Source organism: Citricoccus sp., from assembly GCF_032154715.1.
Taxonomy (GTDB): domain Bacteria; phylum Actinomycetota; class Actinomycetes; order Actinomycetales; family Micrococcaceae; genus Citricoccus.
Map to the genome: position 1 here is coordinate 1 of NZ_JALDXU010000003.1, position 56,900 is coordinate 56,900.

Annotated in this window: 51 protein-coding genes and 1 pseudogene (1 of these 52 running past the window's edge); 26 read left to right on the forward strand and 26 right to left on the reverse strand. The window is 70.3% G+C overall.

Annotation, left to right across the window (positions count from 1 at the left end; genetic code table 11):
• The 3 genes and pseudogenes from RUH65_RS01010 to RUH65_RS01020 all read left to right on the forward strand — a co-directional run.
• Window positions 1-351: pseudogene (locus tag RUH65_RS01010) on the forward strand (hypothetical protein); the annotation flags it as partial.
• Window positions 348-2,510 (forward strand): acyl-CoA dehydrogenase, encoded by a 2,163-nt coding sequence (locus RUH65_RS01015; RefSeq protein ID WP_313815327.1) that lies wholly within the window; start codon window positions 348-350, stop codon window positions 2,508-2,510. The pseudogene RUH65_RS01010 and the gene RUH65_RS01015, both read left to right, overlap by 4 nt.
• 169 nt (window positions 2,511-2,679) lie before the next feature.
• On the forward strand, window positions 2,680-4,443 hold the full coding sequence (locus RUH65_RS01020; protein ID WP_313815328.1) for a glycosyltransferase: 1,764 nt from the start codon (window positions 2,680-2,682) through the stop codon (window positions 4,441-4,443).
• A gap of 43 nt (window positions 4,444-4,486) precedes the next feature.
• Here RUH65_RS01020 and RUH65_RS01025 read toward each other — a convergent pair whose 3' ends face one another.
• From RUH65_RS01025 to glgA, 10 genes are read right to left on the reverse strand one after another with little or no spacing between them, the layout of a single operon-like run.
• Entirely contained in the window at window positions 4,487-5,506 is a 1,020-nt protein-coding gene (locus RUH65_RS01025) for a UDP-glucuronic acid decarboxylase family protein (RefSeq protein ID WP_313815329.1), read from the reverse strand.
• On the reverse strand, window positions 5,496-6,644 hold the full coding sequence (locus RUH65_RS01030; RefSeq protein ID WP_313815330.1) for a glycosyltransferase family 9 protein: 1,149 nt from the start codon (window positions 6,642-6,644) through the stop codon (window positions 5,496-5,498). The genes RUH65_RS01025 and RUH65_RS01030 overlap by 11 nt, the downstream gene beginning before the upstream one ends.
• Window positions 6,634-8,097 (reverse strand): PfkB family carbohydrate kinase, encoded by a 1,464-nt coding sequence (locus RUH65_RS01035; protein WP_313815331.1) that lies wholly within the window; start codon window positions 8,095-8,097, stop codon window positions 6,634-6,636. Before RUH65_RS01035 ends, RUH65_RS01030 begins: the two co-directional genes overlap by 11 nt.
• Complete coding sequence (locus RUH65_RS01040) at window positions 8,094-9,968, reverse strand: glycosyltransferase (RefSeq protein ID WP_313815332.1); 1,875 nt, start codon at window positions 9,966-9,968, stop codon at window positions 8,094-8,096. The genes RUH65_RS01035 and RUH65_RS01040 overlap by 4 nt, the downstream gene beginning before the upstream one ends.
• Window positions 9,965-10,924 (reverse strand): glycosyltransferase, encoded by a 960-nt coding sequence (locus RUH65_RS01045; protein ID WP_313815333.1) that lies wholly within the window; start codon window positions 10,922-10,924, stop codon window positions 9,965-9,967. The genes RUH65_RS01040 and RUH65_RS01045 overlap by 4 nt, the downstream gene beginning before the upstream one ends.
• On the reverse strand, window positions 10,921-12,033 hold the full coding sequence (locus tag RUH65_RS01050; protein ID WP_313815334.1) for a glycosyltransferase family 9 protein: 1,113 nt from the start codon (window positions 12,031-12,033) through the stop codon (window positions 10,921-10,923). Before RUH65_RS01050 ends, RUH65_RS01045 begins: the two co-directional genes overlap by 4 nt.
• Complete coding sequence (locus RUH65_RS01055) at window positions 12,030-13,664, reverse strand: HAD-IIIA family hydrolase (protein WP_313815335.1); 1,635 nt, start codon at window positions 13,662-13,664, stop codon at window positions 12,030-12,032. The genes RUH65_RS01050 and RUH65_RS01055 overlap by 4 nt, the downstream gene beginning before the upstream one ends.
• The gene (locus RUH65_RS01060; protein WP_313815336.1) at window positions 13,661-15,298 is read right to left on the reverse strand and encodes a carbamoyltransferase C-terminal domain-containing protein; all 1,638 of its coding nucleotides are present in this window, start codon (window positions 15,296-15,298) and stop codon (window positions 13,661-13,663) included. The genes RUH65_RS01055 and RUH65_RS01060 overlap by 4 nt, the downstream gene beginning before the upstream one ends.
• A 56-nt stretch (window positions 15,299-15,354) precedes the next feature.
• On the reverse strand, window positions 15,355-16,350 hold the full coding sequence (locus RUH65_RS01065; RefSeq protein WP_313815337.1) for a polysaccharide pyruvyl transferase family protein: 996 nt from the start codon (window positions 16,348-16,350) through the stop codon (window positions 15,355-15,357).
• Entirely contained in the window at window positions 16,347-17,543 is a 1,197-nt protein-coding gene (gene glgA / locus RUH65_RS01070) for a glycogen synthase (RefSeq protein WP_313815338.1), read from the reverse strand. The genes RUH65_RS01065 and glgA overlap by 4 nt, the downstream gene beginning before the upstream one ends.
• 80 nt (window positions 17,544-17,623) lie before the next feature.
• On the opposite strand from glgA, the gene glgC reads away from it, so the two are divergent.
• Window positions 17,624-18,868, forward strand: coding sequence for a glucose-1-phosphate adenylyltransferase (glgC, locus tag RUH65_RS01075; protein ID WP_313815339.1), 1,245 nt, complete (start codon window positions 17,624-17,626; stop codon window positions 18,866-18,868).
• Between the two features lie 168 nt (window positions 18,869-19,036).
• Here glgC and RUH65_RS01080 read toward each other — a convergent pair whose 3' ends face one another.
• Window positions 19,037-19,738, reverse strand: coding sequence for an SDR family oxidoreductase (locus RUH65_RS01080; RefSeq protein ID WP_313815340.1), 702 nt, complete (start codon window positions 19,736-19,738; stop codon window positions 19,037-19,039).
• 83 nt (window positions 19,739-19,821) lie between these two features.
• Here RUH65_RS01080 and RUH65_RS01085 point away from each other — a divergent pair, with 83 nt between their 5' ends.
• A complete protein-coding gene (locus RUH65_RS01085; protein WP_313815341.1) occupies window positions 19,822-21,201 on the forward strand; it encodes an aldehyde dehydrogenase family protein in 1,380 nt (459 codons plus the stop codon).
• 94 nt (window positions 21,202-21,295) lie between these two features.
• On the forward strand, window positions 21,296-24,046 hold the full coding sequence (pepN, locus tag RUH65_RS01090) for an aminopeptidase N (protein WP_313815342.1): 2,751 nt from the start codon (window positions 21,296-21,298) through the stop codon (window positions 24,044-24,046).
• A 32-nt stretch (window positions 24,047-24,078) separates the two neighbouring features.
• Here the strand turns inward: pepN and RUH65_RS01095 are convergent, their stop codons facing one another.
• Window positions 24,079-25,152: a biotin/lipoate A/B protein ligase family protein gene (locus RUH65_RS01095; RefSeq protein ID WP_313815343.1), complete on the reverse strand. Its 1,074-nt coding sequence runs from the start codon at window positions 25,150-25,152 to the stop codon at window positions 24,079-24,081.
• A 57-nt stretch (window positions 25,153-25,209) separates the two neighbouring features.
• Between RUH65_RS01095 and RUH65_RS01100 the strand changes: the two genes are divergently transcribed.
• From RUH65_RS01100 to RUH65_RS01110, 3 genes are read left to right on the forward strand one after another with little or no spacing between them, the layout of a single operon-like run.
• On the forward strand, window positions 25,210-25,752 hold the full coding sequence (locus RUH65_RS01100) for a sigma-70 family RNA polymerase sigma factor (RefSeq protein WP_313815391.1): 543 nt from the start codon (window positions 25,210-25,212) through the stop codon (window positions 25,750-25,752).
• Complete coding sequence (locus RUH65_RS01105; protein ID WP_396179383.1) at window positions 25,752-26,432, forward strand: methylated-DNA--[protein]-cysteine S-methyltransferase; 681 nt, start codon at window positions 25,752-25,754, stop codon at window positions 26,430-26,432. Before RUH65_RS01100 ends, RUH65_RS01105 begins: the two co-directional genes overlap by 1 nt.
• 14 nt (window positions 26,433-26,446) lie before the next feature.
• Window positions 26,447-27,082: a DNA-3-methyladenine glycosylase I gene (locus RUH65_RS01110; protein ID WP_313815392.1), complete on the forward strand. Its 636-nt coding sequence runs from the start codon at window positions 26,447-26,449 to the stop codon at window positions 27,080-27,082.
• A 131-nt stretch (window positions 27,083-27,213) separates the two neighbouring features.
• Here the strand turns inward: RUH65_RS01110 and RUH65_RS01115 are convergent, their stop codons facing one another.
• The 4 genes from RUH65_RS01115 to RUH65_RS01130 form a co-directional block, all read right to left on the reverse strand.
• The gene (locus RUH65_RS01115; RefSeq protein WP_115931261.1) at window positions 27,214-27,471 is read right to left on the reverse strand and encodes a type B 50S ribosomal protein L31; all 258 of its coding nucleotides are present in this window, start codon (window positions 27,469-27,471) and stop codon (window positions 27,214-27,216) included.
• A gap of 170 nt (window positions 27,472-27,641) precedes the next feature.
• Window positions 27,642-28,481 (reverse strand): RNA methyltransferase, encoded by an 840-nt coding sequence (locus RUH65_RS01120; RefSeq protein WP_313815345.1) that lies wholly within the window; start codon window positions 28,479-28,481, stop codon window positions 27,642-27,644.
• Entirely contained in the window at window positions 28,474-29,283 is an 810-nt protein-coding gene (locus RUH65_RS01125) for a sulfite exporter TauE/SafE family protein (protein WP_313815393.1), read from the reverse strand. Before RUH65_RS01125 ends, RUH65_RS01120 begins: the two co-directional genes overlap by 8 nt.
• Window positions 29,284-29,328: 45 nt before the next feature.
• Window positions 29,329-30,093 carry an ABC transporter ATP-binding protein gene (locus tag RUH65_RS01130; protein WP_313815394.1) on the reverse strand — a complete coding sequence of 255 codons (765 nt, stop codon included), beginning with the start codon at window positions 30,091-30,093 and terminating at the stop codon, window positions 29,329-29,331.
• Window positions 30,094-30,224: 131 nt separating this feature from the next.
• Between RUH65_RS01130 and serB the strand changes: the two genes are divergently transcribed.
• Window positions 30,225-31,133, forward strand: coding sequence for a phosphoserine phosphatase SerB (gene serB, locus RUH65_RS01135; protein ID WP_313815346.1), 909 nt, complete (start codon window positions 30,225-30,227; stop codon window positions 31,131-31,133).
• 56 nt (window positions 31,134-31,189) lie between these two features.
• Here the strand turns inward: serB and RUH65_RS01140 are convergent, their stop codons facing one another.
• The gene (locus tag RUH65_RS01140) at window positions 31,190-32,020 is read right to left on the reverse strand and encodes an SDR family oxidoreductase (protein ID WP_313815347.1); all 831 of its coding nucleotides are present in this window, start codon (window positions 32,018-32,020) and stop codon (window positions 31,190-31,192) included.
• Between the two features lie 5 nt (window positions 32,021-32,025).
• Entirely contained in the window at window positions 32,026-32,796 is a 771-nt protein-coding gene (gene fabG, locus RUH65_RS01145; RefSeq protein ID WP_313815348.1) for a 3-oxoacyl-[acyl-carrier-protein] reductase, read from the reverse strand.
• 156 nt (window positions 32,797-32,952) lie between these two features.
• Between fabG and RUH65_RS01150 the strand changes: the two genes are divergently transcribed.
• From RUH65_RS01150 to RUH65_RS01160, 3 genes are read left to right on the forward strand one after another with little or no spacing between them, the layout of a single operon-like run.
• The gene (locus RUH65_RS01150) at window positions 32,953-33,345 is read left to right on the forward strand and encodes a DUF3099 domain-containing protein (protein WP_313815349.1); all 393 of its coding nucleotides are present in this window, start codon (window positions 32,953-32,955) and stop codon (window positions 33,343-33,345) included.
• On the forward strand, window positions 33,342-33,677 hold the full coding sequence (locus RUH65_RS01155; protein ID WP_313815350.1) for a hypothetical protein: 336 nt from the start codon (window positions 33,342-33,344) through the stop codon (window positions 33,675-33,677). Before RUH65_RS01150 ends, RUH65_RS01155 begins: the two co-directional genes overlap by 4 nt.
• Window positions 33,674-34,654, forward strand: coding sequence for an SURF1 family protein (locus RUH65_RS01160; RefSeq protein WP_313815351.1), 981 nt, complete (start codon window positions 33,674-33,676; stop codon window positions 34,652-34,654). Before RUH65_RS01155 ends, RUH65_RS01160 begins: the two co-directional genes overlap by 4 nt.
• Window positions 34,655-34,688: 34 nt before the next feature.
• On the opposite strand, the gene RUH65_RS01165 is transcribed toward RUH65_RS01160, so the two are convergent.
• Window positions 34,689-36,287, reverse strand: a complete 1,599-nt coding sequence (locus RUH65_RS01165; protein WP_313815352.1) for an ABC-F family ATP-binding cassette domain-containing protein — start codon at window positions 36,285-36,287, stop codon at window positions 34,689-34,691.
• A gap of 139 nt (window positions 36,288-36,426) precedes the next feature.
• On the opposite strand from RUH65_RS01165, the gene RUH65_RS01170 reads away from it, so the two are divergent.
• The 3 genes from RUH65_RS01170 to RUH65_RS01180 are packed head-to-tail and all read left to right on the forward strand — an operon-like array spanning window position 36,427 to window position 38,638.
• Window positions 36,427-37,083 carry a biotin transporter BioY gene (locus tag RUH65_RS01170; RefSeq protein WP_313815353.1) on the forward strand — a complete coding sequence of 219 codons (657 nt, stop codon included), beginning with the start codon at window positions 36,427-36,429 and terminating at the stop codon, window positions 37,081-37,083.
• A gap of 5 nt (window positions 37,084-37,088) precedes the next feature.
• Window positions 37,089-37,979, forward strand: coding sequence for an ABC transporter ATP-binding protein (locus RUH65_RS01175; RefSeq protein ID WP_313815354.1), 891 nt, complete (start codon window positions 37,089-37,091; stop codon window positions 37,977-37,979).
• Complete coding sequence (locus RUH65_RS01180) at window positions 37,976-38,638, forward strand: energy-coupling factor transporter transmembrane protein EcfT (protein WP_313815355.1); 663 nt, start codon at window positions 37,976-37,978, stop codon at window positions 38,636-38,638. Before RUH65_RS01175 ends, RUH65_RS01180 begins: the two co-directional genes overlap by 4 nt.
• Window positions 38,639-38,711: 73 nt before the next feature.
• Here RUH65_RS01180 and RUH65_RS01185 read toward each other — a convergent pair whose 3' ends face one another.
• The 6 genes from RUH65_RS01185 to RUH65_RS01210 all read right to left on the reverse strand — a co-directional run bounded on the left by RUH65_RS01185 (window position 38,712) and on the right by RUH65_RS01210 (window position 43,853).
• Complete coding sequence (locus RUH65_RS01185) at window positions 38,712-39,038, reverse strand: metal-sulfur cluster assembly factor (protein ID WP_313815356.1); 327 nt, start codon at window positions 39,036-39,038, stop codon at window positions 38,712-38,714.
• Between the two features lie 10 nt (window positions 39,039-39,048).
• Window positions 39,049-39,813: a Fe-S cluster assembly ATPase SufC gene (sufC, locus tag RUH65_RS01190; RefSeq protein WP_313815357.1), complete on the reverse strand. Its 765-nt coding sequence runs from the start codon at window positions 39,811-39,813 to the stop codon at window positions 39,049-39,051.
• A 54-nt stretch (window positions 39,814-39,867) separates the two neighbouring features.
• Entirely contained in the window at window positions 39,868-40,212 is a 345-nt protein-coding gene (locus tag RUH65_RS01195) for a non-heme iron oxygenase ferredoxin subunit (protein WP_313815358.1), read from the reverse strand.
• On the reverse strand, window positions 40,212-41,528 hold the full coding sequence (sufD, locus tag RUH65_RS01200) for a Fe-S cluster assembly protein SufD (protein ID WP_396179368.1): 1,317 nt from the start codon (window positions 41,526-41,528) through the stop codon (window positions 40,212-40,214). The genes RUH65_RS01195 and sufD overlap by 1 nt, the downstream gene beginning before the upstream one ends.
• 2 nt (window positions 41,529-41,530) lie before the next feature.
• Window positions 41,531-42,991 carry a Fe-S cluster assembly protein SufB gene (gene sufB, locus RUH65_RS01205; protein WP_313815359.1) on the reverse strand — a complete coding sequence of 487 codons (1,461 nt, stop codon included), beginning with the start codon at window positions 42,989-42,991 and terminating at the stop codon, window positions 41,531-41,533.
• Window positions 42,992-43,112: 121 nt separating this feature from the next.
• Window positions 43,113-43,853, reverse strand: coding sequence for an ArsR family transcriptional regulator (locus RUH65_RS01210; protein ID WP_313815360.1), 741 nt, complete (start codon window positions 43,851-43,853; stop codon window positions 43,113-43,115).
• Window positions 43,854-43,975: 122 nt separating this feature from the next.
• On the opposite strand from RUH65_RS01210, the gene RUH65_RS01215 reads away from it, so the two are divergent.
• From RUH65_RS01215 to RUH65_RS01230, 4 genes are all read left to right on the forward strand, one after another.
• Window positions 43,976-44,917, forward strand: a complete 942-nt coding sequence (locus tag RUH65_RS01215) for an ABC transporter ATP-binding protein (protein ID WP_313815361.1) — start codon at window positions 43,976-43,978, stop codon at window positions 44,915-44,917.
• On the forward strand, window positions 44,914-45,723 hold the full coding sequence (locus tag RUH65_RS01220) for an ABC transporter permease (RefSeq protein WP_396179371.1): 810 nt from the start codon (window positions 44,914-44,916) through the stop codon (window positions 45,721-45,723). The genes RUH65_RS01215 and RUH65_RS01220 overlap by 4 nt, the downstream gene beginning before the upstream one ends.
• A 46-nt stretch (window positions 45,724-45,769) precedes the next feature.
• Window positions 45,770-46,804, forward strand: a complete 1,035-nt coding sequence (locus RUH65_RS01225; RefSeq protein ID WP_313815362.1) for a COX15/CtaA family protein — start codon at window positions 45,770-45,772, stop codon at window positions 46,802-46,804.
• 350 nt (window positions 46,805-47,154) lie between these two features.
• Window positions 47,155-47,457, forward strand: a complete 303-nt coding sequence (locus tag RUH65_RS01230; RefSeq protein WP_313815363.1) for a hypothetical protein — start codon at window positions 47,155-47,157, stop codon at window positions 47,455-47,457.
• 39 nt (window positions 47,458-47,496) lie between these two features.
• Here the strand turns inward: RUH65_RS01230 and RUH65_RS01235 are convergent, their stop codons facing one another.
• Window positions 47,497-48,486, reverse strand: a complete 990-nt coding sequence (locus tag RUH65_RS01235) for a heme o synthase (RefSeq protein WP_313815364.1) — start codon at window positions 48,484-48,486, stop codon at window positions 47,497-47,499.
• Window positions 48,487-48,685: 199 nt separating this feature from the next.
• On the opposite strand from RUH65_RS01235, the gene tkt reads away from it, so the two are divergent.
• The 6 genes from tkt to pgl all read left to right on the forward strand — a co-directional run.
• Window positions 48,686-50,875 (forward strand): transketolase, encoded by a 2,190-nt coding sequence (tkt, locus tag RUH65_RS01240; protein ID WP_396179374.1) that lies wholly within the window; start codon window positions 48,686-48,688, stop codon window positions 50,873-50,875.
• A gap of 59 nt (window positions 50,876-50,934) precedes the next feature.
• Window positions 50,935-52,056 (forward strand): transaldolase, encoded by a 1,122-nt coding sequence (tal, locus tag RUH65_RS01245; protein ID WP_313815365.1) that lies wholly within the window; start codon window positions 50,935-50,937, stop codon window positions 52,054-52,056.
• Window positions 52,057-52,166: 110 nt separating this feature from the next.
• Window positions 52,167-53,846 (forward strand): glucose-6-phosphate isomerase, encoded by a 1,680-nt coding sequence (locus RUH65_RS01250; RefSeq protein WP_313815366.1) that lies wholly within the window; start codon window positions 52,167-52,169, stop codon window positions 53,844-53,846.
• Window positions 53,836-55,440 (forward strand): glucose-6-phosphate dehydrogenase, encoded by a 1,605-nt coding sequence (gene zwf / locus RUH65_RS01255; RefSeq protein ID WP_396179376.1) that lies wholly within the window; start codon window positions 53,836-53,838, stop codon window positions 55,438-55,440. The genes RUH65_RS01250 and zwf overlap by 11 nt, the downstream gene beginning before the upstream one ends.
• Window positions 55,440-56,381 (forward strand): glucose-6-phosphate dehydrogenase assembly protein OpcA, encoded by a 942-nt coding sequence (locus RUH65_RS01260; protein ID WP_313815367.1) that lies wholly within the window; start codon window positions 55,440-55,442, stop codon window positions 56,379-56,381. The genes zwf and RUH65_RS01260 overlap by 1 nt, the downstream gene beginning before the upstream one ends.
• Window positions 56,371-56,900, forward strand: the 5' portion of a protein-coding gene (gene pgl, locus RUH65_RS01265; protein ID WP_313815368.1) for a 6-phosphogluconolactonase. It continues 364 nt past the right edge of the window; only the first 530 of its 894 coding nucleotides appear in the window; its start codon is at window positions 56,371-56,373; its stop codon lies off the right edge, out of view. The genes RUH65_RS01260 and pgl overlap by 11 nt, the downstream gene beginning before the upstream one ends.

Consider the following 56,900-nt stretch of genomic DNA (forward strand, 5'->3'; position numbering starts at 1 on the left):
CCGGCCGCCATGGCCGACTTCTTCGAGCGGATCGCCGCCGTGATGGATGTCCATTTCCGCGATTACCTGCGCCAGCAGGGCCGCCGGCCCTCCGCGGCCTCCGCCACCTGGTACTGGCCGCGGGCCGCCATCGGGATGGTCCGCTCGGCCGGTGAATCCTGGTTGTCCACCCCGCCCGGCGCCGACCGGCCGAATGCAGCCCGACTGGCCCGCAAGATCACCGGGTGGCTCACAGTGGGCCTGTCCGGCACCTATGCCGCTGTCGACTCGCCTGATCCTTCTGATCCGACCGAGCACCGTGTACGACCCACGTCCACCGAACCGTCCACTCCCGAACAGGAGCAGTCATGACCACCACCTCTGATTCCAGCACCCCCGCCGTACCGGCCGGTGCGGTGCCGCCCACCCAGGCGGAGCCGGACACCGGGACACCTGGCGCCTTCAGTGCCATCTCGGCGGCAGAGCCCGGCGGACTGGACCTGAACGCCGTCCAGCAGTTGCTGCTCGGGCGGTGGGCCGCGGACCGGCTGGAGGGACGGGAGAACGTCAAGGACCCGGACCTGCACAAGATCGAGAACCTCACCATGGAGGACCACCGTGAGCGGGTGCTGGGTCAGCTGCGCATCCTCGTGGACCGTGGTCAGGTGAACAAGGCCTTCCCGCGGCGCCTGGGCGGCAGTGACAACCACGGGGGGAACATCGCCACGTTCACGGAACTGGTCAGTGCCGATCCCTCGCTCCAGATCAAGGCCGGGGTGCAGTGGGGCCTGTTCGGCTCCGCCATCCTGCACCTGGGCACGGAGGAGCACCACGAGCGTCTCCTGCCCGCCGTCATGAGCCTGGACGTACCGGGTGCCTTCGCCATGACGGAGATCGGCCACGGTTCGGACGTCTCCTCGCTGGCGACCACCGCGACGTACGTGCCGGAGACCGATGAGTTCGAGATCCACACGCCGTTCAAGGCGGCCTGGAAGGACTACCTCGGCAATGCCGCCCTCCACGGCAAGGCCGCGGTGGTCTTCGCCCAGCTGATCACCCGCGGCGTCAACCACGGGGTGCACGCGTTCTATGTGCCCCTGCGCGACGATGCCGGCGACTTCCTTCCGGGCATCGGCGGCGAGGACGACGGGTACAAGGGTGGGCTCAACGGCATCGACAACGGCCGGCTGCACTTCGATCACGTGCGCATCCCCCGCACCAACCTGCTGAACCGCTACGGCTCCGTGGACGAGAAGGGCGGTTACTCCTCGGACATCGCCTCCCCCGGCCGCCGTTTCTTCACCATGATCGGCACCCTGGTCCAGGGCAGGGTCTCCCTCGCCCTGTCCGGCGCCTCCGCGTCCGCTCTGGCACTGACCGGTGCCATCACCTATGGCAATCAGCGCCGGCAATTCAACGCGACCTCGGACACGCACGAGGAGGTGCTGATGGACTACCAGCTTCACCAGCGTCGACTGATCGATCGCCTCGCCCGGACCTATGCCGACACCTTCGCCGCCAACGAGTTGCTGGAGAAGTTCGACGCCGTGTTCTCCGGGGAGTCAGACACCGACGAGGACCGGCAGGAACTCGAGACTCTGGCCGCGGCCATCAAGCCCCTGGCGACCTGGAATGCGCTGGACACGCTGCAGGAGGCCCGCGAGGCCTGTGGCGGTGCAGGATTCATGGCGAAGAACCGGTTCGCCTCGTTGCGCCACGACCTGGACATCTTCGTGACCTTCGAGGGCGACAACCACGTGCTGCTCCAGCTGGTCGGCAAACGGCTGCTGTCCGACTACTCCAAGGACCTGACCAACCTCTCCATCGGGGCCTTGTCCCGCTACGTCCGAGGACAGGCCACCGAAGCAGTCGTGTACCGGTCCGGCCTGCGCCGCGTGGTGCAGTCCGTGCAGGATGCGGGCTCGGAACGCAAGAGTGCCAGTTGGTTCAAGGATGCCGAGGTGCAGAGGGCCCTGCTGGAGGACCGGGTGCGGACCAAGACCGGGGCCGTCGCGCAGGCCTTGATGCCGGTGGCCCGGAAGTCCCAGGCCGAGCAGGCCGCCACCTTCAACCTGCACCAGGCCGATCTGATCGATGCCGCCCGCAATCACGGCGAGTTGCTCGAGTGGGAGGCGTTCACCCGGGCGGTGGGGCAGATCGAGGACGATCACACCCGCCAGGTCATGACCTGGATGCGCAACCTCTTCGCCTTGCGCGTCATCGAGGACGACCTGGGCTGGTTCCTGGAGACCGGCCGCATCTCCCCGCAACGTGCCCGCACCCTGCGCACCTACATCAACCGCCTGGCGGCCCGGCTGCGACCGCACGCGCAGACCCTGGTCGATGCCTTCGGCTACGAGCAGGAGCATCTGAGGATGGATATCGCCACCGGAGACGAGGCCCGGCGTCAGAACGAGGCAGCTGACTACTACCGCAAGCTGCGGGCCTCGGCGGACGCCCCCGTCCACGAGAAGGTCCTGCATCAGCGGGAGAAGAACGCGGCCAGGGGCAGGAACAAGGACAGGAAATAAACGACAGCAACAGGCAGACCAGGGCGAAAGGTCACCGGGGCAGACCATCGGTGGCCCGGTGCTCGGGGCAACCCCTAGGCTCTTCAGAGATCTGCAGGACGAGCCGAGGGAGACATCCGTGACCGACCCAGAAGCCGCACGCCGACGACCTTAATGCACCACCGTGGTGGTGGCCACGCGCAATCGCCGTGAGGAACTCCTGGCCTACCTCGGACATCACGAGGCGCCCGTGATCGTGGTCGACAACGCCTCCACGGACGGCTCACCCGAGGCCGTCGAGGCTGCCTTCCCCGGCGTGCGCGTGATTCGGCTGCCGCAGAACCGCGGAGCGGAGGCCCGGACGGTGGGCGCCCGGTTGGCGGAGACGGATTTCATCGCCTTTGCCGACGACGACTCGTGGTGGTCGCCGGGTGCCCTGCGGCGCGGCGAGGAGATCTTCGCGGACCATCCGCGCCTGGGGCTGCTGGCCGCCTCCATCGCGGTGGGGCCGGACGAGGTGCCGGACCCCATCAATGCCGAGCTCGCCGATTCCCCGCTGGGGGCGGCGTCGACCGGAGGGGGCCCACGACTCCTGGGCTTCGTGGCCTGTGCCGCCATGGTGCGCCGATCTGCGTTCCTGGAGGTGGGTGGGTTCGACCCCGTGGTCCGTTTCCCCGGCGAGGAGGAGCGGGTGGCCCTGGACCTGGCTGCCGCCGGCTGGGAGCTCGCCCATGCCCCGGAGTTGTGGGTCCACCATCACCCCTCGGCCTTGAGGGAACCCACCGAGGCCCGGCAACGGGACCTGCTCCGGAGCCGGTTGCTGACGACGGTGATGCGCCGGCCGTGGGCGGCCGTGGGGCAGGAGGTCCGCACGGCGATGGCGGCCGGGTCCCGGGGCTGGCGCGCGTTGGCCGCGTCCCTCCCGCGAGTCCCGGCGGCGGTGCGCCACCGCCAACCGGTTCCCGTCGCCGTCGAGACCGACCTCGCCCGATTGCGGCCCCCAGCGACGGTGACCGCCACGCCGGCACCGCCGCCCGGCTCACCGGAGTCCTTTCACGCACGGCTGTCCGTGGTGATGATCACCTACAACCGCCGAGCCGAGGCGTTGCAGTCGCTGGAACGTCTGACGTGCCTGCCGGAGCGGCCCCGCGTGGTCGTCGTGGACAACGGGTCCTCCGATGGCACGGCGCCGGCCATCCGGGAACGGTACGCGGGCGACCCGCGGGTCGTGCTCGTCGCCAGCCCGGAGAATCTGGGGGCCGTGGGCCGCAACCTGGCCATGAATCAGGTCACCACCGAATTCGTGGCCTTCTGTGACGACGACACCTGGTGGGAGCCCGGCGCCCTGGACGTGGCCGTGGCGGCGTTGTCCGCTCATCCCCTGCTGGGCGTGGTGACCGGCCGCATCCTCGTCGAGCCCGGCGGGCGGGAGGACCCCATCAACGCGGAGTTGCTGCACTCGCCCGTGCAGGGCCCCGAGTGGCTTCCGGGCCCGGCACTGGGCAGCTTCCTGGCGGGGGCCTCGGTGATGCGCACGGCGGCTTTCCGCGAGGTCGGCGGGTTCAGCCCGCGGCTCTGGCTCGGCGGTGAGGAGGAGCTGATGGCCGCGGACCTCGCCACGGCGGGCTGGGAACTCTGCCACCTGCCCGAGGTGCTGGTGCACCATCAGGCGTCCACGGTCCGCGACCCGCACCTGCGCCGGCGCCACGGCCTGCGCAACACCCTGTGGTTCATCTGGTTGCGCCGACCGGTGGGCGCCGCGGTGCGTCGAACTCGCGATGTGATCGGCACGGCACCACGGGACCGCACCACCGCCGCCGGCATCACCGACGCCCTGGCCGGCGCCGGCTGGGTCCTGCGCGAACGCCGGGTGCTGCCCCCGCGCGTCGAGCAGCGATTCCTGGCGCTGGAGGACTCCCAACGCCGCAGTACGGCGCGTCAGTACGTCAGCTGAATCCGCCGCTGCGGCCGCCAGTCTGGGGCGACGGCCGGCGTCGTCAGTCCTGGCGGGTGGCCGTCTGGAGGTTGTCCTCGTCAACGGCCGTGCGGAACCACTCCACGGTGCGCGCCAGTCCCTCGGTCCACGGCACCTCCGGAACCCAGCCCAGCTCCCGGGTGGCCAAGGCGGTGTCCGGCCGGCGGACCAGGGGATCGTCCACCGGGCGGTCGATGAACTCGATCGGTGAGGCGGACGCCGTGGCGGCCACCACGTCCTGGGCGATCTGGAGGACGGAGAGCTCGTGGGGGTTGCCGAGGTTCACCGGACCGGGATGGGTGTTCCAGGCCATCGCGAGGATCCCGCGCACGAGGTCGGAGACGTAGCACACCGACCGCGTCTGGGTGCCATCACCGGTGACGGTCAACGGTTCACCGGCCAGTGCCTGCCGGATGAAGGTCGGGATGGCCCGGCCGTCGCGTGGCCGCATCCGGGGGCCGAAGGTGTTGAAGATCCGCACGATCCCCGTATCCACCGCATGCTGTCCGCGGTAGGCCACGGTCATGGCCTCGGCGAACCGCTTGGCCTCGTCGTAGACACCCCTCGGGCCCACCGGGTTGACATGACCCCAGTACTCCTCAGGCTGAGGATGCACCTGGGGGTCGCCGTAGACCTCCGAGGTGGAGGCGAGGATGAACCGGGCGCCCTTCTCCTTGGCCAGGCCGAGGGCGTGGAGGGTGCCGATGGAGCCCACCTTGAGCGTGTGGATCGGCAGTTTCAGATAGTCGATCGGCGAGGCCGGTGAGGCGAAATGCAGGACGAGGTCCACCTCGCCGGGGAGGTGGATGTAGTCCGTGACATCGCACTGCACCAGCCGGAAGCCCGGGTCGCCGATCAGGTGTTCGATGTTGACGGCATGGCCGGTGAGGAAGTTGTCCAGGCAGACCACCTCGACCTCGCGTCGCCGCAACTCGGTGCACAGGTGGCTGCCGAGGAAGCCCGCGCCACCGGTGACGACGGCGCGGCGGATCGGTCGGCGAGGTTCTGCTCCCGCATCGCTCTGGAGGTTCTCAGGGTTCACGATGGATCCTTCCGGGGACGGGGGCGGGGACGGGCCTGGTGAAAGAGGGAGGGATGATGGAGAGGTGAGAGCGTGCGGCCTCCAGCACCTCCTCGACGGACACCTCCGCCAGCAGCGCGTCGAGGGTATCGCCGTGGGGGTCGCCCCATGAGCCGGCACCAGGGTCGCCGTGCCAGAGGACGGTGTGCAGGTCAGGATCGATCGCCGGCCCCCACCGCGCCGGGGGTACCGGGCCGAACAGCACCACGGAGGGAACGCCCCAGCCGGTGGCCAGGTGGGCGACTCCGGTGTCCGCGCTCAGGACGAGTGCGGCGTCGCGCACCATGGCGGAGAGCTCGCTCAGCCCATGCCCACCCGTGTGGTCCTCGACGCCGGTCAGTCCGGTGGCCACGGCGTGGCCCAGCGTGGACTCGGCGGCCGTACCGGTCACCAGGACCTGATGACCGTCCGCGGCGAGTGCGGCCGTCACCTGACGCCAGCGCTCCACCGGCCAGCGCCGCGAGGCCGACGCCGCGCCAGGGTGCACCAGAACCGGCCCTGGCAGGGTCCGGGACCGGCGCTGGTCCTGGGCAGCGGCCCGGGTTCGCAGCCGCAGGTCCGCGCGGGAGCACTCGCCCCCGGCCTCACTCACCACGCGGCACCATCGGTCCACCTCGTGTTCGTCCGCCCTCCATTCCGGTCCGGCGTGCCCGGCCTCCGGGGCGGCGAAGCCGATCAGCCGGCCAGGCCGTGCCTGCTGCAGGAGGCGGTGACTGGCGGGTCCCCGGCCGTGTAAATTCACGGCGACCAATCCGGGCGGGCACGGAGCCAGCGGGACGAGCCCGGGGAGCTGAAGCACCTCGTCCACGATCCCCAGTTCCCGGAGCAGGCGGCCGGTCGCGGCCGGACCGGCCAGCACGAGTCGGCGGTCCGGGTACCGTCGCCGCACCCCGCGGAGGGCGGCGACGCCGGTCAGGGCGTCGCCCAGACCCAGGGCGCGGAGCACGAGGACGTCGTCCGGGCGCAGCGTGATCGGGGTGGCTTCGTCTGGCCCCGACCCTTCCGAGGCCGTGGCGCCCTCTGGCGGACGGCCCGGTGCCTCGTTGCGTCGGAGGGTGAGCCAGGCCGCCGTAGAGGGCTCGGGGGCCTCAGTGGGCATCGACGTTCCCCGCCGTGATGCGTTCCACGATCCCGGTGGTGGAGTGGCCATGAAGGTAGGGCACCACCTCCACGCGTCCGCCCCAGCCGTGGACCAGAGGAGCCTCGGGGAGCAGGTCCGCGGTGTAGTCACCGCCCTTGACCCAGATGTCCGGACGCAGCCGGTCCAACGCGGCGCACGGGTTCTCCTCGTCGAAGACGAGCACACCGTCGACATCGCGCAACCCCATGAGCAGGGCGGCGCGGTCCTGCTGGCCCACCACCGGCCGGTCCGGGCCCTTGAGGCGGCTGACCGAATCGTCGGAGTTGAGCAGGACCACCAGCACGTCACCCAGGTCGCGGGCGCGGCGCAGTGTCTCGAGGTGGCCGGGGTGCAGCACATCGAAGCACCCGCCGGTGGCCACCACGGTGCCACCGCGAGCCCGGGTGGCAGCCACCGCGTGGATGGCCGCCTCGTGCGGGTCCTGCGCGAGCGGACGTGGTGCGGACCGCCGCGGAGCCGCGGGGCCATCCGGCCCGATGCGTCCGTCCCGGAAGGCGGCGGCGCCTCCGGCCTCCACCCACTGGGCGGCGGCCGCGACCGCGGCCTCGACCGAGCGGTGGACCGACCCACCGGCAGCCAATTGGACGGCGACGGCGGCCGCGAACCGGTCACCGGCCCCACAGGGGTCGGAGGAGTCCACCGGAACGGTCGGGAGCAGCTCGGCGGTGCCGGACGTGGCGAGGAATGCCCCGCGGCCCCCGGCTGTCACGGCCACAGAACGGGCGTCCCATCCCACGCGCAGCGCCTCCGCCAGCCGGTCGTCCGGGACCACGGCCGCAGTCTCGGGTGGCTCGGCCCGCCCCGTGCCGCACCGGCCCAACGCTGCGCGTGCCTCCACCAGGTTGGGGGTGACCACGGTGCACCCGGGCACCGGGTCTCCCCCGCGCGGATGCGGGTCCCAGACCATCGGCACGCGAACCGCCGTCTCGGTGAGGACTCCCCGCACGGACTCGTCCCGGGTGATGCCGCCGCCGTAGTCGGAGACCAGGATGACGTCGGCGCCGCCCAGCACCGCGGCAAGGCCGCCGGTGTCGACGTCCAGGGGCGTCCCCGGCCCGCCGTCGTCGATACGCACGAGGGTCTGCCCCGCACTACGGACCCGGGTCTTGGTCCGGGTGCCGCCGTCATGTCCCAGGGCGTGGATGTCGATACCGGCTAGTTCCACGCGCAGCTCGGCCGCGGCGTCGTCTTCGGCCAGCGGGGCCACCAGGACCACGGTGGGCGGCTGGCCGGGGAGGCCACCAGCCCGACCGGCGCACAAGAGAGCGGCCAGGCCCGCTCCGCCCGGACTGGCGTGGACATGTTGGACATCCACGACGGGGACGGGGGCGTCCGGGCTCAACCGCTCGGAGCTGCCCGTGATGTCACGGTCCAGCAACACATCTCCCACCACGACGATCCGCGCACTCATGGCGTGTCCTTCCTGTCGACGCCCGGAACGGTCGCCGGGCCCGGTTGGCAACGGTTGAATCCTTCGTCCATCACAGCACACAGTGCGTGCAGCAGGACCAGGTGTGCCTCCTGGACCACCGAGGTGGACGGTCCCGGCACGCAGATGGCCTCATCGGCCAGGTCGGCCAGCGGGTTGGGGCCCGGGCCGGTCAACGCCCACACCAGCACCCCGGAATGCCGGGCACGACGCGCCGCCGCCAGCACGTTGGGGCTGGAACCGCTCGTGGAAAGCAGCATCAGCACGTCGCCCGGCCGCCCGTGTGCCTGGACCTGACGGGCGAACACCTCCTCGGCTCCGTAGTCGTTGACAATCGCGGTGAGGGAGGAGGTCTCGGCCGAGAGGCAGACGGCCGCCAGAGGGCGCCGCTCGCCCTGGAAGCGGCCGACCAGCTCGGCGGTGAAATGCTGGGCCTCGGCAGCGCTGCCGCCATTGCCGGCGGCCAGAACGCGTCCGCCGCCGGCCAATAGCTCGGACAGGCGGCGGCCCCAACGGTCCAGCACCTCGGCCTGAGCCTCCAGGGCGGTCAGCGCCCGGTCCAGCTCGTCCCGGTGCTGGGCCAGCTGCCGGCGGGTGGCCTCGGGGCGGCTCGGATGCGTCCGCGCGTAACCGGCCAGGGCATCGCGGTAGGCCGTCTCCGTGAGTTCGGCCACCCGCTCCCAGCTGAAGAGACGCTGCACCCGCTCCCGTCCGGCCCGGCCCATGCCAGCGGCCAGTTCCGGGTCCGCCGTGAGGCGGCGGATGGCCGCGGCCGTGGCGTCGACATCCCGGGGCGGGACCAGCAGGCCCGTGGTGCCGTGGTCGATACTGTCCAGCAGGCCGCCGACGGCCGAGCCGACCACGGGGCGGCCGCAGGCCATGGCCTCCAGCGGCACGATGCCGAAGGGTTCGTACCACGGAGTGCAGGTGACGATGTCGGCCGAGGCCAGCAGCCCAGCGGCCTCGTCACGACCGACCCGGCCGGCCAGGGTGAGCCGGTCCTGGACCCCGTACTCCTCGGCCAGCGCCAAGAGGCGCCGGGCCTCCGGATCCTGGCCGAGTTCAGCGCGGTCCGGACCGCCGGCCACCGTCAGGCGTGCCTGGGGAACGTGGGCGAGGGCGCGAACGATGATGTCCAACCCTTTGCGCTCGACCATCCGGCCCAGCGCCACGAGATGGACCGGGTCGTCGGGGGCGCGTCGCGGTCCGGCGTCTGTGGGCGGGGTGAAGGCCCCGGCATCGACGCCGCAGGGGACGATGCGGACCTGGTCTGGGTCCGCGCCGAGGCCCATCAGCTCGTTCACCTCGTCGCGGCAGGTGGCCAGAACCAACTCGTTCCGCGCCACGAGGCGTTCCTCTGTCCCGAGCCGGCAGGCCGGACTGGTGTCTGCCCGTCCCTGGTGGCGCCGCTTGACGGAACCGAGCGCGTGGAAGGTCTGGACGACCGGGATGCGGGCGGCCTCCGCGGCCGCCGTCGCGGCGATCCCGGACATCCAGAAGTGCGCGTGAACGAGGTCTGGCACCCCGTCCCGGCGCCATTGCGCGGACATCCACCGTCCGAACTCGTCCATGTGCGGCGCGAGATCATCCTTGGGGAGCTGCCTGGCCGGACCGGCGGGAACATGCACGACGCTCACACCGGGGGCGGCCTCTACCTGCTCGGGCAGGGACGGGTCGTCGAGGCGGGTGTAGACCCGGACCCGGTGGCCGCGACGGCCCAGCCGGATGGCCAGGGCAGCCACGAACACGTTCTGGCCACCGGCGTCCACGCCACCGAGGGCGGCCAGCGGTGAGGCGTGCTCGGACACCAGGGCGATGTCCAGCGGTGGGAGGTCTTTCGGCTGGTCGCTCATGCGACCACCCGCCCGATCAGCTCGTCCCAGTCCGCCAGGAACCTCTCGAGGCCGTACCGATCCAGTGCATGTGCCCGCGCCGCGGTGCCGGCCCGCGCCGCGAGGTCCGGGTCCTGAAGCCACTGCCGGCCACGGTCCGCCAGCTCACCGAGGTCGTTGCTGAGCAGGCCGGCGGCGGGCGGCACCGCACGCGGTGCCTCGGTGGTGGACAGGGCGAGCACGGGCATGCCGAGCATCATGGACTCGAGCAGGGCCAGCCCCAGGCTGGTCCACCGGTAGGGGTGGAGGTACACGCGGTGCTCGGCCAGTGCGCGGTGCAGCTCGGCTTGCCGGTAGTTCTCATGCAGGCCGCCCTCGAGCCAGGGGGCCACCTCGGCCAGGTGATCCATGCCCATCCCGTAGACCTCCACGGGCAGATCGCGGGACAACTGCAGCATCAGATCCGTGCCCGCCACGCGGGTGCGGCGCACCGGCTCGTTCACCACGACGGCCAGGGAGGCCGCCTTGCCCGTATACCGGTGGCCTGGATCGGGAACGCCGTGCTCGATCACCTCGGTGCGGGCCGTGCCGGTGTCCCACATCAGCTGGTTGAAGTGGGTGACATGCACGACCGGGACGGCATCCTGGTCGGCATAGGGATGCGCGGAAGCCATCGCGGTCCCGGTCGGCGCGTTGTGCTCCAGATAGACGGCCGGGACGTCGATCCCGGCCCGCAGGCCTGTCCAGCTCTCCAGCAGCTCGGCCTCATGAGGCCGTTGCAACACCACCAGGTCCGGCCGTTCACCGGCCAGCTGCGCAGCGGTCATCTCCCGGGCCGAGTCTGGCCAGTCCCAGGTCTGGGCCCGTCCGCGACCGTCCGGTCCACGGTCCTCGTCCACCGGCAGCAGGTAGTCGTGGTCACCCTGGACGAACGCGGTCATCCACGAGCCGTGCACATGCCAGATCAGGATTCTCATCGGACTCCTCGGGAGGTGCTCAGGGGTGCGGCGCCGGCGTCATAGCCGGTCCGGACCGGATGGTCGATGGACTGGATGAGCTCGGCCACGGCGGCGACCACGTCGGCGCCGGAGACACTGCTCAGGCACGGGTGTCCGGGCACCGGACAGTCGCGTGCCCGGCTGTCCCGGCACAAGGCCTGTTGGTCACCGAGCAGCGTGACAGCGACTCCATAGGGCCGCCACCGCTCGGCCGGGACGACGGGCGAGAACAGCGAGACGACCGGTGTGCCGACGGCGGCCGAGAGATGGGCCGGGCCGGTGTTGCCGACCACGGTGCAGTCCGCGGCCTCGAGGACGGAGGCCAAGCCGGCCAGGTCGGTGGTCCCGGCCAGGTCCAGCACGGGAGCGCCCGGGCAGACTCGGAGCGTCAAAGCCACCGTCTCGGCGACGAGTTCGCGTTCGGCGGGTCCACCGGTGACGACGACGGCGTGGCCGGCAGCGGATAGGGCCGCCGCGATCGCTGCTGCGTGATCCGCCCGCAAGCCGCGGGCTGGCACGGACGCTCCCGGGTGAAGAACCACGTACCCGCCTGAGCGCAGATCGGCCGGCAGTCGGTCCGGTGGTGGTGGCAGGGGGCGCCGCACCCGCAGCGTTGGATGCTCCGGCCGGGTGGCGCCGGCGGCGACGGCGACCTCCAGCGCGGCATCGACCTCATGACCGCCGCCGGGCGGGTCGGCGCGCTTCAAGCGCACGTCCAACAACGACCCGGGGTAGTCCATGCTGGTGCCCACGATGTGTCCTACTCCCGCCATCCGTGCCAGCAGGGCCATCGGAAGGGGGCTCTGGTGGAAGGACGTGAAGATCACCGCCCGGTCGTATCCGGTGGTGCGCAGCCGTTCGACCAGCTCCAGTGCGGCCTCCGTGTCCACTGCCGGTGGCCGGAAGCCGGACCACGGGGCGTCATACTCCAGGACCGTGTGGATGCCCGGCAACAGCCGCGCCGCGGCCGCTCCCGAGGGAGAGGCGAGCAGGTCCACCGTGCCGAGCTCGGACAGTGCCCTGATCGCCGGTCCGGTCAGCAGGACGTCGCCGTCCGAATCGAGTCGTACCGCGAGGATGCGCGTCATGTGGTGGATTGCTCACCGTCCTGGGTAGGGGTCGACGTCAGAGTCGGGTCGGGCTGCCGCCCGGAGGACCAGTCGAGCACGAGTTCCACAGCGGTGGCCAGGTCTGGCGCGGTGGCCGGGGCGTCGGCGACCTCCGCGGCTCTGGTGACGCGGGTGGGCACCAGCACCGAGCGGGCCCCGGCGGCCTGCGCGGCCTCGATGTCCGCGCCGATGTCCCCGATGACCACACATTCTTCGGGGCGTACGCCCAGAGCCTGAGCGGCAGCGAGCACCATGCCGGGCCGCGGCTTGCGGCACGGGCAGTTCTCCGCCGGACCGTGGGGACAGATCTGCCAGGAGTCGAAGGGGCCGAGCAATCGGTCGATCCGTTCATTGACGGCATCCACCTTGTCTCGGGTGATCAGTCCACGGGCGATCCCGGATTGGTTGGTGATCACGGCCGTGGCCAGACCGGCTGCGCGGACGCGGTCCACCAGACCCCGGGCGCCGTCCACAGGATCGACCTGGGCCGGGTCGCCATTATACGGCACGTCGTGGACCAGGGTGCCGTCACGGTCGAAAAGCACGGCGCGAGGACGGACCGGCCAGGAACCCGTGGACCGGTGCTGCCTCCAGCCGCGGAAGCGGTGCCAGACCGCGGTCGGCGGGATCGTTGCGCTGGTCAGGATCATCTGGCGCAGTTCGGCGGTGAATCCGGGGTCGCCCGGGCGCGGCCCGGGAGCCAGTCTCTGGCCGAGGAAGCGGCCGTACAGGGCGGTCCAGGCCAGGGCACCGGCTCCCGCCAGGCGGCCGGCCCCGCGTGAGCCAGCCACCCGACCGACGGCTCCGATCACCGCGGCCGCCGCGGCCGCAGTCGAGGCCACGTGCCAGCCGAACGCCCCCGCAGGTGCCTGGGCCTGGGTGCGCCAGTGCGGTCCGTGCAGCCGTCGCATCAGGGCGTTGTCGGCGTTACCGGCCTGGACGCGCTGACTGACCCAGACGTCCGCCGGGCGGACGGGGTGGAGGATGTGGCGGCGTCCGCGCACCAACCGATAGCCGGCGAGGCGAACGCGCAGAGCCAGATCGGCGTCCTCTCGGTAGGCCCGTGGGAACCGCTCGTCCAGTCCCCCGACCTCCTCGAGAACTGATCGGCGGTAGGCCATGTCGGCGGTCGCCCAGTCAGCCTCCTCCAGCGAGGCGGTGTTGCGCTCCCAATCGGTACTGGGTCGGTCCGCCGGCAGAGGCACCGTGATGCGTCCCTGACTGGCGGCCACATCGGGCGGGCAATCGGCCAGGTCGGCGGCCAGGTCGCGGGCCCACGTGGTGGGCAGTTCGACATCATCGTCCACAAAGGCGATCCAGTCGACGGCACGGTCGACGGCACGCCAGCCACGGTTGCGCGCCGCCGCGGGGCCGCGGCCGTAACCGCGCACCACGCGAACAGGATCACCACCCACCATGGGCATCAGGGGGGCGAGCCGGATGCCGGCCGCCGTGGTCTCGCGTCGGTCGTCCACGACGACGATCTCCACCGGGCCGGGATGGACTGCGCCGGTGTCCAGTGCGGCCACGGTCTCCAGGAGCCGGTCCAGAGAGGGGCGTCCGACTGACGGGATGACGAGGGCGTAAGGACTCTGCGCCGTGCCGCTCATGCGAAGAACCCCGCCCGGCGGACCAGGTGCGGACCCAGGACCAGCGCGGCCACGGGCGCCGAACCGAACAGTTCGAGGGCGTCGCGGGGGTCGTCGACCATAGGACGTCCGGCCGTGTTCAGACTGGTGTTGACCACCACGGGAACGCCCGTGCGTTTATCGAAGGCGCGCAACAGGGCCGCGATGCCGGCATTGTCGCGGTCATGGACCGTCTGGATGCGGGCGGAGCCGTCCACGTGCGTGACGGTGGGGATGCGGTCGCGCCACTCCGGGGCGACGTCGTGGGTGAAGAGCATGTAGGGGCTGGGGAAGGGGCCGCCGCTGAAGATCTCCGCGGCGCGGTCCTCCAGCACCATGGGGGCCACCGGGCGGAACTGCTCCCGGCCCTTGACGTCATTGAGCCGTTCCAGGTTCTCGGCATGCATCGGGTTGGCCAGCAGGGACCGGAACCCGAGCGCCCGGGGTCCGAACTCGCTGCGGCCGTCGAACCAGGCGACGACGCCGTTCTGCTCGAGGATGCCGGCCACCTCGGCGGCCAACTTCTCCCGGGAGCCGGGGGTGGTGAAGGGCACCTGTGCGGTGGTGAGCCACCGGGCCAGCTCCTCATCGTCCCAGCTGCGCCCCAGGGCGGCCGTGGGTTCTGGGTCGGTGAGCTCACCGGCTTCCTGGGACAGGGTCAGGGCGGCTCCCAGCGCCGTTCCGGAGTCCCCCGACGCCGGCTGGACCCAGACGTCGTCGAAGCCGGCCTCGCGCCAGATCCGGGAATTGGCCACGCAGTTGAGGGCGGTTCCCCCGGCCATGGTCAGCACACGCTGGCCGGTCTGCTCCCGCAGCCACCGGGCCAGCTCCACCAGGGTCTCCTCGACCACGCCTTGGACGGACGCCGCGAGGTCGGCGTGGGCGCCTCCCCAGGTGCCGTCGTCGATGCGCCGGGGGGCGAAGCGCTCCCACTCCGGGGCCCGGGCGGTGAAGCCGCCGTCCCCGGTGGCATGAACATAGTCGCGGAGCTCGTCCAGGAACCGCGGGGTCCCGTAGGAGGCCAGGGCCATGACCTTGAACTCGTCGGATGAGCGCAGGAAGCCGAGGTGGTCGGTCAGGGATTCATAGACCAGGCCCAGGGAGTCGGGCAACTCCTGGCGGGCCAGGATGGTGAGCTCGCCGTCGACGTACTGCCCGGCCAGGTGGGAATGGCCCTCTCCCCGGCCGTCGGAGACCAGGACCGCACCGGTGCGATACGGCCCGGCCAGTCCAGAGGAGGCGGCATGGGCCACATGGTGCTGCACGTACGTGACCTTGGCCGGGTCGAGGCCGGGCAGGGCTTCGGCGATGAAGTTCGGAGCCCGGCGCACGTAGTCCAGACGAAGGTGGTCATAGGGATCGTCGGGGATCTCGACGGCGATCTCCGGGTCGAAGGAGTACGCCACACCGTCCAGCTCCTCCGGGGTGATCCCGGCCTCGGCCAGCACCCAGCGCATGGACTGCTCGGGCAACTCCCACGCCGAGAACGGCACCGGCCGCTTTCCGTGCTTCCGGCGGGAGAACCTCTCCTCTTCCGCCGCCGCGACGACTTTGCCGTTGACCACCAAGGCGGCGGCCGGATCATGGAACGTTGCATTGATTCCCAAGTAGCGCACCCGGTCAGTCTGACAGAAAGCACCTGTGACGGAGGACACATTTTGGGCCGTTCCTGTCAGTCGCCCCGCAGGTGGTGGATGAGCTTGCTCAACCCCTCGTTGACTGGGCCGGCACCGGAAAAGAGTCGATCGACGGCAGGGTGACCGGCGCGTGGGGCCCGGGACCCTGGGCCATCATCTGCCGTTCCGCGTCCGGGTCCCATCCAGGACGACGTCTGCCGCGCGACGGCCCGTCCCTCGGTCAGGCACCATGCCAATTGGTGGTCCAGGGCGGACTCCGAGACCGCGGCGGCGGACAGCACCGCCGGCCAGCCCAGAGCATGCGCCTGTGCCGTCACCTTGCCGCCGCCCTCCACGGGATCCAGGGCCAGGGCCGGGACTCCCGCGCGCAGCGCCAGGACGAGGCCGTGCATCCGCATGGTCACCACTGCGTCCAGGCGCCGGATCACCGTCTGCAGCTGTTCCGGCGATGCCGGCAGGCGCCAGTCCCGCGGGTCCAGACGGGTGTCCAGGTCCAGCCGGCCGGCGTCGACCCGGGACAGCCACGTCTCCACCGCGCCCTTCACCGCGTCGTGACGGCGCCGGGCCCCGTACTCCCGCTGGCCGGCCGTCAGGAACACTCCGAGCACCGGCGGCAGGCGGGCCTCGGGCGTCATCGGTGCCACCGTGGCCAGGTCCGGCCGTGGGGGCGACCCCAGGCGGTCCCGGGCGAACACCCGGTGGAACCCGGTCACGGCGGGATCGGCGGTATCGATGACGCTGACACCGATAGCGACCCGGGTGCAGTGGGCGAAGCGTTCATGCAAGTCCACCAGCGGCGTCCCCGTGGCTGGGCCGCAGACGAAGATCAGATGTGAGTAGAGGCCGGGATCCGCATCATCCAGAACGAGTCCGCCCGGCGGACACATGACGGGGCTCCAGGCCGTGTCGTGCCCGATGCCCGCCGCGGACAAGGCGCGCTCGACCGTCCGCAGGGCCAGCACGTCGCCCGCCGTGGCCTCCCCCTGCAGGACGGACGGCCAGCCGACCACGAGGACCCGCTCGTCGGTCACCGGAGGACGGACTCGTAGACGTCCAGGGTCCGATCGGCGATGGAATCCCAGGAGAAATGATTGATCGCGCGCTGCCGGCCCGCTCCGCCCATCCGGTCTGCCTGGGCGGGATCCTCGAGCACGGCCGTCAGGGCGGCGGCGAAGTCGGTCACGAAGCGCTCCTCGTCGATCGGCGTCCCGGAGCCGTCGGCGCTCTGGTCGAGATCCACCAGAAGCCCGGTCTCGCCGTGCTGGACGACTTCGGGGATCCCGCCCACGGCCGAGGCGACGACGGCCGTGCCGCACGCCATGGCCTCGAGGTTGACGATGCCGAGCGGCTCGTAGACGGAGGGGCAGGCGAAGACGGTGGCGTGGGAGAGGATCTGCATGATGTCCGCCCGGGGAAGCATGCCCTCGATGACGGTCACCCCGTCACGCGTGGCCTTCAACTCGGCCACCAGGCCCGCCACCTCGGCGGCCAGCTCCGGGGTGTCGGCCGCACCGGCGCAGAGCACCAGCTGGACCTCGGGGGCGAGCCGGGCCGCCGCCCGCAGGAGGTAGGGCACGCCCTTCTGCCGGGTCACCCGGCCGACGAAGGCAACCGTGGGACGCCCCGGATCGATGCCATGGCGCTCGAGCGTGCCTGCGCCGTGCTGGGGGGTCCACAGCTCGGTGTCGATGCCGTTGTGGACGACGCGGACCTTGCCCGGATCCACGTCCGGGTAGGCGGCCAGGATGTCCCGCCGCATCCCCTCCGAGACCGCGATGATGGCGGCCGCGGAGGCGTAGGCGGTGGCTTCCGCCCACGAGGACACGCGGTAGCCGCCGCCGAGTTGCTCGGCCTTCCAGGGCCGTAGGGGCTCCAGCGAATGGGCGGAGAGGATATGCGGAACATGGTGGAGGAGGCCGCCGAGATGGCCGGCCAGGTTCGCATACCAGGTGTGGGTGTGGATCAGGTCCGTGCCGGCCAGATCCTCCAGGATGGCCAGGTCGGTGCCGAGGGTCTGGACCGCGGCGTTGGAGGCCTCCAGGCCGCCGGGGACGCCGTGACTGGTCACCCGCGCCCCGTGGAAGTCAGGGTCCCGGGCCTCCCCGAAGGCGTGGACCCGCAGGTCGACCCGGCCGGCCAGTACCCGGGACAGCTCGGCGACATGGACGCCGGCACCCCCATAGATGGTCGGAGGGAATTCCTTGGTCACGATGTCGATGCGCACGACATCAACGTAGTCGAGTGCGGAGGACTCCCGTTAGTGTGAAGGCACGGACACTCCTCCAAGGGAACGGGACGCTTCAGATGGCGCAGAAGAAGGTGCTGGCGGTCGTATTGGCCGGCGGAGAAGGAAAGCGGCTCATGCCGCTGACGGCGGACCGGGCCAAACCCGCCGTTCCGTTCGCGGGCAGCTACCGGTTGATCGATTTCGCCCTCTCGAACCTGGTCAATTCCGGATACCTGAGAATCGTGGTGCTGACCCAGTACAAGTCGCACTCCCTGGACCGGCACATCTCCGAGACATGGCGGATGTCCACCTTGTTGCGGAACTACGTGGCCTCGGTACCGGCGCAGCAGCGTCGCGGCAAGGACTGGTTCCTCGGCAGCGCCAACGCCATCTACCAGTCGATGAACCTCATCCACGACGCGCGCCCGGACATCGTGGTGGTGATCGGGGCGGACCACGTCTACCGGATGGACTTCCAGCAGATGGTGGAGCAGCACCTCGAGTCGGGGGTCTCGGCCACCGTTGCCGCCGTTCGGCAGCCGCTGGAGCTGGTCTCGTCCTTCGGGGTCATCGAGACCCAGCGTTCCGATCCGAACCTGATCGAGCGATTCGTGGAGAAGCCCGCGACGACCCAGGGGCTCGCCGACGACCCGACGCAGTTCCTGGCGTCCATGGGCAACTACGTCTTCACCGCCGATGCGCTCGTGGACGCCCTCAACGCGGACGCCGAGGCCGAGGACACGGATCATGACATGGGCGGAGACATCGTCCCGTGGTTCGTCGGGCAGAACGACTGCGGCGTCTACGACTTCACGACGAACGTGTTGCCCGAGGAGACCGACCGCACCCACTACTGGCGGGACGTCGGCACCCTGGACTCCTATTACGACGCGCACATGGATCTGGTCAAACCCTGGCCTGACTTCAACCTGTACAACCCCGAGTGGCCCATCTTCACCCGCCAGTCGGTCTCTCCCCCGGCCAAGCTCGTGCGGTCGGCGACGAAACGCCCGGGCACCGCCGTGGACTCCATCCTGTCCCAAGGAGTGGTGATCTCCGGCGGGACCGTGGCGCAGTCCGTGCTGTCCACGGATGTGCGGGTGCACAACGAGGCCTGGGTGGAGCAGTCGGTTCTGCTCGACGGCGTGGTGGTGGGCAAGGGTGCCAAGGTCCGCAACGCGATCCTGGACAAGAACGTGGTGGTCCCGGAAGGCGTGCAGATCGGCTTCGACCGGGCCGAGGACGAGGCGCGCGGCTTCGCCGTTACCGAATCGGGTCTGACCGTGACCTCGAAGGGGCAGTTCGTCCCGCCTCTGGATTGAACGGCCAAGCGCGCGAGTCAGCGAAGGGCTCAGTCGCGGTCGTGATGGCACAAGCCTGAAGCCTTGTCATCACTAGGACAAGGCGCCAGGTTTGTGCTTTGTCCCCTGCTCGGCCGGTCGATCGCCGGGAGCCGTCGTGACGACCCCTCAACTCACCGGCTCACCGCCTCACGGCCACGAGGGTTCCTCCGCGTGGGCGATGAACAACTCCCGCACCTCGCAGCCTGCTGGCTGGGACAGCGCGAACAGCACCGCTTGGGCCACATGGGACGGGTCGTTGAGCTGGGAGTCATCCTGGGGCTTGTACTGCTCGGTCCGATCGTCGAAGAATCGGGTCTTCATGCCCCCGGGGATGAGCTGGGTGACGCCGACCTGGCCCTTGAGTTCCGCGGCCAATGCCTGGGTGAAGCCGAGGACGCCGAATTTGGAGGCGCAGTAGGCGGTGGCGTCCGAGGCGCCCTTCAACGCGAGTGTCGAGGCCACCGTGATGACGCGCCCACGGGAGGCCTTGAGTGCTGGCAGGGCTGCGCGCACGGTGGAGACGGTGCCGAAGAGGTTCACCCGGACCACCAGCTCCCAGTCCTCAATCGAGATGTCCTCGAGTCGGCCGCAGCGGTCGATCCCCGCGGCCGTGACGACGGCATCGAGGCCGCCAGCCTCGGCCGCGGCGCGCTCAACAGTCTCGGTCAGCGCGGCGGTGTCCGACACATCCACCTCGTAGGCGGTGACGCCGCCCAGCGAGCTGATGTCCCGGTCCAGGACGATCGGCTGTCCGCCGCTCGACAGAACTGCTTCCACGACGGCGGCGCCGAGTCCGGAGCCGCCACCGGTGACCAGGACGCGGCCGGGACCGAAGGTTGGAGAAACCATGCACTCTTCCTCTCACGGGGATGACCGCCGGTATGGCGGCCTGGATCCCCCCACCGTAACCTCAGACCGTTAGGGTCGGAACCATGACGACATCGATCCCCCCAGTCGAGATGACGGTCCTGAGCCCCCTTGACGGCACGCTCGTCGGCACGCTGCCCTGTGCGGGAGCGGAGGAGATCCGCGCGGCCGTCGCGACGGCCAGGACGGCCAGCCGGGAGTGGGCCCGCACCACTCCCGAGGAGCGGGGCCGGCTGGTGCGCGCCGCCGCCGACGCGTTGGCCCAGCATGCCGAGGAGCTGGCCGCACTGAACACCCGGGAGACCGGCAAGCTGGCGCCAGAAGCCCTCGGGGGCGTGCTGGCCGGCGTCGGGACTTTGCACCAGTATGCGGAACTCGGTCCGGTGCACCGCGGCCATGCCCTGCGTGGTGGCACCCTGGCGTCCGACTACACCGTGGCCGAACCGCGTGGCGTCGTGGCCGCGATCACGCCCTGGAACGATCCGGTGGCTGTCGCCGCCGGCCTGCTGGGCGCCGCCCTCGTCACGGGTAACACGGTGGTGCACAAGCCCAGTGAGCGCTGCCCGCACACCGGTGCCCGCCTCGGCGAGATCCTCGCGGCGGCCCTGCCCGACGGCGTGCTGGTCACCGTCACCGGTGGCCCGGAGACCGGACGAACGCTGGCAGAGCAGGCCGATCTCGACGTCCTGGCCCACGTGGGCTCGACCGAGACCGGCCGCGCCATCGCCCGGGCCGCCCTGGACACCGGAGCACACGTGATCCGGGAGAACGGTGGCAACGACCCCCTGGTGGTGGACGACGACGTGGACCCGGCCTGGGCCGCCGAGCAGGCAGCGATCGGCGCGTTCACAAACGCGGGTCAGATCTGCACCTCCGTGGAACGCATCTACGTGCACCGGGCCGTGGCGGAACCCTTCCTGGCGGCCCTCGCGGCGGAGGCCCGCCGACGCAATCACGAGGCCGCCCTGGCCCCACTGGTGGACGGCCGGATGCGGGACGCGGTGCACGGTCACGTCCGGGCGGCGCTGGAGGGCGGGGCCACCGCCCTGGAGGGTGGTGAGGTCCCCGAGGGCCCCGGCTCGTTCTACCCCGCCACCGTCCTGCGGGACTGCACCGACGCCATGCCGGTGATGACCGAGGAGACCTTCGGGCCGGTCGCTCCGGTCCGGGTGGTGGACAGTTTCGCCGAGGGCCTGCACCTCGCCGCCCGGGACCGCTACGGCCTGGCGGCGACGGTCCTGACAGGACGGATCGCCCACGCGCAGCGGGCCATCGCGGAGCTGCCGGCGGGCACCGTCAAGGTCAACAACGTCTTCGGCGGTGCCCCAGGCGGCGCGGCCCAGCCCCGGCGGGACAGCGGCGCGGGGTTCGGCTATGGGCCTGAGCTGCTCGACGAGATGACCCAGGTGAAGGTCGTGCACGTGGAGATGCCACCCAGCAGCTGAGGACCGTCGCTTCCGCCTCGGAACTCGTCGACCTCCTCGGGATTATTCGCGACTCCACGATCAGATTTCGTGAAAGAGTGGTTGAATATCTCTCATGGTGACCGACAACACGCTGGACGCGCCCGTGGCCGACGCGCTCCCGACGTTCCTGGACCGCACGAACCTGACCCGGGACGAGGCGTCCGCCCGGTCCCGCCAGGTCATCACCCGCGAGTACGACGTCCACATCGACCTGTCCACGGCCCTGGACCCCGCCGCCTCCGGCTACCGCTCGACGACGACCCTCACCTTCTCCTGTGTGACCCCCGGCACGTGGACGTTCCTCGACTTCATCAACGATGGTGTGGAGTCGGTGGTCCTCAACGGTCGCGCCCTGGATCCCGCACGGGTCGCGGGACGTGCGCGCATCCTGCTGGAGGACCTGGCCGCGGAGAACGAGGTCACCGTCACCGGCACCGCCCTCTACTCGACCTCGGGCGAGGGACTGCACCGCTTCGTGGACCCCGCAGACGGGCAGACGTACCTGTACACGCAGTACGAGCCGGCTGACGCCCGCCGGGTGTTCGCGAACTTCGAGCAACCCGACCTGAAGGCGCGATTCACCTTCCACCTGACCGGCCCCGGGCACTGGGTGCTCGCCTCCAACCAACCGGAGACCGCGCGCCAGCCGGCCGCCGTGGCCGCCAACAGTGTCACGGACGGTGTGGCATCCGCCCGGAACCTGGTGACCGTGGACTTCGCGCCCACCCCGCCGCTGGCCACGTACCTCACCACGCTGCTGGCCGGACCGTACGCCACGTGGGCGGACCGCTGGGCCGGCCATCCGGCGTCGGGCGCCCCGGAGGTGCCCCTGGCCCTGTACTGCCGGGCCTCAATGGCCCCGTCCCTGGACGCCGAACGGCTGTTCGCCACCACCCGGGCCGGACTCGACTTCTTCCATAACCTCTTCGGGGTGCCCTACCTGTGGGGCAAGTATGGGCAGGCCTTCGTGCCCGAGTACAACCTCGGCGCCATGGAGAACCCGGGGCTGGTGACCTTCACCGAGGACTACGTCTTCACGTCACAGGCCACCGCGGCGCAGTACGAGGCCCGGGCCACCACGATCATGCACGAGATGGCCCACATGTGGTTCGGCGACCTCGTGACCATGCGCTGGTGGGACGACTTGTGGCTGAAGGAGTCGTTCGCGGACTACATGGGCACCCTCGCCGTCGCCGAGGCCACGGAGTTCACCGGTGCCTGGACCACTTTCGCCAACCGGCGCAAGGGGTGGGCCTACGTCCAGGACCAGTACCCGACCACCCACCCGATCGTGGCGGATATCACCGACCTCGAGGCCGCCCGGCAGAACTTCGATGGGATCACGTACGCCAAGGGCGCCTCCGTGCTCAAACAGCTGGTGGCCTTCGTGGGCCGGGACGCCTTCATGGCGGCCTCCCGCGAGTACTTCGCCCGGCATGCCTGGGGCAACGCGTCCCTCACCGACTTCATGGACGCCCTCGAGGAGGCCTCCGGGCGTGACCTGGAGGAATGGGTGGACACCTGGCTTCACACCCGCGGGGTCCCGGAGCTGAACGTGGAGGACGGACACCTCCACCACCGCGGCACGGACCCCGTGACCGGCACGGAGGTGCTGCGCCCGCACGTGCTGAAGGTCGGTCGGTACTCCCCCGACGACGTGGGGCGGCTCGTCCGCACCGGCACGGTGGATGTGGAGGTGCGGTCCGGTCGAGCCGGCACCAGCACGCCTGTGGTGCTGCCGGCCTCCGGCGACGCCGAGGCCGTGCGACTCATTCTTCCCAATGACGAGGACCTCACGTACGCCACCATCCGGCTCGACGAGGCCTCGCTGCACGCGGTGCTCCGCTATCCCGTCGAGAACGACCTGGCCTGCGCCACCGTGTGGGCCGCCCTGTGGACCATGACCCGGGACGCCGTCCTGCCGGCCGCCCAGTTCGTGGACGCGGTGTGCCGGCTCTCGGGTCTGATGTCCGACGCCGGCCTGTACGGCCGGGTGCTCGAACAGGCCCTGAGGGCCGTATCCCGGTTCGTCCCGCCGTCGGACCGGGCCGCCGTGCGGTCCCGTCTGGGTGCCGCGCTGGCTGACGCGCTGCAAACGACGGGCGCCGGCGGCGATCGCCAGCGGTCCGCGGTCCGGACCCTGACCCGGTTGGCCCGCAGCGCCGGTGACGAGGGGGCCGCAGCGGAGGAGCACCTCGTGGCCGTCCTGCGGGCCCTCGTGGCCTCGGGTCCGGAGGCAGCGCGGGACCGTGCCGTGGTGGCCCCGGGGCTGGACGTGGACGCCGAGATCCGCTGGGCGGGCTGGCAGTCGCTGGCCGCCCTCGGACTGGCCGCACCGGACGAGCTGGATGCGGCGCTCCGGGCCGAGGTCACCGCGGCCAACGCCGTCCGGCACCGGATGGCGTGCGCGGCGATCCCCGAGGAGCCCGTGCGCCGGGCCGCCTGGCAGGCCGTGATGACGGGCCGCACGGCGGACGGCCAGGCGCTGTCCAACGATCATCTCTCGGCTACGGCAGCCGGTTTCACCGCGTCCCGCCCAGACCTGGCGGCACCGTTCGCCCCACAGTTCTGGCCGGGGCTGGAGGCCGTCTGGTCCAACCGGTCCAACGGCCTGGCCACCCGGACCATCACCGGGCTGTTCCCCTCGGCACAGAACGCCCTCCCGGGCCCTGCCGACAACCAGGAGCGGCATCCCGTGCTGCTCGCGGCGCACGCCTGGCTGCAGGCACATCCGGACGCGCCGCGGGCCCTGCGCCGCATCGTCCTTGAGGAGACGGACGAGGTGCTGCGATCGCTGCGGGCGCAAGCGACCGGTCTGTCCTGAGCCGGGCCTGAGCCGACCCGAGCGCTCCGGGACTACGGCACGCGGGCCGTCCAGGCCGGCGTCGTGAACTTCGCGGCGGCCAAGGCCTCGGCGCGAGAGACCTCGTCCTCGGTGAGGTGCGTCCGGGTGGCCCCGTAGCGGTCGGTGAACGTGGACATCATGGTCTCCCAGATCTCCGGCCGCGTCAGTCCGGTCTGGCGGCGGAGCGGATCGACGCGTTTCTTGGCGGAGCGGATGCCCTTGTCCCGGATCTTCTCCCGGCCAATGCGCAGCACCTCGGTCATCTTGTCCGCGTCGATGTCATAGCTCATCGTGACGTGGTGCAGCAGCCCCCCGCTGGCCAGCCGCTTCTGCGCGGCGCCACCGATCTTGCCCTCCGGCGTGGCGATGTCGTTGAGCGGCTGATAGAACGCCTCCACGCCCGTCCTGGCCAGGGCATCCATGGCCCAGGCGTCGAGAAACGGGTAGGAGTCCGCGAAGCTCATCCCATCCACGAGGGATTGCGGCAGGTAGAGCGAGTAGGTGACACAGTTGTCCGCCTCCATGAACATGGCCCCGCCGCCGGAGATGCGGCGCGCGACCGTGATCCCGTGCCGCTCGACGCCCTCCGGATCCACCTCGTTGGCCAGGGACTGGAACGAACCGATGACGACCGCCGGCTCCGTCCACTGCCACAGCCGCAGCGCGGGCCGCCGCCGCCCGGCGGCCACGTCCTCGGTGAGGATCTGGTCCAGCGCCACCTGGGTGGTGATGGGCAACGGCTGCGGCGCGAGGATCTCCCAACTGTGGTCCTCCCACGTGGTCGCGTGGCCCAGGGCCCGGCGCACGGCCGTGGCCACGGCGGCCGGGTCGAAGCCGAACATCACGGTCCCGGGCCCGACGGCGGCGCGCACCGTCTCGGCGATGGTTCCGTGGGGGGCGCTGACGTCCAGCCCCCGGAGAGCGCGGTTGATGTCCTGCAGCGCCTCGTCCGGCTCGAGGAAGAAATCCCCGTTGATACTGGCCGTGACGACGGCCCCGTCGGAGACGGTCAGGTCCGCGATGACCAGCTTGCCGCCGGCGACTTTGTACTCGCCGTGCCGCGGGGATGCAGGAGTGGTGTTCATGACTCCATCTTCACACCTCACGTTCCGGCGAGCTGGCGCGTCTACTGTGTGATGACGATGACAGAACCGTTCGAACAGGCCGTCCAGCGGCACGGGGCCACCGTGTTGCGGGTGTGCCGAGCCGTGCTGGGGCCGGGCCCGGACGCCGACGACGCATGGCAGGAGACGTTCCTGACCGCGCTGCGGCAGTGGCCGGACCTTGCTCCGGGGATGAACCTGGAGGCGTGGCTCGTGCGGGTGGCCGGCCGCAAGGCGATCGACGTCCTGCGTGCCCGGAGCCGTGGTGCGGTGCCGATGGAAACCCTCCCCGAACGCCCGGCGCCGGACGGAGTGCCGGGTAACGGGGCGGACGGGCTCTGGTCCGTGGTGGCGTCCCTCCCGGAGCGTCAGCGTCTCGCCGTGGCCTACCACTACCTCGGGGGGCTCCCCCACGCCGAGACGGCCGCGCTGATCGGTGGCAGCGTGGAAGCCGTCCGGCGTGCCTCCTCGGACGGCATCCGGGCGCTGCGGGGGATCCTCGGAGCGGACGAGGGAACACCGGACCACACCGCATCCGTGCTCACCGCAGAACCCCGAGGACCGAGAGGACCACGCCGATGATGAAGACGATGACCACACCACCGACCATGCCACCCAGGGCACCCGTGCACACTCCGGGGGCGCCGGATCCGCTGGTCGGGACCGGACTGCAGGGGCGCTTCTCCGTGGCCGAGGCGGACCTGACGGCCCTGCGGGATCGGCTGTCCCACCTCGCCGCCGCGGAGGAACTGCTGGACCTGGCCTACCGGATCGTGGACAGCCCCGTGGGGCGGCTCCTGCTCGTGACCGGCCCCCGCGGCCTGATCCGCGTGGCCTTCGAGAGCGAAGGATTCTCGCAGGTGCTGAGCGGGCTCTCCGAGAGGATCAGCCCCCGCTTGCTGCACGCCCCCTGGAAGCTGGAGGCAGTGGCCCGCGAACTCGAAGAGTACTTTGCCGGACACCGCAGCCGTTTCGAGGTCCCCGTGGACTTCATCCTGTCCTCGGGGTTCCGGCTGGCCGTCCAACGGGAACTGCCCGGCGTCAGTTACGGGCAGACCACCACGTACCGGGAGCTCGCCGAACGGCTCGATAATCCCCGGGCCGTGCGTGCGGTGGGTACCGCCTGTGCCACGAATCCGCTGCCCGTGGTGGTCCCCTGCCACCGCGTGTTGCGCTCGGACGGCAGCCTGGGCGGCTACCTCGGTGGCCTGGAAGCCAAGACCCTGTTGTTGGAGCTTGAGAAGGAGAACGCCGCGGCATGAGTGACAGGGCAGAGATGACGACGGGCACCACGACTGGTACTCGTGATGCTCCTGATGCCGGTCTGGTGGTCGGTGAGGACGGCTTGGCCCGGCCCGTGTGGGCCTCCAAGGACCTGATGTTGCGCGAGTACTACGACGGGGAATGGGGTCTGCCGGTCCGGGACGAACGGGGTCTGTTCGAACGCCTGAGCCTGGAGGCCTTCCAGTCCGGTCTGTCCTGGGCCATCATCCTGCGCAAGAGACCGGCCTTCCGGGCGGCCTTTGCGGACTTCGACCCGGATGCGGTGGCCGCCTTCGATGACCGTGACGTGGAACGCCTGCTCGGAGATCCCGGCATTGTCCGCAACCGGGCCAAGATCCTGGCCACGATCGGCAACGCCCGTGCCACCATCGCCCTGCGGGACCAGGGAGGTCTGGCGGAGTTCATCTGGTCCTTCCAGCCGGCGGCGACACCCCAGCCCCGGACTGTGGACGAGATCCCCAGCCGGTCCCCCGAATCGGTCGCGGCCGCCCGGGCGCTGCGTTCCCAGGGGTTCTCCTTCGTGGGCCCCACCACCGTGTTCGCCCTGATGGAGGCCGTCGGCATCGTGGACACGCATCTGATCGGCTCGCACCGTCGGGGCACCTCGGGAGTCTGGCCCGCTGGGTAGCCCTTGAGCCGCACCGGTCGTTCAGCGTCGATGAACTTAAATGCGAAACCGGGGCCGATCCGGACGCTTCCCCTGAGGGGAGGTCCTGGATCGGCCCCGGTGCGCTGGGGCATCCAGTAGGACGGTAGGACCTACTTCTTGCCGCCGAAGCCCTTGAAGCGGGCGTTGAAGCGCTCCACGCGGCCGGCGGTATCCATGATCCGCTGCTTGCCGGTGTAGAAGGGGTGCGAGGCCGCGGAGATTTCCACGTCGATGACCGGGTAGGTGTTGCCGTCTTCCCACTCCATCGTCTTCTGGGACGTGGTGGTGGTGCGGGTCAAGACCTTCTCGCCGGAGGCCAGATCGTTGAAGATCACCAGCTGGTAATCGGGATGGATGTCAGTCTTCATGGGGAATCCTTCGGTGGCGCCACTGGATTTTGCCAGCGGCTGATGAGGAACGTGTCGTGGTTGACCGCGGTACGGCCAGCTACCCACTATAACGCATGGGCCCACGGGGCGTCATCCGGCGACCGGCAACGACACTGCCCTGAAGGCGGCCGCCACCTCACCGTGGACCCCTATCGCGTCACGTAGAAGGCGATAGCCGCCGCGGCCGCGACGTTGAGCGAGTCGACCTCGTTCATCATGGGGATGGTGACTCTCCGGTCCAGCCACTGCTCCGTCTCGGCCGCCAGCCCAGCACCCTCGTGGCCGAAGACCAGGGCGAGTCTCTCGTGTTCCTCGGCGACCAGATCGTCCAGCGTGATGGCACCATGCCCCAGGGTCATCCCGGCCACCGTGAAGCCGGCGTCCTTCAGTACCTCGATCCCCACAGGCCAGTCATCGATGCGTGTCCACGGCACGCGGAACACGGCGCCCATCGAGACCCGGATGGAGCGGCGGTAGAACGGGTCCGCGCAGAGCGGGGTCACCAGCACGGCGTCGATGCCGATGGCCGCCGCCGACCGGAGGATGGCCCCCACGTTGGTGTGATCGGAAACGTTCTCCAGCACGGCGATGCGGCGGGCGCCGGTCAGCAGCTCGTCGACCGGGCGAGGCACGGGCCGTTCCATGGCGGCGAGGGCACCCCGGTGCAGATGGAAGCCCGTGACGGATGCGAGCAGGGCGTCCGTGCCGGTGTAGACGGGGACGTCCGGATGGGCGGCGAAGACATCGGCCATCGAGTCGAGATACCGGTGCGCCAGGAAGAAGGCGTGCGGCCGGTGCCCGGCGTCCAGGGCCCGGCGGACCACCAGAGAGGACTCCGCGAGGTAGATGCCATGGGCGGCGTCCTGCCGGCGGCGCAGGGCGGCATCGGTGAGGCCACTGAAGACCTCGGCCCGTGGATCCGCGGGGTCGGTCAGCTCGACGGCGCCGACGGCCTCGAACGAACTGAGGGGCCCGTGGGACTCAGCCACCGAAGACCAGCGGCCATGCCAGGTTCACGAGGCCCGCCACACCGACGATCACGATGACCACGCGGAGCCAGAACGGTTTGATGCGGCGGCCGATCTTGGCCCCGAGGGACGCGCCGATCATGGAGGACACCGCGATCAGCAGCACGGCCCGCCAGTCGATGCGGTCGAAGGCGAAGATCAGGTAGGACACGGCGGCGATGAGGTTCACCGCCAGGGAGAGCCAGGTCTTGATGGCGTTCGCGTAGACCAGGGCCCCGGACAGGAACACCCCCATGATGCCCAGCAACAGGACGCCCTGGGCGGCCACGAAGTACCCACCGTAGATTCCCGCGGCGAAGATGAGCGCCCAGAGCACGGGTGACACCGGCCCCGTGGGGATCTCCGGTTCCTCAACGTGGTCTTCGCCGGCTTTGCGCCGGCGGACCCACCGGGACAGGGCGGGTTGGAAGACCACGAAGCAGATGGCCACGGCAATGAGGATCGGGGCGGCGATCCCGAAGACCTCCTCCGGCAGGACCATCAGGAGGAACGCTCCCACGAGGCCACCGGCGAGGGAGGCGATCGTCAGGGCGGGCAGCACGGCCTTGGAGGCCGCCAGCTCACGGCGGAAGCCGAAGACCCCGGACACGCCGGCGGCCACCAGGCCCATGGCATTGGACATCTGTGCGGTGACGGGCGGAAAGCCCATCGCCACCAGGACGGGAAAGGTCACGAGGGTGCCGGAACCCACCACGGTGTTGATGGTGCCGGCCCAGAAGCCTGCTAGCAGGATGATGATGACCTGCCACAGGTCCAGACCCATGACGTCAAGACCCAGAACGTCCACGCGGTACTCCCCCGGGGCCGGTCAGCGGGCTACGGCCGAGTAGCGGCCGTCGACCCGCGTGACCTTGAGGGGAAGGCCGAAAGCGGTCGAGAGGTGGTCCTCGGTCAGCGTCTGCTCCAGGGGTCCGGCGGCCACCACCCGTCCCTGGCGCATGAGCAGCGCGTGGGTGAATCCGGGCGGGACCTCTTCCACGTGGTGAGTCACCAGCACGAGGGCGGGAGCGGCAGGATCGGAGGCCAGTCGGGTCAGCGCCCGGACGAGGGTCTCACGTCCGGCCAGGTCGAGGCCGGCGGCCGGCTCGTCCAGGAGCAGCAACTCCGGGTCGGTCATCAGCGCCCGGGCCACGAGGACACGCTTGCGTTCGCCCTCGGACAGGGTGCCGAACCGGCGCTCCTCGTAGCCGCTCAGGCCCCACTGCCAGATCAGGCGGCGGGCTCGCTCCTCATCCACGGTGTCATAGGCCTCGTTCCAGCGGCCCATCACACCCCAGGACGCCGTCAGCACGGCGTTCAGCACCGTCTCCCCGTCGGGAAGCTGCTGGGCCAGCGCCGCGGAGGACAGCCCGATGCGCGGCCGCAGCTCGAACACGTCGACGGCGCCGAGCACCTCGTCGAGGATGCCCACCATTCCGGTGGTCGGGTGCATGCGGGTGGAGGCGACCTGCAGCAGCGTCGACTTGCCGGCGCCGTTGGGCCCCATGATGATCCAGCGCTCACCCTCCCGGACCTGCCAGCTGACCTCGGAAAGCAGGTCCTTGGTGCCCCTCCGGACACCGACCCCGGCCATCTCCACGACCGATTCACCCGACGGGGTGAACAGTTCGGGGTCCGTGGCGGCGCGCAGGGGCTGGGAAGAGGGGCTGGTCATGATTCAAACACTAGGCTAGAAACACCCCTTGAAGCACGAAAGGCCACGGCATGCCGCCCATTGTTTCCCCGTCCACCGGTCCGGACCTCATCGACTCCTCCCTCGGGACGGACCTGGTCCTGGTCTATGCCCCGGGTTCTGACGGAGCCGATGCCGACCCGACCTCGACCCCGCCGGTGGTGCCGGGCCATGCCGAACCGGTGGCCGGCGTCGGCTTCCACGGCTGGAGGTGGCACGTGCCTGCCGATGACGCGGCGGGCCGCCCCGACCGTGGCCTGCTCCCGGAGGGGCATGCTGTCGCCGTGGTGCCGGCCGCCGCCCTGGCCGCCCAGCCGAAGATGCTGGTCATGGATGTGGACTCGACCCTGATCCGCCAAGAGGTCATCGAGCTGCTGGCCGCCCACGCGGGCCGCGAGGCCGAGGTGGCCGCCGTGACCGAGGCGGCGATGCGCGGTGAACTGGACTTCGCGCAGTCGCTGCACCACCGGGTCAAGGCCCTGGCGGGGCTGGACGCGGCCGTCATCGACCAGGTGGTGGCCGCCGTCGAGCCCCAGGCCGGCGCGCGCGAGGTCATCGGTGCCTTCCAGGCCGCCGGGTGGCAGGTGTGCGCCGTGTCCGGGGGCTTCACCCAGGTCCTCGCTCCCCTGGCGGCCGATCTCGGCCTGGACCAGTACCGGGCGAACGACCTGGAGATCGTGGACGGTCACCTCACCGGCCGGGTCCTGGGCACCGTGGTGGACCGGGCCGTGAAGGCAGAGATGTTGCGGGCGTGGTCCGCGGCGGCCGGGGTCCCCCCCGAGGGAGTCATCGCGGCAGGCGACGGCGCGAACGACATCGACATGCTCCAGGCCGCGGGACTGGCCGTGGCGTTCTGCGCCAAGCCGGCCCTGCGCGCCCACGCACACGTCGAACTGGACCTGCCCTCCCTGGACGTCCTGCGCGTGCTGGCGGACCTGTAGCCGTCCGCACCACGCATTTTCAGTCGACTTCACGAAGTCGACTGAAAGCTCTCTGATCAGACGTGGTCGGGGTCGCCGGCCACGTCGAGGAAGTCCTGTGCGCCGCCGACGTACTCGGTGTGGCCGACCGGTAGTTCCCGGCTGGCAGGACCCACCACAGCGGCGATCTCCGCCGCGAACTCGGCCACCGAGTAGAGCTTGCCGGCGGCCTCGCGTCGGGCCTCGAGGGCACCGGGCTCGGCACGGTTGAGCATGGTGGCCGTGATGGTCCCCTCGATCATGTCCCCGGAGACCACCACGAAGCCGATCCCTCGATCCCGCAGCGCCGGAATCCGCTCGCGCAGGGCGACCTCGCCGGCGCGCTTGGACCGGGCCACCGGGACGTACGCGTCCATGGTGGGGACCGAGTCGATGAAATGTGCCTGGTGGCTCGTGACGAAGACCACCTGCCCGCCGGCCGGCATGACCTCGAGCGCGGCTTCGAGCATGGCCACCTGGGAGTCGCGGTTCAGCACGGTGGCGTAATCCTCTCCCATCGAGGTCTCCATGCCACCGGAGGCGTTCAGCACCAGGATGTCCAGGGACCCGAAGGTCTCTACGGCGGCGTCCACCATGGCCTTGCGGCCCTCGGCGGTGGTGATGTCCGCGCCCACGGCCACGGCACGGCCACCGGCGGCCTCGATCCCGGCCACGACCTTGTTCGCCCGGGGTGCCTTCTGGCGGTAGTTGACCACGACGCCGGCCCCGCGGGCCGCGAGCAGATGGGCGGTATCCGCGCCCACCCCCCGGCTGGAACCGGTGACGACGGCACCCTGGCCGGCCAGGTCCTGGGCGGTGGCCGGAGTGGATTCGGGGCCTGCTGCGTGCGCTGCGTTCTCAGAAGTCATGGGAATCAGTGTCCCATCCCGAGGCCGCCGTCCACGGGGATGACGGCACCCGAGATGTACGAGGCCTCGTCCGAGGCGAGCCAGCGCACCACGTTGGCGACCTCGGCGGGTTCGGCAAAGCGGCCGGCGGGGATCTGGGACCGGTACTGCTTCTGCAGATCCTCCCCCAGGGACTGGGTCATCTCGGTGTCGATGTAGCCGGGGGCCACCACGTTCGCCGTGATGTTGCGGGAGCCGAGTTCGCGCGTCAGGGAGCGGGCCATGCCGACCAGGCCGGCCTTGGAGGAGGCGTAGTTGATCTGGCCCGGGGAGCCCATGAGGCCGACCACGGACGAGATCAGCACCACCCGACCCTTCTTCTTCCGGATCATGCCCTTCGATGCCCGCTTGAGGACGCGGAAGGAGCCGGTGAGGTTGGTGTCGATGACGGCGGAGAAGTCCTCCTCGCTCATGCGCAACAGCAGCTGGTCCTGGGTGATCCCGGCATTCGCCACAAGAACCTCGACGGGACCGTGTGCCTCCTCGACCTCGGTGAAGGCCCGGTCCACGGACTCGGCGTCCGTGACATCGGCCTGCACGGCGAACAGGCCATCCGGGGCCTCGCCGGAGCGGGAGGTCACGGCGACCTTGTCACCGTTGGCCCGGAACGCCTGGGCGATGGCCAGGCCGATGCCCCGGTTGCCGCCGGTGACGAGCACGCTGCGCCCGGCTACCGGAGCCCCCGGTGTGTCCGGGGAATCGGGCGTGGGGGTGGAAACGGTGCTGGACTCGGCCATCGGGGTCCTCCTGGGACTGGTCTGTGGTGCGATCACTGCGGTATGTCAGGTCACTTCTCCGGTCCTCCACTCTAGGGCGGAAAGTGGGACAATGGACGGAACCGAAACCATGCTGGACGGTCGCCGGACCAGCACACAGCCTTGCAGGAGCGCCCCATGTCCACCCGTCACGTCCAGACCGGCCCGCAGGCCCGTCACCAGGGCGGGGACGACGACGTCCAACGGATCACCAGCGCCCCGGAGGCCGGACACGTGGACCGGGACGCCCGATTCGTCCGCTACGCGTGGCAGATGGGCATCCGGACGGCCTGTTTCGTCGGGGCCTTCTTCACCACCGGCTGGGTGCAGATCGTGCTCTTCATCGCGGCCATCGTGTTGCCGTACATCGCCGTCATGCTGGCCAACAACGGGACCGTGTCCAACGGACAGGTACTGGACGCGGTTCCTCCGGCCCCTGAGGGCACCCCGCAACTCGGGTCCCGGCTCGAGCTGACGGCCGCTCCCGAGACCCTGGTGGGTGAGACCGTGGACGACGACAGGGCCGCATGAGCCACGATGACCTCCTCGGTGCCCTGGACGGCACCCGCCCACCGATTCCTCCACCGACCGCGCCCGGTGGCCGGCCGGCGCCGGGACGGGGGGCGCGCAGCGGTCCTGCGGCGGATCAGCAGGTCTGCTCCCGCAAAGGCTGTGGCCAGCCGGCGGCCTGGCGCCTGGAATGGAACAACCCCCGGATCCACGCCCCCGAGCGGCGCAAGACGTGGCTGGCCTGCGAGGACCATCGGGACTGGCTGGCCGACTACCTGCAGTCCCGCGGACTGCTGCGGGACATCCTGCCCCTGGCATCGACCGGTACTGACACCCGCGAGAAGGATTCATGACCCAGACGAGCAACGACCGCGTCACGAGCGCAGACGCGGATCAGCGTGCCGAGAGCACACGGCCGGCCGACCCCGGCCGGCCGGGACAGAAACGTGCCCGGCTCGACTTCCGGTTCCTGCTCTCCCCCCAGTGGCTCGGCGGGCTGGCGTTCTGCGTCATCTTCTCCGTGGCGTGCGCCCTGCTCGGACAGTGGCAGATGGACCGCCGCATGGAGGCCGTCACCGAGATCAACAAGGTGCTGGAGAACTACGACGACGCCCCCGTCCCGCTGGCCGGCAACGAGGACCTCTTCACGGCGTTCGAGGCACCCCGCGAATGGACCCCGGTGGAGATGACGGGGCGCTACCTGGCCGAGGACACCCAGATCGTGCGCAACCGTCCGAAGGCCGGCAAGCCGGGGTACGAGGTCATCGTCCCGTTCCGCGCGGACACCGGGGACGTCATCGCGGTCAACCGCGGATGGCTGCCCATCGGCAACACGGCCGGCTGGCCCGACGTCGTCCCCGCTCCACCGGAGGGCGAGGCCACCGTGGTGGTCCGCACCAAGCCCGGCGAGCCCACCCTCGAGCGGGACGCCCCGGAGGGTCAGCTGGCCTCGATCGACCTGGTCGCCCTGGAGGAGGCCGTCGGCTACCCGATCGCGGACACCGCCTATGGCGAGATGGTCGAGGAGGACCCCGCTCCGGCGAGCCGCCCCCAGACCCTGGTGCCGCCCACCCTGGACGAGGGGCCGCACCTGTCCTACTCGCTCCAGTGGTTCCTCTTCGGCCTCATGAGCTTCGTCGTGTGGGGCTACATGGGCCGTCAGCGGGCCGTGAACGATCGCGACGACCGGGAACTCGGACTGACGGAGGAACAGGGGTACCTCTCCGCCTACCGGGCCCCGAAGCGCAAGCCGGTGCGGCGCCGCAACGGTCAGCCCACCGACGAGGAGGCCGAGGACGCCCTGCTGGACGAGGCGGAGGCCCGCCGGTAGGTCACCCAGCCGGCGGGGTCCGCACCAGGGGCGCTCAGGCCAGGGTGATGAGGTCCTGGTACGTGCTGTTCCAGTGGTCCTCCACACCGTCCGGCAGGAGCACCACTCGCTCCGGGTCGAGGGCCTCCACGGCGCCCTCATCGTGCGTCACCAACACCACGGCACCCTCGTAGGTGCGCAGGGCGTTGAGGATCTCCTGGCGTGAGGCCGGGTCCAGGTTGTTGGTCGGCTCATCCAGCAGCAAGACGTTGGCGCTGGAGGCCACAAGGGTGGCCAGGGCCAGCCGGGTCTTCTCACCGCCGGAGAGCACGCCGGCCGGTTTGGCCACATCGTCGCCCTGGAACAGGAACGAGCCGAGGACGTTGCGCACCTCGGTGTCCGCCAGGTCCGGCGCGGCGGTCTTCATGTTCTCCAGCACGGAACGGCTGGTGTCCAGCGTCTCGTGCTCCTGGGCGTAGTAGCCGAGCTTGAGCCCATGCCCGGCGATGACCTCGCCGGTGTCCGGCCGGTCCACCCCGGCGAGCATCCGCAGCAGGGTGGTCTTGCCGGCACCGTTGAAGCCGAGGATGACCACTCGGGAGCCCCGGTCGATCGCCAGGTCCACTCCGGAGAAGATCTCCAGGGAGCCATAGGACTTGGAGAGGTCCTGGGCCATGAGCGGCGTCTTGCCGCACTTGGCCGGCTCCGGGAAGCGGATCGCGGCCACCTTGTCGGCAGCCCGCTCCCCCTCCAGTCCCTTCATCATGCGCTCGGCCCGCTTGATCATGCTCTGGGCGGCCACGGCCTTCGTCGCCTTGGCACGCATCTTGTTGGCCTGCTCCATCAGGTGCGTGGCCTTCTTCTCCGCATTGGAGTACTCGCGCTTGCGCCGGGCCTGATCCTGCTCGCGCTGCAGCAGGTAGTTCTTCCAGCCCATGTTGTACGTGTCGATCACCTGGCGGTTCGCATCCAGGTACAGCACCTTGTTGACGGTCATCTCCATGAGGTCCACGTCGTGGCTGATCACGATGAATCCGCCCGGGTACGCCTTGAGGAAGTCGCGCAACCACACGATCGAGTCGTGGTCGAGGTGGTTGGTGGGCTCATCCAGCAGCAGGATGTCCGCATCCGAGAACAGGATCCGCGCCAGTTCCACGCGACGCCGCTGACCACCGGACAGGGTGTGCAGGGGCTGGTCGAGGATCCGGTCCGGCAGGCCGAGGTTCGCACAGATCGTGGCGGCCTCCGACTCCGCGGCGTACCCGCCCGACGTCGTGAATTCCGCCTCGAGCCGGCCATAGCGGTTCATGGCCTTCTCACGGATCGCATCATCCGCATTCGCCATGTCGTCCTCCGCCTGGCGCATACGGCGGATGATCTGGTCCAGTGACCGTGCTGAGAGAATGCGGTCCCGCGCCGTCTGGTCCATGTCGTCGACCTTGGGGTCCTGGGGAAGGTAGCCGACCGTGCCGCGGCGGGTCACATTCCCCCCGGCGGGCAGGCCGCCGCCGGCCAGGACCTTCGTCAGCGTGGTCTTGCCGGCACCGTTGCGCCCGACCAGGCCGACCTTGTCCCCCTTGTCCACCTTGAAGGTGACCCCGTCCATGAGCAGCCGGGCCCCCACGCGAAGTTCGAGGTCTGTGACGGCAAGCACGGGAGGGACTCCTTGAGGTGAATAGACTGTCCGGCAGGGCTGGCGGAACCCGCCAAGTCTACCGTCGCCGTCAAAACCGGGATGCCCGCCATCCGTGCAGCCGTCCCACCGTCGTCACACCGCTTCTGAGGAGTCCACCGTGAGCCAGACCGTTCCCGTTGCCGGCCGCAAGCCACTGGCGGTTCCCGCCCAAGTGGCCCTCGCCGGCGTCTTCGCCGCTCTGATCGCCGTGTGCGCCATGCTCCCCCCGATTCCGGTGGGCGGATTCGGTGTGCCGATCACCCTGCAGACCTTCGCCGTCATGCTGACCGGGCTCATCCTGGGCGCGCGGCTCGGCTTCCTCTCCGTGGCCCTGTACGTGGTGGTGGGTCTGGTGGGACTGCCGGTGCTCTCCGGATTCAACGCCGGCTTCGGTGTGCTCGCCGGCCCCTCCGGCGGCTACCTGCTGGCGTTCCCCTTCGCGGCCGCCTTGACCGGTGCCCTCTCGACCCTGGTCCTCAAACGGGGCCAGGCCGCCGCCGCCCGGCGTGCCTCCCGAGGCGCTGACGCAGCCGCCGGACGAATCGGCTTCGGCTGGTGGGCCCTGGTCTGGCTCTCGGCCATGGTGGGATCCTTCGTGTTCATCCACCCCATGGGCATCGGCGGGATGATGCTCGCGCTCGATCTGGACCTGCCCACGGCCCTGGCGGCGGACATGGTGTTCTGGCCCGGTGACGTCATCAAGAACCTGCTCGCCACGGCCGTGGCCGCCACGGTGATCCGGGCCTTCCCGGCCCTGGCCCTCCGACGGTTCTGAGCGGCGTGGAGTCCACCATCACACCGCACCGCGACAGCATCACCCAGGGCCGGACCGGCAGCCTGGGCAGCGCCGCCAGCGGGGGGACAACCTCCGGCCTGGACCTGCGCGCCGCCGTGGTGGATCTCCCCGGGGCCGCGCCGGGGCCCGGCCAGTCGGCCGGCTCTGAGGCCGGCACCGTCCGCGTCCTGGGCCCGGTGGACCTGGTGGCCTCCGAGCCCACGGTCGCGGTGATCGGCGCGAATGGCTCGGGGAAATCGACGCTGATCCGCCTGCTCAACGGCCTGATCCTGCCCGCCGCGGGCAGCGTGCGCGTGCACGGCCTGGACGCGGCCACGGACACCGCCGCACTCCGGGCGCGGACGGGGTTCGTCTTCACCGATCCCCTCGTCCAGCTGGTGATGCCCACCGCCGGCGAGGACATCGAACTCTCGCTGCGGCGCATCCACCGGCGCCGCGCGGAACGACGGGCGGCCGCCGAGCGGCTGCTGCACGAGCACGGCCTCGGCGGCCTGGGGCACCGCAGCATCTACGACCTCTCCGGAGGCCAGCGCCAGCGCCTGGCCCTAGCCTCCGTGCTGGCCACCGATCCCGTGCTGCTGGTGGCTGACGAGCCCACCACCCTGCTGGACCTGGACTGGACCCTCGAGGTCCAGGAGCTCCTGCTGTCCCTGCCGGGTTCTGGACGGTGCCAGCAAGTCGTCTACACCACCCATGACCTCGACTTCGCCGCCCAGGCGGACCGGTGCCTCGTCATCGCCGACGGGCGCATCGTCCAGGACGCCTCCGGGCCGGCCGCCGTTCAGTGGTACCGCACGGACGTCCTGGCCCGTCGCGGCCACCGGGGCGGCCGGGATGCGGACAGCGGCCGGGACCCGGGGTCGGGCGGCCAGTGAATCTGCTGGACTACCGGCCCGGCACCACCGCGGTGCACCGGTGCCCGCTGTGGGTCAAGTACGCCGTCCTGCTGGCCCTCTCGGCCGTCCTCGTCTTCTGGCGCCATCCGCTGGTCGTCGGCATCACCGTGGCGGTGGTCTTCGCCCTCTACCTGACGGCCTCGCTCCCCCGCGAATTCCTGGCACCCTGGCGCCGCGGCTGGCCCCTGCTGCTGTTCGCCGGCGTCGCCCGCTTCGTCTCCGGCATCTGGGGCCCGACGCCGGCCCCGCCCCTCGAGGCGCTCGGACCGGCCCTCGTGGTGGTGGCCGCGGTGTTCGGTGCCCTGGCCGCGGCGCGACTGCTGGTGATCACCACCCCGGGCACGGAACTGCTGGACGGCCTGGAGCGGTTCTTCGGAATCCTGCGCCCGCTCGGCGTCCACCCCGAGGCGGCGGCTCTGGCCGTCAACGTGATGATCCGGTCCATCCCCTGGGTGGGTGGTGCGGTCCGCCGCAACGCCGAGGCCCTGGCCTCGCGCGGGCTGCGGCGTGGACCGGTCCGGCTCATGGGACCGGTGCTGGTGGCGACCGTGGGGCATGCCCGCGCCACCGGTGAGGCCCTGGCCGCGCGCGGGCTGCCCGGGGACCACGGCGAGACAACAGAATCCCGGCCATCCTGACATTTCCCGGTGATGATTCTCGGGAAAGTTCAGGATGACCGGGATTCTCCGGCGCAACGGGTCAGACGTCGGATCAGATGTTGAAGCCGAGGGCCCGCATCTGCTCACGGCCGTCGTCGGTGATCTTCTCCGGACCCCACGGGGGCATCCAGACCCAGTTCAGGCGCCACTCGTCCACCATGGTGCCGATCTCGTTGCTGATCTGCTCCTCGATCATGTCCGTCAACGGGCATGCCGCGGTGGTCAGGGTCATGTCCAGGATCAGGGCCCCGTCCTCGGCGTAGTGCATGCCGTAGAGCAGACCCAGGTCCACGATGTTCACGCCCAGCTCGGGGTCCATGACCTCGTGCAGGGCCTCCCTGATGTCATCCAGTTCGGTCTGGGGTGCTTCAGTGGTCATGGGATGCTCCTCAGGCTCCGGTTGCAGCAGTCTCGAAGCGCTCGTAGCCCTCGGCCTCGAGACGGTCGGCCAGCTCGGCGCCGCCGGACTCGGCGACCTTGCCGTCCACGAAGACGTGGACGAACTGCGGCTTGATGTACTGCAGGATCCGGGTGTAGTGGGTGATCAGCAGGGTGCCCATGGCTCCGGTGTCCTGGGCGCGGTTGACGCCCTCGGAGACCACGCGCAGGGCGTCGACGTCGAGGCCGGAGTCGGTCTCGTCCAGCACGGCGAACTTGGGCTTGAACAGTTCGAGCTGGAGGATCTCCACGCGCTTCTTCTCGCCGCCGGAGAAGCCCTCGTTGACATTGCGGGCCGCGAAGGTCGGATCGATCTTCAGGTTCTCCATGGCGGCCTTGACGTCCTTGGTCCAGTGACGCAGGGACGGGGCCTCGCCGTCGATGGCGGTCTTGGCGGTGCGCAGGAAGTTGGTCATGGTGACACCCGGGATCTCGACCGGGTACTGCATGGCCAGGAACAGGCCGGCGCGGGCCCGCTCGTCCACGGACATCTCGAGGACGTCCTCACCGTCCAGGGTGATGCTGCCGGAGGTGACCTCGTAGCGGGGGTGGCCGGCGATGGTCGAGGCGAGGGTGGACTTGCCTGAGCCGTTCGGGCCCATGATGGCGTGGGTCTCACCGGTGTTGATGGTCAGGCTGACGCCCTTGAGGATCTCCTTGGGACCGTTCTCGGTCTCGATGGAGACGTGCAGGTCCTTGATTTCCAGGGTAGACATTCGTGTTCTCCTTGCGGGTTCCGCCGGTGGGGCGGGAAGTTCTGGTGTGACTGGTTACGAGTTCAGTGAGGCGCTGTTCAGCACGGTGGCGGTGTCGACCCACACGGAGTCGTCCTCCACGGCCAGCGCGTAGACGGCGACCGGAGCGGTGGCGGGCAGGACGTTCGGCGCGCCGGTGACCAGGTCGAAGGCGGAGCCGTGACCGATGCACTCCAAGGCGCACCCCTCGACGAATCCGTCCGAGAGGGACACCTCCTCGTGCGAGCAGATGTCGTTGACCGCATGGAGCGAGCCGTCGGAGGCCCGGACCACGGCGACGTCGATGCCGCCGACCGTGAACCGCTTGGCCTCCTCCGCGCCGATCTCCGCGACGGCGCACACGCGCTGACCGGCGGCCATCAGAGGCTGGCCACCTGCAACTCGGACTCCATCTGGGCGATGAGGGTCTCCTCGACGTCGGCGATCCCGATCTTCTGGATGATCTCGTGGAGGAAGCCGCGGACGATGAGCTCCCGGGCATCCTTCTCCTCGATGCCACGCGCCATCAGGTAGAACAGCTGCTCGTCGTCGAACTGGGCCGTGGAGGAAGCGTGACCGGCGCCGTCGATGAGGCCCGTCTCGATCTCCAGGTTCGGCACCGAGTCCACGCGGGTACCCTCCGAGAGGACGAGGTTCTGGTTCTTCTCGTAACTGTCGGTGCCCTCGGCCTCCTTGCGGATCAGGACATCGCCCACCCAGACGGTGTGCGCGTCCTGGCCCTGCAGGGCGCCCTTGTACAGCACGTTGGATTTGCAGTTCGCCACGGCGTGATCCACGAACAGGCGTTGCTCCAGGTGCTGGCCGGCGTCCGCGAAGTAGAGGCCGAACATCTGGGTCTCCCCGCCCTGACCGGCCAACCGGGACGTCGGGGTCAGGCGGACCACGGAGCCGCCATAGGAGACGGCCACGTGCTTGAACGAGGCGTCCTTGCCGATCCTGGCCTGTTGGGCGGAGACGTGCACCGCACCGTCATCCCAGGACTGCAGGGAAGTGACGTTCAGGCCGGCCCCCTCCTGCACGTCGAACTCGACGTTCTGCGAGACCACGGCGGACCCGCGGTGCTGGAGCACGACGTCGGCGCGCGAGTTCGGTGCGGCGACCACCAGCAGGTGCTGGGCGGCGGGGGCCGTGCCGGCGCCGGTGATGTCGATCCGCACCGGGGTGGTGGCCTCGACATCGGCGCCAATGGTCACGACGGTGGCCTGCTCGAAAGAGGCCCAGGCCGCAGCCGAGGCACGGTCGTCCGGCGTGAGGACGGAGCCCAGGCGGGCGTCGTCCCGGCCCACGGTCTCCACCGTGACGCCGTCGAGCTCCGTGACCGAGATGGCAGGTGCCGTACCGGTCAGACGGGCGTCGTCGCCGTCGGGCAGGTGTAGGCCGCCCAGGCGGTTCAGGGGCGTGAAGCGCCAGTCCTCCTCGCGGCCCGTGAGGGCCGGGAAGTCCGCCAGCTCGAAGCTGGAGAGGCGGTCGGCCCGGGAGGACCCGGGCTTGACCGGGCGCTTCTGGGAACCGGACGGCACGCTGTGCGTGGCGTGGCCGGCGTCGGACTCCGCGGCCACGGTGGCGGAGAGCTTCTCGCCCTCCTCCCCCATGCCGGGGATGACGGGCACACCGGCGCCGTCGGCGTCGATTTCCTCCGGGGAGGCGTTGTCAGTGGTGTTGACGGTCTGTGACACGCTCAGCCTACCGATCCTTCCATCTGCAATTCGATCAGCTTGTTCAGTTCGAGGGCGTACTCCATGGGCAGCTCACGCGCGATGGGCTCGATGAACCCGCGCACGATCATGGCCATGGCCTCGGTCTCGGACATGCCGCGGCTCATCAGGTAGAAGAGCTGCTCCTCGGAGACGCGCGAGACCGTGGCCTCGTGGCCGAGGGTGGCGTCATCCTCGCGGATGTCGATGTACGGGTACGTGTCCGAGCGGGAGATGGTGTCCACCAGCAGCGCGTCACAGACCACGGAGTTCGCCGCGTTCTTGGCACCCTCCATCACCTGGACGAGTCCGCGGTAGGCGGCGCGGCCACCAGAGCGGGCCACGGACTTGGAGACGATCGAGCTGGAGGTGTTCGGGGCCAGGTGCACCATCTTGGACCCGGTGTCCTGGTGCTGGTCCGCCCCGGCGAAGGCGATGGACAAGGTCTCACCCTTGGCATGCTCACCGGTGAGGTACACGGCCGGGTACTTCTGGGTGACTTTGGAACCGATGTTGCCGTCGATCCACTCCATCGTGGCGCCCTCCTCGGCCACAGCGCGCTTGGTCACCAGGTTGTACACGTTGGTGGACCAGTTCTGGATGGTGGTGTAGCGAACGCGGGCGTTCTTCTTCACCACGATCTCGACGACGGCCGAGTGCAGGGAGTCCGAGTTGTAGATCGGGGCCGTGCAGCCTTCGATGTAGTGGACGTAGGAGTCCTCGTCCGCGATGATCAGGGTCCGCTCGAACTGGCCCATGTTCTCGGTGTTGATGCGGAAGTAGGCCTGGAGCGGGATCTCCACGTGGACGCCCTTGGGGACGTAGACGAAGGAGCCGCCGGACCAGGTGGCGGTGTTCAGCGCGGCGAACTTGTTGTCACCGGCGGGGATGACAGTGCCGAAGTACTCCTCGAAGAACTCGGGGTGCTCGCGCAGTGCGGTGTCGGTGTCCATGAAGATGACGCCCTGCTCCTCCAGGTCCTCGCGGATCTGGTGGTAGACGACCTCGGACTCGTACTGGGCGGCCACGCCGGAGACCAGACGCTCACGCTCGGCCTCGGGGATGCCGAGGCGCTCATAGGTGTTGCGGATGTCCTCCGGCAGGTCCTCCCAGGACTTCGCCTGGCCCTCCGTGGAGCGGACGAAGTACTTAATGTTGTCGAAGTCGATGCCGGAGAGGTCGGCGCCCCAGGTCGGCATGGGCTTGCGGTCGAAGTACTTCAGGCCCTTGAGGCGCAGGTTGAGCATCCACTCGGGCTCGTCCTTCTTCGCCGAGATGTCCCGGACGACGTCCTCGTTGATGCCGCGGCGGGCATTGGCACCCGCGTCGTTCTGGTCCGACCAGCCGAACTGGTAGGCGCCAATGGCATTGAGTTCGGGGTTCTTCTCCAGTACCTCGGAGATCACGCCCGGGTCGGCGTTCTCCTTGATGATCTGATCGGTCATCGCTGCCTCTCTGGTGATCGAGCTGATGGTCTGTTGGGTCTGATCTCACGCGGTGTGAATCTGTGGAGTCCGGCGGGGCCGGGGTTCGTGTGGAGCCGCTTCAGGTCCGGCTCGGGGAGGCTCACGGCTGCGGCGGCTCGGTCTCGTCCGCGTCCCGGCCCAGCGGCACATGGGTGGTGCAGACGTGGCCGCCGGTGGGCAGGGTGGACAGGCGGCGCACGTCCACGCCGAGCAGGCGGGCGAAGAGTTCCGTCTCCTCCTCGCAGAACTGAGGGAAGTCCGCGGCCAAGTCCTGGAGTGGGCAGTGGCCCTGACAGATCTGCGCGGCTTTCAAGGTGGTCCGGCCCCCAGGGTTGGCGGCCAGTCCCACGGTGCGGACGCTGGCGGCGAAGCCCTCCTCCTCCAGGACCCCGGCCAGGGCGGCGGTGCGGTCCTTGAGATTCGACGCGGTGCCGATGGCCTCGCGGTAGCGGTCCTCGACGGCGGCGAAGCGATCCCGGGCCACGGAGCGGACGGCGTCCGCTCCTCCGACCTGGTTCAGTCGATGGAGGGCCTGCGCGGCGACCTCGAGGTAGTCATTGCCGAGGCGGGACTGTCCGGCGCGGCTCACCACGTACCGGCGAGACGGGCGGCCGGCGCCGCGGTTGCCGGAGACCAGCTTGACCTCGACGGCGCCTTCGTCGGAGAGCACGTCCAGATGCCGGCGGACGGCGGCCGCGGTCAAGCCCAGCAACTCGCCCACGCGGGCGGCACTGACCGGGCCCTGGGTCAGGACAACCTGGAGCACCCGGTCCCGGGTGCTCTCGCGCTGTCCGTCGACCGGGCCCGCGGCGGGCACGTCAAGTTGGCTGGTGGAATACACAACCCCCAGTTTACCTAATTAAGGCCACCGCGAAAGTAAGGCCTGCCTTGCCCGAGGGTGGTGTTGGCCACGGTAGTTCTACGGGTCGTAGAACTACCGGACCACGCGGGTACCATGGATGGGTGCCATCCTCACCCTCCGTCCTGGTGTCCCTCGAGGGACTGCAGAAGACCGTCCGTAGCCGCCGGGGAGATCTCCACATCCTCAAGGGCGTGGACTTCCGAGCCCGCAGTGGAGAGGTGACCGCCCTGCTCGGCCCCAACGGCGCCGGCAAGACCACGACCTTGACCATCGCGCAGGGGCTCGACCGTCCCGACTCCGGCACCGTTCGCCTGCTCGGCGAGGACCCCTGGCACGCCGGCGCCGCCCTGCGCAGCCAGGTCGGCGTCATGCTCCAGGACGGGGGGCTGCCCCCGTCCGCCACCCCGGCGCGGCTGCTGCGCCATATCTGCTCTCTGTACCGCGAGCCAGCCGACATGGCCGCCCTCACCGAGCGTCTGGGCATCGACGAGTTCTCGGATCGGGACATCCGCCGCCTGTCCGGAGGCCAGAAGCAGCGGGTGGCGCTGGCCGCCGCCCTCGCGGGCCGCCCGCGCGTCGTGTTCCTGGACGAGCCCAGTGCCGGCCTGGACCCCGTCTCACGCCAGCTGGTGTTCGATCTGATCCTGGAGCTGAAGCAGGCCGGGCTGGCCGTGGTCCTTACCACCCATCTGCTCGACGACGCCGAACGGCTGGCCGATCACGTGGTGCTCCTGCGGGAGGGGGCCGTCGAACGGTCCGGCTCGGTCGCGGAGCTCACCGATCGCACGGGACCGACCCCGGTGCACTTCTCCGTCCCCCAGCCACTGGGCGCCGAGGCGCTGGCCGCCTTCCCGGCCGGACTCCACCTGGTGCCGGAGGGTCCCAGTGCGCCGGCCGACTGCACGTTCCGCGTCGAGGGGCTGACCACCCCCGACGCCTGGGCAGACCTGGCCGCCTGGTGGCGCGATCACCGCATCATGCCCACAGACGTGCGTCTGCTGCACCGTTCCCTCGAAGAGGTCTTCCTGGAGGTCGCCCCGTGAGCAGTCCCGTGAACACCTCTCACAGCACCGCCGCAGCCGTGTCCCCGCAGGACGGCCCCTCGCGCCTGGGCAACGCCAGCTCACTGGCCCGCCGGGTCGTGGCGCAGGGACGCTATGAGTCCGTCACCGCGATCCGCAACGGCGAGCAACTGCTGATCTCCCTCGTCCTGCCCCTCATGGCCCTGTTCGCCGTGGTCTGGTCCGGACTGATGGACAGCGCCGGCGTCCGTGGGGTGGACGTGGCCGTGCCGGGCGTCCTCGCCCTCGCCGTGCTCAGCTCGGCCTTCACCGGCCAGGGCATCGCCACCGGGTTCGACCGCCGCTACGGCGTGCTGGCCTACCTGTCCACGACTCCGCTCGGCCCGGCCGGGCTCATCCTCGGCAAGGCCTGCGCCGTTCTGGCGGTCCTGTTGCTCCAGGTGGTGGTGATCGGCGGGATCGGTCTCGCGCTCGGCTGGCAGCCCGTCTGGACCGGGGTGCCGTGGGCCGTCCTCTTCCTCATCCTGGGGGCGGCCTCCTTCACCGCTCTGGGGCTGCTCATCGCGGGCACCGCGCGGCCGGAGGCCACCCTCGCCCTGACGAACCTGCTGTGGGTGCTGCTGGGCGCCGTGGGCGGGGCCGTCTTCCCGGTCCCCACCACCAGCTGGTTCTCGGGCGTTGCCGCCTTCCTGCCCTCCGCCGCGCTGGGCGATGGGCTCCGGTCCGCCTTCGGCACCGGGATGCCCGACGTCGGCGCCCTCCTCGTCCTGGCGGGCTGGGGCATCCTGGCCACGGTCGGCGCCTTGAAGTGGTTCAAATGGCGCTGAGTGTTCTGCCCTCCAACCCCGCCCGTCTCGTCCAAAGGACCCTGAAGTGAGTACCCCCACCCAGTCCACCGCCCAGAACGGCTCCGCCACCCGCCCCGGACTGTGGCGCCGCATCGACGCGGGCATCGGCCGATACACGCCGCGGGACATCACCCGGGGCACCCTGGTGCTCGCCGTCATCTCGCTCGTCACCGAGATCGGCATCATCGTCACGGGCGGTGCCGTGCGCCTGACCGCCTCCGGTCTCGGCTGCCCCACCTGGCCCACCTGCACCGACGACTCCTGGATCAACACCCCGGAGATGGGGATCAACGGCGTCATCGAGTTCGGCAACCGGCTGCTGACCTTCGTGGTCGGACTGGCGGCCCTGGCGGTGCTGCTGTGGGTCTGGAACCTGCGGAAGTCCCACCCCAGCATCTTCTGGATCTCGGTAGGGATGCTGGCCTGCATCCCGGCGCAGGCCGTGGTGGGCGGCATCACCGTCTGGACCGATCTGAACCCCTGGGTCGTCGCGTTCCACTTCCTCGTCTCCTCGGTGATGGTCTGCTTCGCCACCCTGCTGGTGAATCGGGTGGGCGCTGAGTGGCGTCACCGTCAGTCCCACGGCGCTCAGCCGGCCGCTGCTGCGGCGGTGGTCGACGGCGAGACCTCCGTCCTCTCCCGGAACCTGGCCCGTGGCATCTTCGTGCTCGGCTGGGTGGTCCTGTACCTCGGAACCATCGTCACCGGTTCCGGCCCCCACGGTGGCGACGCTGACGCGCCCCGCCATGACTTCGACCCCCTGGTGGTCACCCGCCTGCACGCCTTCCCCGTCTACCTCATGACGGCAGCCGCGCTCGTGCTGCTCGTGGTGGTCCTGCGCCAGCAGTCCTCCCGGCGACAGCGGATCTCGGCCTGGGCCCTCATCGCGGTGATCGCCTTCCAGGGAACCGTCGGCTACATCCAGCACTTCACCGGACTGCCGATCGGCGTTGTCCTGCTGCACATGCTGGGCACCGGCCTCGTCGTCTGGGCCGTCACCACCGTCTGGGACCGGCAGGTCTCCACCTACCGCACCCGGCCGGCCGCCGTCCGCCCGTAGTCGGGCGGAACGGGGAACGGTCAGCCCTCGCTGACCTCGGCGCCGAGCTCGGCCGCGAGATCGTGACGATTCGGAGGTGGCCGGCGTCGTATCACTCGGGGTGGTGGCCGGGGACGGGGCCTCCGGCGCGCCTAGTCCCGCGTTGTTGCCACACCCCGTCAGAGCGAGCCCAGTCGCCAGCAGCACCGCTGCGCCGCTGGCCGGAGGCGTCCGCACCTTCACCGACATGTGAAACCCCCCTGTCCGCTGTCAGGTGACTTCACCCTACTGGCAGGCCTGTGTGGCTAGGACGGAACCCTTCCGAAACCCCGCCTTGACCTGCAGATACCCGGAGAGGTCTAGTGGGGCGCATGGAACTTCTCGGGGGAACGCTGGCGGGGCTGGCCGGCATGGCGATCTTCGTCGGCTCATTCTGGGTGGTGTGCAAGGCCAATCATGACCATCGCATCCCCTGGCTCAGACGGCCGGCACGCTTCCCCCGGCGGGTCTACGCGTACCGCGTCGTCGCCGTGGTGCTGCTCCTGCTCGCCGTCAGAGCGTGGGCGGAGGTCCTCGGCACTTGGTCTGTCCTGGTCATCGTTCTGCCGCTCATCCCCATCGCAGTCCTCAACGGCCAGCACAACCGCCGGGTCGCCCTCGCCTCGAGCCCCTGACGGCCTTCGTCCCGTGCTGACGCCCTCAGGTCACGGAGATCAGGAGGGGATGCCCGGAACCGGCATGAGCGGGCCGCCCACGAACGGATCCACGGCCAGTGCCACGAAGACGAGGGTCAGATAGGTGATGGAGAGGTGGAAGACCTTCATCGCCTTCTTGTCGTTGTACTCCGGCTTCTGCGACTCGGCGTAGAGCACGTGGGACTCGTAGACGAACCAGCCGCCGGCCACGAGGGCGACGGCCGTGTAGACGACCCCGGCCCAGCCCAGCGGCACCAGCAGCAGCGAGCAGGCCACGGTGGCCCAGGCGTAGAGCACGACCTGGCTGGAGACCACCCGCGCCGAGGCCACGGCCCCGAGCATCGGCACGTCCGCGGCCTGGTAGTCACGCTTGTACTTCAGAGACAGCGGCCAGTAGTGGGGCGGGGTCCACAGGAAGATGATGAGGAACAGCACGATGGCCGGCCATTCCACCGTCTCGCGGACCGCGGCCCAGGCGATGAGGACCGGGAAACAGCCGGCGATCCCGCCCCACACGATGTTCTGCTCGGTGCGGCGCTTCAGGATCAGGCTGTAGACGACCACGTAGAAGAAGATGGCCAGGACGCCGAGGCCGGCGGCCAGGAGATTGGTGCCCCACAGCAGGATGGCGATGGACACCACACCGATGGCCCAGGCGAAGATGAGGGCCTCGCGGGGCGTGACCTCACCGGTGACCAGGGGGCGCTTCTTGGTCCGGTTCATCAGCTTGTCGATGTCCCGGTCGATGTAGCAGTTGAAGGCCGCCGAGGACCCGGCGGCCAGTGCGCCGCCCACCATGGTGGCGATCATGGTGACCACGTCCGGGAAGCCCCGCTGCGCGAAGATCATGGTCGGCAGCGTGGTGACCAGGAGCAGCTCCATCACGCGCGGCTTGGTCAGCGAGACGTAGGCCGCCGCCTTCCGCTTGAACCCGATCTTCCGGCGGACCGGACGGGCGCTGGAGGGCGCCGGGCTCGCGGCGGACTGGGCATCAAGGGTGGTGGGCATCTACTTCTCACGGTGCAGGCGGGCGGGATGAGGTCATCGGTGCTGGAAACACCCCTTCCAGTGTACCGTTCCCCGCACGGAATGTCGGGTCGTGACAGGCCCCTGGCCGTTCACCTCCTGCAAGGCGTGGCCCCATTCGGGATAAGCTGGCGTCAGGTCGGCACCGGCCCCCAGTTTCATTCCGTCAGGAGCAGCTTTCGTGACTTCAGCCCCGGCATCATCCACCGGATCCGCCACCGCGGGGACTCCCTCCCTGCAGCGTCTTCAGCCCGCCCGCGAGTACACGTATTCGGCCGTGGACCGGAAGGCCGTGGATACCCTGCGCGTGCTGGCCGCAGACGCCGTGGAGACGGCCGGTCACGGCCACCCCGGCACGGCCATCTCCCTCGCCCCGGTCGCCTGGCAGCTGTTCCAGAACGTCATGCACCATGACCCCGCGGACGCCACCTGGGCCGGCCGCGACCGGTTCATCCTCTCGGCCGGGCACTCCTCCCTGACCCTGTACCTGCAGCTGTTCGCCGCCGGCGCCGGACTGGAACTCGAGGACCTCCAGTCCCTGCGCACCTGGGGGTCCAAGACGCCGGGCCACCCCGAGTACGGGCACACGGACGGCGTCGAGATCACCACCGGTCCCCTGGGCCAGGGCCTGGCCTCCGCGGTGGGCTTCGCCTTCGCCCAGCGCCGGCTGCGCGGACTGCTGGACCCGGACACCGCCCTCGGGGCGAGCCCCTTCGACCACCACATCTTCGTCATCGCCTCCGACGGCGACCTCCAGGAGGGCGTCACCTCCGAGGCTTCCTCCCTGGCGGGCCACCAGGAACTCGGCAACCTCGTGGTCATCTATGACGACAACGAGATCTCCATCGAGGACGATACGGACGTGGCGTTCAGCGAGGACGTGGCCGCCCGCTACGAGGCCTACGGCTGGCATGTCCAGACCGTCGACTGGCTCGCCACCGGAAACTACGTCGAGGACACGGAGCAGCTCTACACGGCCCTGGCCGAGGCCAAGGCACAGACCAGCAAGCCCTCACTCATCAAGCTCCGCACCGTGATCGGCTGGCCCTCCCCCGGCAAGCAGGACACCGGTGCCATCCACGGCTCCAAGCTCGGCGGCGAGGAGCTGGCCGGCCTGAAATCGGTCCTGGGCTTTGATCCGGAACAGCACTTCGCCGTCGACGACGGCGTCCTGGCCCACGCTCGCAGCGTCGGCGAACGCTCGGCGGCCTACCGCGCCACCTGGGAGGAGTCCTACGCCGCGTGGCGCGGCGCCAACGAAGGGCGTGCCCAGCTGTTCGACCGCCTCACGGCCGGCGAACTGCCCGAGGGATTCGCCGAGGCGTTCCCCGCCTTCGAGGCGGATTTCGACGCCAGCTTCTCGGGCGGAGCCAAGGGGATGGCCACCCGCGCCGCCTCCGGGAAGGTCCTGTCCGCCCTGGCCCCGGTCATGCCGGAGCTGTGGGGCGGGTCCGCCGACCTGGCCGGCTCCAACAACACCACCATGGACGGCGAGCCCTCGTTCATCCCCGAGAGCAGGCAGACCTCCAGCTGGAAGGGCGGGCCCTACGGGCGCACCCTGCACTTCGGCATCCGCGAGCACGCCGCCGGCTCGATCGTGAACGGCATCTCGCTCGGCTCGCTGCTGCGGGCCTACATGGGGACCTTCCTGATCTTCTCCGACTATCAGCGTCCAGCGATCCGCATCGGTGCGCTGATGGGGACCCCGGCCATCTACGTCTGGACCCACGACTCGATCGGCCTCGGCGAGGACGGCCCCACCCACCAGCCGGTGGAGCAACTCGCCTCGCTGCGGGCCATCCCCGGACTGGCCGTCGTCCGACCGGCCGATGCCAATGAGGTGTCCTGGGCCTGGAAGACCATCCTGGAGAAGACGGACGGACCCGCGGGCATCGTGCTCTCCCGTCAGAACCTTCCGGTCTTCCCGCGGAACGAGCAGGGCTTCGCCGATGCGGAGGGCACGGCCCGCGGGGCCTACGTGCTGCTGGACGCCACCGATGAGTCGGGCTCGGCCGTGGAGCCCCAGGCCATCCTGATCGGGACCGGTTCCGAGGTGCAGCTCGCGGTGGCCGCCCGGAACCAGCTGCAGTCCGAAGGCGTACCGACCCGGGTGGTGTCCGCCCCCAGCCTCGAGTGGTTCGATGCCCAGGACGAGTCCTACCGCGCCTCGGTGCTGCCGGACAACGGTGCTGTCCGGGTCTCCGTGGAGGCCGGGATCGCGCAGGGCTGGGCCAAGTACACCGGAGTCCGCGGGACCCAGGTCTCGCTGGAGCACTACGGCGCCTCGGCAGACTTCCAGACGCTGTTCCGCGAGTACGGCATCACGGCCGAGGCCGTGGCCGCCGCCGCTCGGGACCTGCTCGGCCGCTGACCTGGAGTCGGCCGGCCTCCCCCGCCACGCAAAGCACCCCCAGACGTACGGAGCACACGATGACCGAACAGAACCCGAACACCCGTGCACTGGCCGAGGCCGGTGTGTCCATCTGGCTCGACGATCTGTCCCGTGAACGGATCGCCACGGGCAACCTCGCCGAGCTGATCGAGACGCGGACCGTCACCGGCGTGACCACCAACCCCTCGATCTTCGCCGCCGCGCTGAAGAACGGGGAGGCCTACGCCGAGCAGTTGGCGCAGTTGTCCGCTGACGGCGCCGACCTGGACCGGGCCGTCTTCGAGCTCACCACCCGGGACGTCCAGGCCGCCTGCGACCTCTTCACACCCGTCTACCAGGCGTCCGAGGGGGTGGACGGCAGGGTGTCCATCGAGGTGGATCCCCGGTCTGCCCGGGACGCCGAGAAGACCGTCGCGGAGGCCGGCCAGCTGGCCCAGGCCGTGGGCCGGCCCAATGTGCTGATCAAGATCCCCGCCACGGAGGAGGGCCTACCGGCCATCACGGCGACCCTGGCCCAGGGACTGAGCGTCAATGTGACCCTCATCTTCTCGCTGACCCGCTACCGCGAGGTGCTCAACGCCTGGCTGCTGGGCCTGGAGCAGGCCCACGCCGCTGGAATCGACCTGTCCACCCTGCACTCCGTGGCCAGCTTCTTCGTCTCCCGCGTGGACACCGAGGTGGACCGCCGCCTCGCCGAGTCCACGGCCGAGGGAGCCGGCGAGCTGACCGGGCAGGCGGGCCTCGCCAACGCCCGACTCGCCTACCGCATCTTCACCGAGACCCTGGACACGGAGCGCTGGCGCGTCCTTGAGGCGGCCGGTGCCCACCCGCAGCGTCCACTCTGGGCCTCCACCGGGACCAAGGACCCGGCGCTTCCGGACACGCTCTACGTGACCGGGCTGGTGGCTCCGGGAACCGTCAACACCATGCCGGAGAAGACGCTGGAGGCCCTGGCAGACCACGGTGAGGTCACCGGGGACACCATCACGGCGGGCTACGAGGAGGCGGACCGACTCCTGGACACGATCGCCCATGCCGGCGTCGACTACAACGACGTGGTGGCCGTCCTCGAGGCCGAGGGCGTGGAGAAATTCGTGACCAGCTGGAACGAGTTGCTGGAAACTGTGCGCACCGCCCTCCAGGACGCCGCGACCCGCTGACGGCCCCTGACCGCCCCTGGCCGTCGCTGGACGTCGCTGGACGTGACTGCTCGCCTCCGGATCTTTCTGAACCCCTCCCCCGCATTCCCGCACGACCCCAGGAGACTGACATGAGTTCACTCGGATTGCAGGCCACCGGCGACGCCCTCGTGGCGATCGACCGTCACGTTCCGGCCCTGGTGGACGACCGCGTCGCCAGTCGCCTGGATGGGAAGGACCACACCCTGTGGGGCCCGGCCGCGGAGGAGGAGGCCTCGAAGCGCCTCGGGTGGATGGACCTCTTCGAGGACTCGCGGGCGCTGATCCCGCAGATCGAGGAGCTGCGCGACCAGCTGTCGGCCGAGGGCATCAGCCGGGTGGTCCTCGCCGGCATGGGTGGTTCCTCCCTGGCCCCCGAGGTGATCGCTGCCACCGAGGGATGTCCGCTCATCGTGCTCGATTCCACCGATCCCGAGATGGTGGGCAACGTCTTGGCCGCCGGGGTGGTGGATACCGTCCTGGTGGTGTCCTCCAAGTCCGGTTCCACGGTGGAGACCGATTCCCAGCGCCGGGTCTTCGAACAGGCCTTCACTGACGCCGGCCTCTCCGCCGCGTCCCGGATTGTCGTGGTCACCGACCCCGGCTCCCCCCTCGAGCAGTCTGCCCGCGAGGCCGGCTACCGGCGGGTCTTCACGGCCGATCCCACCGTCGGCGGGCGGTACTCCGCCCTCACTGCCTTCGGTCTGGTGCCCACCGGTCTGGCCGGGGTGGACATCGCCACACTGCTTGACGATGCGGAGGAGACCCGCGAGGTCCTCGCCACCGATGACCCGGGCAACCCCGGCCTCCAGCTCGGCGCCGCCCTGGCGGGCACGGTCCCGCTGCGCAACAAGCTGATCTTCTCCGACGAGGACTCGGGGCTGGTCGGCTTCGGCGGGTGGGCCGAGCAACTGATCGCCGAGTCCACCGGCAAGGACGGCACCGGCGTGCTGCCCGTGGTCGTGGACGCCGGCGACCCGGAGACCCTCTCCGCCGCCGACGACCTGCTCCAGATCCGCCTGGTGGCCGATCCCGAGGACCGGGAGATACCCGAGGCGTCCGACGCGGTCCACAGCAACCCATCCGGCCGGTCCGAGCACGCCCTGGAGGTCTTCGGCACCCTCGGGGCCCAACTACTCCTGTGGGAGTTCGCCACGGCGGTGGCCGGCCGCCTCCTCGGCATCAACCCCTTCGATCAGCCGGACGTCGAGGCAGCGAAGACCGCAGCCCGCGGCCTCCTGGATGCCACGCCCGCGGCGGAGCACCCGGACACCGTGATCGGGACGATCGAGGTCACCGGGCCAACCGACGTCGTGAACGGCCCCGGCGGGGCCCCGGACGACCTCGGGACGGTGCTCGCCGCCGTCGCGCAGCTGGTGCCGGCCCACGGGTACCTGGCCGTCCAGGCCTATCTGGACCGCGTGGGCTACCCGGAGCTGGAGGTCCTGCGCGCCACACTCGCCACGCTCTCCGGACGGCCGGTCACCTTCGGCTGGGGCCCGCGGTTCCTGCACTCGACCGGCCAGTACCACAAGGGTGGAACACCCGAAGGAGTATTCCTGCAGGTCACTGCCGATTCCGACCTGGACCTGGACATCCCGGGCCGCCCCTTCACCTTGGGTCAGCTGCTCGCCGCCCAGGCCGCCGGGGACGCCTCCGTGCTGCGGGAGCAGGGCCGGCCCGTGGTGCGGCTGCACCTGACCGAGCGCACGGACGGCATCGGCCAGCTCCTCCGCGCGGCGCACGGCTCGCAGGGATCCGATGGTGCCTGAGCCGTTGACCGGAGCGCGCCCGGCCAATCCCCTGCGCGACCCGCGAGACCGGCGGCTGACCCGGATCGCGGGTCCCTCCGCCCTCGTCCTGTTCGGCGTCACCGGGGACCTGGCCCGGAAGAAGCTGCTGCCGGCCGTCTACGACCTCGCCAACCGGGGCCTGCTCCCGCCCGGCTTCTCGCTGGTCGGTTTCGGCCGGCGTGACTGGAGCGACGAGGAGTTCACGGCCTACGTGCGCGACTCCGTGGAGTCCTCGGCCCGGACCGGCTGGAATGACACCGTCTGGAACCAGCTGCGCGGCGGTTTCCGGTTCGTCTCCGGTGGCTTCGACGACGCCGCGGCCTACGAGGACCTTCACGAGACGCTGGAGGCCCTCGAGGTCTCCCGTGGCACCGCCGGCAATACCGTGTTCTACCTGTCCATCCCCCCGGACTGGTTCGAGGAGGTCAGCCAGCAGCTCGCCGACCACGGCCTGGCCGGCCGCCACCATGACGCCGGCACGCGCCCCTCCCCCGCCCACGCCGGTACCTCGGGACGCCCGTGGCGCCGGGTGGTCATCGAGAAGCCCTTCGGCCACGACCTGGCCAGCGCGCGGGAGCTCAACGATGTGATCGAGCAGGTGTTCGTCCCGGACGCCGTCTTCCGGATCGACCACTACCTCGGCAAGGAGACCGTCCAGAACATCCTGGCGCTGCGCTTCGCCAACCGCCTGTTCGAGCCCGTGTGGAACTCCAACCACGTGGACCACGTGCAGATCACCATGGCCGAGGACATCGGCATCGGCGGCCGCGCCGGCTACTACGACGGGGTCGGCGCCGCCCGCGACGTCATCCAGAACCACCTGCTGCAGCTGCTGGCCCTGACCGCCATGGAGGAACCCATCTCCTTCGACGCGGATCACCTGCGCACCGAGAAGGAGAAGGTCCTGGCCGCCGTCGAGGTCCCCACGGACGACGCCGGCCTGGGCGCCGCGTCGGCGCGCGGGCAGTACACCGGTGGCTGGCAGGGTGGCGAGAAGGTCACGGGCTTCCTCGAGGAGGAGGGTTTCAATCCGGAGTCCACCACCGAGACCTACGCCGCCCTGAAGCTGGGCATCCGCACCCGGCGCTGGGACGGGGTGCCGTTCTACCTGCGCGCCGGCAAGCGCCTGGGCCGCCGCGTCACCGAGATCGCCGTGGTGCTCAAGCGGGTCCCGAACCTGCTGTTCCCGGGTCACGGTGAGGACGAGTTCGGCCAGAACACCATCGTCATCCGCGTGCAGCCGGACGAGGGCGTCACCATCCGATTCGCCTCCAAGGTTCCCGGGACCCAGCAGGAGGTCCGGGACGTGACCATGGACTTCGGCTACGGCCACGCCTTCACCGAGGACAGCCCGGAGGCCTACGAACGGCTGATCCTCGACGTCCTGCTCGGTGAACCACCGCTGTTCCCCCGCCAGGCCGAGGTGGAGCTGTCCTGGGCCATCCTCGACCCGTTCGAGGAGTACTGGGAGTCCCTGGCCGGTCAGCCGGAACCCTATGCCCCCGGCAGCTGGGGACCGAAGACCGCCGACGAGCTCGTGGCCCGTGACGGCCGCGTCTGGAGGAGGCCCTGATGATCATCGAGGTCCAGGACACCACCACCTCACAGGTCGCCAAGGAGATGAACCGCCTGCGCGAGGCCGGGGGCGTCGTCGCGCTCGGCCGGGTGCTGACACTGATCATCTCCACGTCGCCGGACCATGCCGAGGAGGCCATCGTCGCCGCCAACCTGGCCAGCCGCGAGCACCCCTGCCGGATCATCGTGCTGGCCGCCGGGGACGCGGCCGCTCCCACCCGGCTGGATGCGGAGATCCGGGTGGGCGGGGATGCCGGGGCCTCCGACGTGGTCATCCTCCACGGCTCCGGCTCCAATGCGGAGGAGTCCGAGTCGCTCCTCGGCGCCCTGCTGCTGCCGGACGCCCCGATTGTGGTCTGGTGGCCCCACTCCGCCCCGGAGATCCCGGCGGACTCCGCCCTGGGGAGGATCGCCCACCGCCGCATCACGGACACGGCCACGGCCCCCTCGCCCCGGCGGGCGCTGATGCACCTGCGCCAGACCTACCGGGCCGGGGACACCGACCTGTCCTGGACCCGGCTGACCGGATGGCGCATCCAGTTGGCCGCCATCCTGGACGGGCTGGATCCCGCCGAGATCCTCTCCGTCACCGTGGACGGCGCCGAGGACTCCCCCTCCACCATGCTGCTGGCCGCCTGGCTCACCCGCTGCCTCGGGGTCCCCGTCACCATGGCCCACTCCAAAGCCGGTCAGGGCATGCGCTCCGTCCGGCTGCGGCGCCAGCAGGGCGACGTGGTGCTGTCCCGGCCTGCCGGTGATGTGGCCTCCCTGTACCAGCAGGGCCGGCCGATCCAGCACATCTCCCTGCCACGGCGCAGCGACCAGGACTGCCTGGCCGAGGAGTTGCGCCGGCTGGACCCGGATGAGGTCTTCGGCGATGTGGTGGTCAACGGGCTGCCCCTGACCGACCTGAAGGCGGTGTTGCCCAGTGACCGATGACACCCGGCTGTTCCCGGACCGTGAGTCGCTCTGCCGTGACGCCGCCGGCGAGTTGCTCCGGATCCTCGCCGACGCCGTTCAGGACCGGGGCGCGGCCTCGGCCGTGCTCACCGGTGGCGGGACGGGCACGGGGATCCTGGCGGCGCTCTCCGACCTGGTGTCGGCAGGCCCGGATACCTCGGACGCGTCGGACGCCTCGGACCGTTTGGACACCCAGGGCAGCCTCCGGAGCCCGGTTCTCCGCCGGCCGGACTGGTCCCGGGTCCACCTGTGGTGGGGCGATGAGCGCTTCCTGCCCGCCGGGGACCCGGATCGCAACGAGCAGCAGGCCGAGCAGGCCCTCCTGCGGGACCTGGTCGCCGTGCACGGGATGCCCGCTGCGAACATCCACCGGATGCCGTCCGCTGACAGCGCGGCTGCGGCGGGGACGACGCCGACGGACGCCCGGATGACGGAGCCGATCATGGCGGCGGCCGCGGAGGCGTACGCGTCCGAACTCGCCGCCCGTGCGAGAGCGGA

What these genes read in the sequence shown, in the direction of transcription:
- serB (WP_313815346.1), top strand. Translation starts at nt 30,225, where the DNA reads ATGCCGCCCATTGTTTCCCCGTCCACCGGTCCGGACCTCATCGACTCC.
- RUH65_RS01095 (WP_313815343.1), bottom strand. Translation starts at nt 25,152, where the DNA reads ATGAACACCACTCCTGCATCCCCGCGGCACGGCGAGTACAAAGTCGCC.
- RUH65_RS01035 (WP_313815331.1), bottom strand. Translation starts at nt 8,097, where the DNA reads ATGAGTGCGCGGATCGTCGTGGTGGGAGATGTGTTGCTGGACCGTGAC.
- RUH65_RS01080 (WP_313815340.1), bottom strand. Translation starts at nt 19,738, where the DNA reads ATGGTTTCTCCAACCTTCGGTCCCGGCCGCGTCCTGGTCACCGGTGGC.
- fabG (WP_313815348.1), bottom strand. Translation starts at nt 32,796, where the DNA reads ATGGCCGAGTCCAGCACCGTTTCCACCCCCACGCCCGATTCCCCGGAC.
- RUH65_RS01235 (WP_313815364.1), bottom strand. Translation starts at nt 48,486, where the DNA reads ATGCCCACCACCCTTGATGCCCAGTCCGCCGCGAGCCCGGCGCCCTCC.
- RUH65_RS01230 (WP_313815363.1), top strand. Translation starts at nt 47,155, where the DNA reads ATGGAACTTCTCGGGGGAACGCTGGCGGGGCTGGCCGGCATGGCGATC.
- glgC (WP_313815339.1), top strand. Translation starts at nt 17,624, where the DNA reads ATGGCGCAGAAGAAGGTGCTGGCGGTCGTATTGGCCGGCGGAGAAGGA.
- pepN (WP_313815342.1), top strand. Translation starts at nt 21,296, where the DNA reads ATGGTGACCGACAACACGCTGGACGCGCCCGTGGCCGACGCGCTCCCG.
- RUH65_RS01105 (WP_396179383.1), top strand. Translation starts at nt 25,752, where the DNA reads ATGAAGACGATGACCACACCACCGACCATGCCACCCAGGGCACCCGTG.
- RUH65_RS01040 (WP_313815332.1), bottom strand. Translation starts at nt 9,968, where the DNA reads ATGAGCGACCAGCCGAAAGACCTCCCACCGCTGGACATCGCCCTGGTG.
- RUH65_RS01015 (WP_313815327.1), top strand. Translation starts at nt 348, where the DNA reads ATGACCACCACCTCTGATTCCAGCACCCCCGCCGTACCGGCCGGTGCG.
- RUH65_RS01155 (WP_313815350.1), top strand. Translation starts at nt 33,342, where the DNA reads ATGAGCCACGATGACCTCCTCGGTGCCCTGGACGGCACCCGCCCACCG.
- RUH65_RS01110 (WP_313815392.1), top strand. Translation starts at nt 26,447, where the DNA reads ATGACGACGGGCACCACGACTGGTACTCGTGATGCTCCTGATGCCGGT.
- zwf (WP_396179376.1), top strand. Translation starts at nt 53,836, where the DNA reads ATGGTGCCTGAGCCGTTGACCGGAGCGCGCCCGGCCAATCCCCTGCGC.
- RUH65_RS01185 (WP_313815356.1), bottom strand. Translation starts at nt 39,038, where the DNA reads ATGACCACTGAAGCACCCCAGACCGAACTGGATGACATCAGGGAGGCC.
- RUH65_RS01160 (WP_313815351.1), top strand. Translation starts at nt 33,674, where the DNA reads ATGACCCAGACGAGCAACGACCGCGTCACGAGCGCAGACGCGGATCAG.
- RUH65_RS01195 (WP_313815358.1), bottom strand. Translation starts at nt 40,212, where the DNA reads ATGGCCGCCGGTCAGCGCGTGTGCGCCGTCGCGGAGATCGGCGCGGAG.
- RUH65_RS01125 (WP_313815393.1), bottom strand. Translation starts at nt 29,283, where the DNA reads ATGGGTCTGGACCTGTGGCAGGTCATCATCATCCTGCTAGCAGGCTTC.
- RUH65_RS01055 (WP_313815335.1), bottom strand. Translation starts at nt 13,664, where the DNA reads ATGAGCGGCACGGCGCAGAGTCCTTACGCCCTCGTCATCCCGTCAGTC.
- RUH65_RS01140 (WP_313815347.1), bottom strand. Translation starts at nt 32,020, where the DNA reads ATGACTTCTGAGAACGCAGCGCACGCAGCAGGCCCCGAATCCACTCCG.
- RUH65_RS01045 (WP_313815333.1), bottom strand. Translation starts at nt 10,924, where the DNA reads ATGAGAATCCTGATCTGGCATGTGCACGGCTCGTGGATGACCGCGTTC.
- RUH65_RS01030 (WP_313815330.1), bottom strand. Translation starts at nt 6,644, where the DNA reads ATGCCCACTGAGGCCCCCGAGCCCTCTACGGCGGCCTGGCTCACCCTC.
- sufB (WP_313815359.1), bottom strand. Translation starts at nt 42,991, where the DNA reads ATGACCGATCAGATCATCAAGGAGAACGCCGACCCGGGCGTGATCTCC.
- RUH65_RS01050 (WP_313815334.1), bottom strand. Translation starts at nt 12,033, where the DNA reads ATGACGCGCATCCTCGCGGTACGACTCGATTCGGACGGCGACGTCCTG.
- RUH65_RS01115 (WP_115931261.1), bottom strand. Translation starts at nt 27,471, where the DNA reads ATGAAGACTGACATCCATCCCGATTACCAGCTGGTGATCTTCAACGAT.
- RUH65_RS01130 (WP_313815394.1), bottom strand. Translation starts at nt 30,093, where the DNA reads ATGGCCGGGGTCGGTGTCCGGAGGGGCACCAAGGACCTGCTTTCCGAG.
- RUH65_RS01150 (WP_313815349.1), top strand. Translation starts at nt 32,953, where the DNA reads ATGTCCACCCGTCACGTCCAGACCGGCCCGCAGGCCCGTCACCAGGGC.
- RUH65_RS01260 (WP_313815367.1), top strand. Translation starts at nt 55,440, where the DNA reads ATGATCATCGAGGTCCAGGACACCACCACCTCACAGGTCGCCAAGGAG.
- RUH65_RS01085 (WP_313815341.1), top strand. Translation starts at nt 19,822, where the DNA reads ATGACGACATCGATCCCCCCAGTCGAGATGACGGTCCTGAGCCCCCTT.
- tal (WP_313815365.1), top strand. Translation starts at nt 50,935, where the DNA reads ATGACCGAACAGAACCCGAACACCCGTGCACTGGCCGAGGCCGGTGTG.
- RUH65_RS01250 (WP_313815366.1), top strand. Translation starts at nt 52,167, where the DNA reads ATGAGTTCACTCGGATTGCAGGCCACCGGCGACGCCCTCGTGGCGATC.
- RUH65_RS01100 (WP_313815391.1), top strand. Translation starts at nt 25,210, where the DNA reads ATGACAGAACCGTTCGAACAGGCCGTCCAGCGGCACGGGGCCACCGTG.
- sufC (WP_313815357.1), bottom strand. Translation starts at nt 39,813, where the DNA reads ATGTCTACCCTGGAAATCAAGGACCTGCACGTCTCCATCGAGACCGAG.